Raw genomic sequence first — 57,671 nt, 5'->3', positions numbered from 1 at the left:
GTCTTGAAAACGATGGGCGCGAATCCCGATGCCGTGTTGATCGCGGGTGCGGGCACGCCGGCCGCGCTGCCGGCCAAGACGCTGAAGGAGCGCGGCTACAAGGGCAAGGTGTATCAGACGCACGGCGTCGCCAATAACGACTTCTTGCGCGTATGCGGCAAGGATTGCGAGGGCGAGATTCTGCCGGCCGGTCCCGTGCTTGTGACCGAGCAATTGCCGGACAGCAATCCGGTGAAGAAGTCCTCGGCGGCGTACAAGAGCGCGTATGAGAAGGCGTACGGCGCGGGCTCGCTCTCGACCTTCGGCGGCCACGCCTGGGATGCCGGACAGATGCTCGCCCGCGCGATTCCCGGGGCGCTCAAAAAGGGCCAGCCGGGCACGCCTGAATTCCGCGAGGCATTGCGGGCGGCGCTGGAGAACCTGAAGGACCTGCCGGTCTCGCACGGCATCATGAACACAACGCCGAACGACCACAACGGCTTCGACGATCGCGCGCGCGTGATGGTGCAGATCGTCGATGGCAAGTGGAAGCTGCTGAACGACTAACCGCGCACGGTATTTTCAAGATAGAGAAGCGGCGCGCCGGTGGTGCGCCGCTTTTCCCATGTTCATCGGCCGATTACGGCCCTCACGTTTCGAAGAAGCTCTGAAGAGGAAGTATGGACTTATCGATTGCGGCGATTCTCGCGCAAGACGGCATCACGACGGGCGCCATCTACGCGTTGCTTGCGCTCGCGCTGGTGCTGGTGTTTTCCGTGACGCGCGTCATCTTCATTCCGCAGGGCGAGTTCGTCGCCTATGGCGCGCTCACGCTGGCGGCGCTGCAAACGCAGAAGCTGCCCGCGACCTGCTTTTTGCTCATCGCGATGGGCGTGGGCTGCTTTATCGCCGAAGTCGCGGGTATCGTGCGGCATCCGGCGCGGCATCATCGGATAGGACGGCTCCTGGCCGTGCTCGCGGGCAAGTATCTGCTGTTCCCGGTCGCGGTGTGGGCGCTGACGCAGGCGGTCTTCGCACAGACGCTGCCGATCCTCGCCCAGATCGCGCTGACGCTTTTGATCGTCGTGCCGATGGGACCCTTCGTGTACCGGCTGGCGTATGAGCCGATCGCGGAGGCGAGCACGCTGCTGCTGTTGATCGTCGCGGTGGCCGTGCACTTCGCGATGGTCGGGCTCGGGCTCGTCATGTTCGGCGCGGAAGGTTCACGCACCACCGCGTTTTCCGACGCCAGCTTCAATATCGGCAGCGTGTCGATATCGGGGCAGAGTCTGTGGGTCGTCGGCACAGCGCTCGTGCTGATCGTCGCGTTGTACTTCTACTTCGACCGCTCGATTTCCGGCAAGGCGTTGCGCGCGACGTCGGTGAACCGGCTGGGTGCGCGACTCGTCGGCATCGGCACGGCGCAGGCCGGGCGTCTCGCTTTCACGCTCGCGGCGGGTCTCGGCGCGCTGTGCGGCGTGCTGGTCGCGCCGATCACGACCATCTACTACGACTCGGGCTTTCTGATCGGCCTGAAGGGCTTCGTTGGCGCGATCGTCGGCGGTCTCGTCAGCTATCCGCTGGCCGCAGCCGGCTCGTTGCTCGTCGGGCTGCTGGAGTCCTATTCGTCGTTCTGGGCGAGCGCCTATAAGGAGGTCATCGTCTTCACGCTCATCATTCCGGTGCTGTTATGGCGAAGCCTTGCCAGCCCGCATTCCGACGAAGACGAGGAGTAAGCCATGACCTTTCTCCATCGATATCGCTTCTTCTGGCTGTTCCTGCTCGTCGTGTTCGCGCTGCCGGTGCTGCCGGGACCGGTCGCCGTGCCGGAGTACTGGATCACGCTTCTGAACTACATCGGCCTGTATTCGATTGTCGCGATCGGGCTGGTGCTCCTGACCGGCATCGGCGGCATGACGAGCTTCGGACAGGCGGCATTCGTAGGCGTCGGCGCGTACGCGACCGCGTTTCTGACGACGCGCTATGGTGTCTCGCCGTGGCTCGCGCTGGTTGCAGGCGTCGTGCTGACGGCGTTTATCGCGCTGCTGCTGGGCCTCATCACGATGCGGCTCTCCGGGCACTTTCTGCCGCTCGGCACGATCGCGTGGGGGCTCTCGCTGTTCTATCTCTTCGGAAATATGGAACTGCTGGGCAAGTACGACGGCATCAACGGGATTCCGGTACTGAACCTGTTCGGCTGGCAGCTGGAATCGGGGCGCAGCATTTACTACCTGATCTGGGTCGTGGTGCTGCTCGCCGTCGTGTCTGTTCAGAATCTGCTTAATAGTCGCCCCGGCCGCGCGATTCGGGCGCTGCGCGGCGGCGGCATCATGGCCGAAGCGATGGGCGTCAATACGGCGTGGATGCGCGTCGTCATTTTCATCTATGCGGCGGTGCTCGCGGCTATCTCGGGCTTTCTGTATGCGCATTTGCAGCGCGCGGTCAATCCGACGCCGTTCGGCCTCAACCACGGCATCGAATTCCTGTTCATGGCGGTCGTCGGCGGGGTGTCGCATGTGTGGGGTGCGATTTTGGGGGCGACGATCCTCACCGTGCTGCAGGACTATCTCCAGACGCTGCTGCCGAAGCTTATCGGCGCGAACGGCAATTTCGAGATCATCGTTTTCGGAGTCGTCATGGTCTTGCTGTTGCAATACGCGAGGCAGGGCGTGTGGCCGTTCGTGGCGCGTGTGTTTCCGCGAGGGCCGCGCGCCCACGTGCCGGAGCACGGCGAGCCTTTGCCGCAGCGCAGCAAACCGGCCGCGGGCGAGCCGCTGCTGGTCGTCGATACGGCGCGCAAGCAGTTCGGTGGCCTCGTTGCCGTGAACGACGTGAGTTTCGATGTGAAAGCCGGCGAGATCGTCGGCTTGATCGGGCCGAACGGCGCTGGAAAGTCGACTACATTCAATCTGGTCACGGGCGTCCTGCAAGCGACGAGCGGATCGATCACGTTCCACGGCGAGCGCATCGACAAGCTGACGTCTCGGGAAATCGTGAAGCGGGGCATCGGACGGACGTTTCAGCATGTCAAGATGCTGCCCGGCATGACCGTGTTGGAGAACGTCGCAATCGGGGCGCATCTGCGCGGCAGCACTGGCGTCTGGCGCAGCGTCGTCCGACTGAACGCGGCGGAGGAAGCGCGGCTGATGTCCGAAGCGGCGAAGCAGATCGCTCGCGTCGGGCTGGAGAAGCATCTCTACGCCGAGGCGGGCAGTCTCGCGCTCGGTCAACAACGGATTCTCGAAATCGCGCGGGCGCTGTGCTGCGACCCGACGCTGCTCCTGCTCGACGAGCCGGCGGCAGGGCTTCGTTATCAGGAGAAGCAACAGCTGGCCGAGTTGCTCCGAAAGCTGCGGGCGGAAGGCATGAGCATCTTGCTGGTGGAACACGACATGGACTTTGTGATGAATCTGACTGACCGGCTCGTCGTCATGGAGTTCGGTACCAAAATCGCCGAGGGACTGCCGAAGGATGTGCAGGAGAACCCGGCTGTGCTCGAAGCTTATCTGGGCGGGGTGGAGTAATGGCTGAAACCATTCTTGACGTCAGCGACTTGTCCGTGCGTTACGGCAAGGTCGAAGCCTTGCGCAACGGGAAGCTGCAAGTAGCCGCCGGGCAGATCGTGTCGGTCATCGGACCGAACGGCGCCGGGAAGTCGACGCTGCTCAACGCCATCATGGGCGCTTTGCCGCAGAGCGGCCATGCGAAGGGCGTGATCCGCTACATGGGCGATGATGTGTCGGCGCTGGCGATTGAGCGGCGCGTTTCACGTGGAATGTGCCTCGTGCCGGAAAAACGGGAGCTCTTTTCGACGATGACGGTTGAGGACAATCTCATCCTCGGCGCATACCGTCGTAAGCGGGCGGGCGAGCGCGATTATCTGGATCAGCTGGGCCACGTTTTCGAGTTGTTTCCCCGGCTCAAAGAGCGACGCAAACAGGCAGCCGGGACGCTCTCAGGCGGTGAGCGGCAGATGCTCGCTGTCGGCCGGGCGTTGATGGGGAAGCCGCGCGTTCTGATGCTGGACGAGCCGAGCCTCGGACTTGCGCCGTTAATCGTCAAGGAAATCTTCCATATCGTCAGCGCGCTGAAGCAGACCGGAGTCGCTACGCTTCTGATCGAGCAGAACGCCCGCGCTGCGTTGCAGATATCCGACTATGGGTATGTGCTCGAAACGGGTGAATTCGCCTTGGAAGGGGAGGCGGAAAGTCTGCGGCACAATCCGCAGGTTATCGAGACGTACTTGGGACTGGCTAAAAAGGCGGCGTAGCGCTTCGGTTGAAGCAACTTGTGATGGCGTGTTTCACGTGAAACACACCATTTTTTTCGGCTGTACGTGCGGCGTCGAAAACGACAGCGCGCGATGCCTATATAATCTTGCGATATTCCTTCTTCGGTTCGTGTCGTCCGCACACGAAATCTCCATGCTTTATCCCACAGAATTTGACGTGATCGTCGTTGGCGGCGGTCATGCAGGCACTGAAGCCGCGCTGGCTTCGGCAAGAATGGGCTGCAAAACGCTGCTTTTGACCCATAACATTGAAACGCTCGGGCAAATGAGCTGTAATCCGTCGATTGGCGGTATCGGCAAGGGTCATCTCGTGAAGGAGGTCGACGCCCTCGGCGGTGCGATGGCAGCGGCAACAGACGAGTCGGGCATCCAGTTTCGCATTCTCAATTCGTCGAAGGGCCCGGCCGTGCGTGCCACGCGTGCGCAGGCGGATCGGGTGCTCTATAAGCAGGCCATCCGGCATCGGCTCGAAAACCAACCGAACCTTTGGCTGTTCCAGCAGGCGGTCGATGACTTGATGGTGGAGGGCGACCGCGTCGTCGGCGCTGTGACGCAAGTAGGACTGCGGTTTCGCGCGCGGGCAGTCGTGCTGACCGCCGGGACGTTCCTCGATGGGAAGATTCACGTCGGTCTAAATAACTACGTCGGGGGGCGGGCCGGCGATCCGGCCGCAGTCTCACTATCGGCGCGCCTGAAGGAGTTGAAGCTGCCACAAGGGCGGCTGAAGACGGGGACGCCGCCGCGTATCGACGGGCGGACGATCGACTTCTCCGTGCTGGAAGAACAGCCCGGCGACCTCGATCCGATTCCGGTCTTTTCTTTCCTGGGACGCGTCGAGCAGCATCCGCGGCAGATGCCGTGCTGGGTGACGCATACGAATTCGCGCACGCACGACATCATTCGCTCCGGACTCGACCGGTCGCCGATGTACACGGGCGTGATCGAAGGCGTCGGGCCGCGTTACTGTCCGTCCATCGAGGACAAGATTCACCGGTTCGCCTCCAAGGACGCGCACCAGATCTTTCTTGAGCCGGAAGGGCTGACGACCAACGAGTTCTATCCGAACGGAATCTCCACCAGCCTACCGTTCGACGTACAGCTCGAGCTCGTCCGGTCGATGCGTGGCTTGGAACACGCGCATATTCTGCGTCCGGGCTACGCGATCGAATACGACTATTTCGATCCGCGCGCTCTGAAGGCGTCGTTAGAGACCAAAGCGATCAACGGGCTGTTTTTCGCCGGGCAGATCAACGGCACGACGGGCTACGAAGAGGCGGCGGCACAGGGGCTGTTAGCCGGCATCAACGCGGGATTGCAGGTGCAAGGGAAGGACGCGTGGTGTCCGCGGCGGGATCAGGCCTACCTCGGCGTGTTGGTCGATGACCTTGTTACGCGTGGAGTGTCCGAGCCGTATCGCATGTTCACGAGCCGGGCCGAGTATCGGCTTTCGCTGCGCGAAGACAACGCAGACATGCGGTTGACGGAAATCGGCCGCCAGATCGGCGTCATTGACGATGCACGCTGGGACGCATTCAGCCGAAAGCGCGACGCTGTTTCACGTGAAACAGAGCGGCTTCGTTCAACATGGGTCAATCCGAAGACGTTGCCGGCGGAAGAAGCGACCGCCTTGCTAGGCAAGCCGATTGACCACGAATACAGCTTGGCAGACCTTCTGCGTCGCCCTGGCGTCTCGTACGACGGCGTTTGCGCGCTGCGCGGCGGCTCGTCCGGGCCGGACGCTCCGCTTGCAGACGATCCAGTGCTTCTTGAGCAGATCAAGGAACAGATCGAGATCGGCGTCAAATATCAAGGCTACATCGAGCGGCAAGCGGACGAAATCGTGCGCAACGGCGCGCAGGAGAACACGCGTTTGCCGGAAGGCATCGACTATAACGACGTCCGTGGCTTGTCGTTCGAGGCGCGCCAGAAGCTGATGCAACATCGTCCGGAGACGATTGGGCAGGCGTCGCGCATTTCGGGCATCACGCCCGCTGCGATCTCGCTGCTCATGGTTCACCTGAAACGCGGGCTCGGCCGCCGAGGCAAGGGGAGCAGTGGCGACGAGCAGACGCCTACGACGTCGGCGGTGCAATGACGGATCTCGCTGCGTTGTTGAATGAGGGCGCTGGCGAGCTAGGCGTCGCGCTCTCCGACGAAAAGAAACAGAAGCTGCTCGACTACGTCGCACTGTTGAGCAAATGGAACGCGGTCTACAACTTGACTGCGATCCGCGATCCACGGCAGATGCTCATTCAGCACATCCTGGATTCGCTCGCGATCGTGCCCGCAGTCTCGAGCCGAAACGCGTCGACGTTGCTGGACGTCGGTTCGGGCGGAGGTCTGCCGGGCATCGTATTGGCCGTCGCGTTGCCGGACTTGCACGTAACGCTGAACGACATCGTGCATAAGAAAACGGCATTCCAGTCACAAGCGAAAGCCCAATTGGGGCTGACGAATTTGTCTGTTGTGACGGGCCGAGTCGAAACGCTGAAGCCGGGAATCGACGTCCCGGAAAAATTCGATGTGATCGTGTCGCGCGCGTTCGCAGAGCTCACGGATTTCGCTACACTTGCCCGACATCTGGTTGCGGACCACGGCTGCATCCTTGCGATGAAAGGCGTGAAGCCGGACGCAGAAATCGCGCGCCTGCCGCAGGGCGCGGCCGTCGAAAGTATCGAACGCCTGGCGGTGCCGTTCCTCGACGCCGAGCGACATCTCGTCGAGATTCGATTCGATGCGTGAGCCCTGCCGCACTCCAGCCATGCTGATCTTCTGACAGCGAAGAAACGAGGACATTAAACGATGGCAAAAATCTTCTGCGTCGCGAATCAGAAGGGCGGCGTTGGAAAGACGACGACAGCAGTGAACTTGGCAGCCAGTCTCGCGGGTCTCGGCCAGCGCGTGCTGTTGATCGACCTCGATCCGCAGGGGAACGCGACGATGGGCAGCGGCGTGGACAAAGCCGCCTGCGAGAACACGGTGTACGAGGTGCTGGTAGATGGCGTCATGTTGCGCGAAGCACGCGTGAGTCCGGAAGCCGTGGGCTACGATGTGCTGCCGGCAAACCGCGAACTCGCGGGCGCGGAAGTGGAATTGGTCGGGATGGAGAACCGCGAGCGCATTCTACGCGCCGCGATTGCCGACATAGCGCCGGACTATGATTTCGTGCTGATCGATTGTCCGCCCGCATTGTCGCTCCTTACGCTGAACGCGCTGTGCGCGGCGCACGGCGTCATCATCCCGATGCAGTGCGAATACTTCGCGCTCGAAGGTCTCTCGGACCTCGTCAATACCATCAAGCAGATTCACGCCAATCTGAACCGCGACCTGAAGGTGATCGGACTGTTGCGCGTGATGTTCGACCCGCGGATCACGCTGCAGCAGCAGGTGTCGGACCAACTGAAGGCGCACTTCGGCGACAAGGTGTTCGATGTCGTCATCCCGCGCAACGTGCGTCTCGCCGAAGCGCCCAGCTACGGCTTGCCGGGGGTCGTGTTCGACAAGGCGTCGCGCGGCGCGCAGGCATACGTCCAGTTCGGCGCGGAAATGATCGAGCGCTTGCGCGCGCTGCAACCCCAATCGATGCGGCAGGAAACGCCGACGGAGGAACCGAAATGAACGCTGTGATGAAGAAAAAGGGTTTGGGCCGCGGTCTCGACGCATTGCTCGGCGGCAGCGTCGACATCACGGAAGCCGTGCGCGGCGAGGGCACGCCGACGGTGCTGGCGCTCGACAAGCTGCAAGCAGGCAAGTACCAGCCGCGCACGCGAATGGACGAAGGCGCGTTGCAGGAGCTCGCCTCGAGCATTCGCGCGCAGGGCTTGATGCAGCCGATTCTCGTGCGTTCCGTGGGCGACGATCATTACGAGATCATCGCGGGCGAACGGCGTTTCCGCGCGGCGCGTCTTGCGGGTCTGGACGAAGTGCCGGTGCTGGTGAAGAACGTCCCCGATCAGGCCGCCGCGGCCATGGCGCTGATCGAAAATATCCAGCGCGAGGACCTGAACCCGCTGGAAGAAGCACAGGGCATCCAGCGCCTGCTCGACGAGTTCAGCTTCACGCACGAGCAAGCCGCCGAAGCGGTCGGGCGTTCGCGCAGCGCGGTGTCGAACCTGCTGCGTCTGTTGAATCTGGCGTCGCCCGTTCAGACGATGCTGCTCGCCGGCGATCTCGACATGGGACACGCGCGCGCGCTTTTGTCCGTCGACGCCGCCACGCAAATTCAGTTGGCGAATCATGTAGTGAACCGCCGCTTGTCGGTGCGGGAAACGGAGCGCCTCGTCGCCGCGACGCTCAAGCAAACGCCCGCGAAGGCGCGCCCGCCAAGCGACGGCGGACGCGACACGCGCCGTCTGGAAGAGGAGTTGTCGGATCTGCTCGCGGCCAGTGTGAAGATCAAGGTCGGCGGCCGGGGGCGCGGTAAGGTCACGATCGACTTCGGCAATCTGGACGCGCTCGAAGGCATTCTGACGAAGCTGCGCGGCAGCATCGAAACACCGACGCCGGCAGCGTAAAGGCAAGGGTCGATCTTGTCCGAGCTCGATGCCAAGGGCGTGCGCCCCGACTTCCCGGCACGCATCTGGAAGACGATCGCGAAGGAACCGGTGCTCGCGATACTCGTGCTCGCGCTGGTTCTCATCGAGGTCGTCCGTCCGCAGCCGTTGACGGCGCTGCCCGCCCTGGTCGACTGGCAGACGGTGCTCACGCTCGCCGGTCTGCTGATCCTGACCAAAGCGATCGAATTGTCAGGATTCCTAATGTGGGCGGCGCATCGGCTGGTGCATCACATACATGGCGAGCGCGGGCTCGCGCTGCTGCTCGTCGCGCTGGCGGCCGGCCTGTCCACGCTGCTGACCAACGATGTCGCGCTGTTCGCCGTCGTCCCGCTCGCGCTGTCGTTAAACAAGCTGGCGCCGCTGCCGATCAAGAAGCTCGTGATCGTGATCGCGCTGGCAGTCAACGCCGGCTCGATCCTGACACCGCTCGGCAATCCTCAGAACCTGTTTCTCTGGCAGACGAGCGGGGTTCCCTTCGGCGTCTTCGTGTGGAAGCTGCTGCCGTTGTGCGCGGCGCTGATGGCGTTGTTGTTCGCGCTGACATTCGCGATGTTTCGCGCGACGCCGCTGGACCTCTCCGGCGATGCGGAGGCGCATCGCGTAGACCGGGGACTATGCGGCATCAGCATCGTCGCGTTCGGCGTTTTCGTCGCGCTGGCGGATGCGCATCACGCGGGACCGGCGCTGGCAGCGCTGGCCGTCGGCTTCCTTCTCTGGCGACGCGAGGTCGTGCTGAAGATCGACTACCTCCTGCTGCTCATCTTCGTGCTGATGTTCATCGTGCTTCGCAGTGCTGCCGCGTTGCCGACCATCCACGATGCCATTGCGCGCATCGGCATCCACTCGCCGGTTCGCGCATTCGCCGCCGGCGCGGTGCTCTCGCAGGGCATCAGTAACGTGCCGGCGGCCATCGTGCTCGCGGAGTTCTCGAAGGACTGGCGCGCGCTCGCGTTCGGCGTGAGCGTCGGCGGGTTCGGCGTGGCAATCGGCTCGCTCGCGAATCTCATCGCCGTGCGTCTGTCGGGCGAGAAAGGCATGTGGACGCCGTTCCACGTCGTGTCGATACCGTTCTGGATCGCGGCCATGGTGATCGGCTGGGCGCTTGTTTGAAGCGTCCGACGCAATCGGTTTCAATCTGAAAATCTGCTTGCAATCGCAAGAAAAATCTTGGTTTTGAGACCGTTTTTTAAGGTTCGTCCGCTTGGCTTTTGACGCACCTAAACTATTGAATCCGTGACAACAATCGCTTACAATCCCCCGGATTTATCAGCTAGGCCACCTCGAAAGCGCCGCGAAAGCGCAAGGTGATTCTCCGGACACTGGGTTGAAGGCCTGAAGCCGAGCGCGAGTACTTCGCGCGCGGACCTCGGGCAAATGCGACGCACATGCGCGAACGAAACATGCAAGTCAGTGCTCGCTCGACCGGCGATAACCACGCCACCGGAAATCAGCCGCGCAATTCGACTGACGACTCGTGGGACGCCGAAGCGCAAGATAACAATATCGTTCCGCTCACACGGGATCAGGCAGAAAAGCTGTTCGGCCCGCAAGTGAGTCGTCCATCGCGTGTCACGCCGTATCGCGTCGTGGCGGCGCAAATGGTTTTGTCCCTGGGTGCGACGCTGCTTTGGTGGCTGTTTTACAAGCCGCCGGGCGATGCTGCGCTGTCCGCCTTTCTGGGAGGAGCGATCGCCTGGGTGCCTGCGGCTCTGTTCGCCGCGCGCCTGAAGGCGAAAAGCGGCGCGGAGACGATCATGAGCTGGATGATCGGCGAAGGCGTCAAGATGGGAGCGACGATTGCTATGTTCGTCGCCGTCGCGCTCTGGTATAAGAGCGCGCTGTGGCTGCCGTTGCTCGTCACGTACATCGTCGCGCTGAAAGCGTACTGGGTGGCCATGGCGCTGCGATGACCTTGCGGCGGCCGGTCTTCATGACCTCCCGGGTAAGTGCGGCGCAGCGTGGCCGTAGGTAGCATGAACATGAGTGCGGAACGCGTTCCGCACACGGGCCTCTCGCCCCGGAGCCGCGACGCGAAGCGGCGGCTCGGAAGCGAAGGCGGCGAAAGATTTTTGACAATTTGGGTGGCTTTAACGATATGGCAGCTAGCGAAGGAACGCACGCTCTGGATCCGTCCGAGTACATTGCGCACCACTTGCAGAATCTTTCCACGCATCCGCAGACGTCGATCTTCGACATCCACGTCTGGAATCTGGACACGCTGTTCTGGTCCATCGTATGCGGCCTTTTGACCATCATCATTCTGGGCCTGGCTGCGCGCAAGGCAACGTCCGGCGTCCCCGGCCGTTTCCAGTGCGCAATCGAAATGCTCGTGGAAATGGTCGAGGACCAGTCGAAGTCGATGATTCACGGCAGCCGCCGTTTCATCGCGCCGCTCGCGCTGACCGTGTTCGTCTGGGTCGCGCTGATGAACTCGCTCGACTTCATCCCCGTTGACTTGCCTGGCCGCGTGATCGGCTGGCTCGGGCTCGAGCACGCGCTTCCGCATCATCGCATCGTGCCGACGGCCGACCTCAACGGCACCATCGGCATCGCGCTGGGCGTCTTGCTGCTAATGCTCTACTACAACATCAAGATCAAGGGCGCCGGCGGTTTCGTGCACGAACTGCTGTCCGCTCCGTTCGGCTCGCATCCGGTTCTGTGGATTCCGAACCTCGCGCTGAACATCATCGAGTTCGCCGCCAAAACGGTTTCCCTCGGCATGCGACTTTTCGGCAACATGTACGCCGGCGAGCTGCTGTTCCTGCTGATCGCGCTTCTCGGCAGCATGTGGACCTTCGGTGCGAACCTGTCCGTGCTCGGCTTCATTGGCCATGTGATCGCGGGCACGGTGTGGGCAGTGTTCCACATCCTGATCGTGTTCCTGCAGGCCTTCATTTTCATGATGCTGACGCTGGTGTATCTCGGCCAGGCGCATGACACGCACTAACGTGAGCGTGCCCGGGTCCGGAATCGTCAAAGAATCACAGTTTTAATTTTTATAAATCCAGTTCCAAAGTCTTTAATCAAAGGAGTGATCATGCAAGCTTTCATCGCCAACATCCAGGGTCTGACCGCCGTCGGTATCGGCATCATCATCGGCCTGGGTGCAATCGGCGCCTGTATCGGTATCGGTCTGATGGGCGGCAAGTACATTGAAGCGTGCGCCCGCCAGCCGGAACTGATGAACCCGCTGCAGACCAAGATGTTCCTGCTGGCTGGTCTGATCGACGCGGCGTTCCTGATCGGCGTTGGTGTGGCAATGCTGTTTGCGTTCGCGAACCCGCTGCTCGCGCGTCTCGCAGGCTGAGGTTTCTCGGAAGTGCGCGTCCGAATTTTTGACAGGACGCAGAACGGAACGGGTGAGGCGCTGATCGAGCACAACAGCCGGTTAGCGCCTTTTAACCGTTTCACTCTCCGATCAAGCAACGTTTAAGGAAACACCGTGAATCTCAACGCAACCCTGTTTGCGCAAATGGTCGTGTTTCTGATCCTCGCGTGGTTCACGATGAAGTTCGTGTGGCCGCCGTTGATCAACGCCCTCGACGAGCGCTCGAAGAAGATTGCCGACGGCCTCGCCGCCGCCGACAAGGGCAAGGCGGAGCTGGAAGCCGCGCACAAGCGCGTCGACCAGGAACTCGCGCAGGCTCGCAACGACGGCCAGCAGCGCATTGCTGACGCCGAGAAGCGCGCCGCAGCCGTCGCCGAAGAAATCAAGGCCAACGCGCAAGCCGAAGCCGCGCGCATCATCGCGCAGGCCAAGGCGGACGCCGACCAGCAAATCGTCAAGGCGCGTGAAGCCCTGCGTGCCGAAGTCGCGGCGCTGGCCGTGAAGGGCGCAGAGCAAATTCTGAGACGCGAAGTCGATCAGAAGGCTCACGCCGATCTGCTGAATCAACTCAAAACCGAGCTCTGATCATGGCCGAATTTGCAACCATCGCTCGTCCTTACGCAGAAGCGCTGTTCCGCGTGGCCGAAACCGGCGATCTCGCGGGCTGGTCCACCTTCGTCGAGGAGCTGGCACAGGTTGCGCGTCTGCCCGAAGTGGAATCGGTCGCCTCGAGCCCGAAAGTGAGCCGCGAGCAGATCACCGACTTGCTGCTCGCCGCGGTGAAGTCGCCGCTCGCTCAGGGCAACGCTCAGGCAAAGAACTTCGTGCGCATGCTGGTGGACAACCATCGTCTGCCGCTGCTGCCGGAAATCGCCGTCCAGTTCGACGAGCTGAAGAACGCCCGTGAAGGTGCGGCCGACGCGCATATCGTCAGCGCGTTCCCCCTCGAAGGCGCACAGTTGAACGACCTGGTCGCAAGCCTCGAACGCAAGTTCGAGCGCAAGCTGAAACCGATTGTCGAAATCGATCAGTCGCTGATCGGCGGCGTTCGCGTGACGGTCGGCGACGAAGTGCTCGATACCTCGGTCCGCGCGCGCCTAGCCAGCATGCAGACGGCGCTCACCGCCTGACGCTTCTTGGAAGCGCCTTAGCTGGCACGCAACAGAATTGACTATCAGGAGCGAATAATGCAACTCAATCCCTCTGAGATCAGCGAGCTGATCAAGAGCCGGATCCAGGGCCTTGAAGCGAGCGCGGACGTTCGCAACCAGGGCACCGTGATCTCCGTGACCGACGGTATCGTGCGTATCCACGGCCTGTCGGACGTGATGCAGGGCGAAATGCTCGAGTTTCCGGGCAACACCATCGGTCTTGCACTGAACCTCGAACGTGACTCCGTCGGCGCCGTTATTCTGGGCGAGTACGAGCACATCACGGAAGGCGACATCGTCAAGACGACGGGCCGCATTCTCGAAGTGCCGGTCGGCCCGGAACTGATCGGCCGCGTGGTCGATGCGCTCGGCAACCCGATCGACGGCAAGGGCCCGATCAACGCCAAGATGACCGACGCTATCGAAAAGATCGCGCCGGGCGTGATCTGGCGTAAGTCGGTGTCGCAGCCGGTGCAGACGGGTCTGAAGTCGATCGACGCGATGGTGCCGATCGGCCGCGGCCAGCGCGAGCTGATCATCGGCGACCGCCAGTGCGGCAAGAGCGCCGTGGCTGTCGACGCGATCATCAACCAGAAGGGCAAGAACCTCATCTGTATCTACGTCGCGATCGGCCAGAAGGCTTCGTCGATCATGAACGTGGTGCGCAAGCTCGAAGAAACCGGCGCAATGGCTTACACCATCGTCGTCGCGGCTTCCGCTTCGGAATCGGCAGCGATGCAGTACCTCGCGCCGTACGCCGGCTGCACGATGGGCGAATACTTCCGCGATCGCGGCGAAGACGCGCTGATCGTGTATGACGACTTGACCAAGCAAGCATGGGCGTATCGCCAGATCTCGCTGCTGCTGCGCCGTCCGCCGGGCCGTGAAGCCTATCCGGGTGACGTGTTCTATCTGCACTCGCGTCTGCTCGAGCGCGCGGCCCGCGTCTCGGAAGAGTACGTCGAGAAGTTCACGAACGGCGAAGTGAAGGGCAAGAGCGGTTCGCTGACGGCGCTGCCGGTCATCGAAACGCAAGCCGGCGACGTGACCGCGTTCGTTCCGACGAACGTGATCTCGATTACCGACGGCCAGATCTTCCTGGAAACCGACCTGTTCAACGCCGGTATCCGCCCTGCGATCAACGCGGGCGTGTCGGTGTCGCGCGTCGGTGGCGCGGCTCAGACCAAGGTCGTGAAGAAGCTGTCGGGCGGTATCCGTACCGACCTCGCGCAGTATCGTGAACTCGCCGCGTTCGCGCAGTTCGCGTCGGACCTCGACGAAGCCACCCGCAAGCAGCTCGAGCGCGGCCGCCGCGTAACGGAACTGCTGAAGCAGCCGCAATATCAGCCGCTGCAGGTGTGGGAACTGTCGGTGTCGCTGTTCGCGGCCAACAACGGCTATCTCGACGATCTGGAAGTTGCGCAAGTGCTGCCGTTCGAAAAGGGCCTGCGCGAATACCTGAAGACGAGCCATGCCGATCTGATTAAGCGCATCGAAGACAACAAAGACTTGTCGAAGGACGACGAAGGCGCGCTGCATGCCGCGCTGAAGGACTTCAAGAAGTCGGGCGCTTATTGATCGGGACTGAGGAGCAACGCGCGGCGCATCATCGGATGACCGCCGCGCGGCTTCGATCAAGGAGTAAGCAATGGCTGGAATGAAGGAAATTCGCGGCAAGATCAAGAGCGTGCAGAACACGCGCAAGATCACGAAAGCGATGGAAATGGTCGCCGCATCCAAGATGCGCCGCGCCCAGGAGCGCATGCGTTCCGCCCGTCCGTACGCTGACCGAGTCCGCGCAATCGCAGCGCACATGAGCGCCGCGAACCCCGAGTATCGTCACCCGTTCATGGTGAAGAACGACGGCGCGAAAGCGGCTGGCCTGATCCTCGTCACGACCGACAAGGGTCTGTGCGGCGGCATGAACACGAACATCTTGCGTGCGTCCCTGAACCGCATCAAGGAACTGGATCAGAGCGGCGTATCCATCGAGGCGTCGGCCATCGGCGGCAAGGGACTCGGCTTTCTGAACCGGCTGCGCGCCCGTGTCGTGTCGCAAGTCACGCAATTGGGCGACACGCCGCATCTGGAAAAGCTGATCGGCGCGATCAAGGTGCAGCTCGACTTGTATTCGGAAGGCAAGGTCAACGCGGTGTACCTGGCGTACACGCGCTTCGTCAACACGATGAAGCAGGAGCCGGTGATCGAGCAACTTCTGCCGCTGTCGATCGACGATCTGCATAAGCAGGAAAGCGAAGCCGAAACGCCGAAGACGTCGTGGGATTACATCTACGAGCCGGACGCGCAAACCGTGGTGGACGACCTGCTCGTGCGCTACGTCGAGGCGCTCGTCTATCAGGCGGTCGCGGAGAACATGGCGTCGGAACAATCCGCGCGCATGGTCGCGATGAAGGCGGCGTCGGACAACGCGAAGAGCGTGATCAACGAACTGCAGCTCGTCTACAACAAGAGCCGTCAGGCAGCGATTACGAAAGAATTGTCGGAAATCGTCGGCGGCGCCGCGGCGGTCTGATTTTGCTGACCGCGTGAAAGAACACAGTATCTAAAGGAAATGCGATGAGTACTACTGCTTTGGTAGAAGGCAAGATCGTACAGTGCATCGGCGCCGTTATCGACGTGGAATTTCCGCGTGCGAAAATGCCGAAGATTTACGACGCGCTCATTCTGGAAGGCACGGAACTGACGCTCGAAGTCCAGCAGCAGCTGGGCGACGGCGTGGTCCGCACCATCTGTCTGGGTGCATCCGACGGCCTGCGCCGCGGCACGATGGTCAAGAACACCGGCAAGCCCATCAGCGTGCCGGTCGGCAAGCCGACGCTCGGCCGCATCATGGACGTGCTCGGCCGTCCGATCGACGAAGCGGGCCCGATCGAATCGACCAACCTGCGTTCGATTCACCAGCAAGCGCCTTCGTTCGACGAGCTGTCGCCGTCGACGGAACTGCTGGAAACCGGCATCAAGGTTATCGACCTGATCTGCCCGTTCGCGAAGGGCGGCAAGGTGGGTCTGTTCGGTGGCGCCGGCGTGGGCAAGACCGTGAACATGATGGAACTGATCAACAACATCGCGAAGGAACACGGCGGTTACTCCGTGTTCGCGGGCGTTGGCGAGCGTACCCGTGAAGGGAACGACTTCTATCACGAAATGAAGGACTCGAACGTTCTGGACAAGGTCGCGCTGGTGTACGGCCAGATGAACGAGCCGCCGGGCAACCGTCTGCGCGTCGCGCTGACTGGCCTGACGATGGCCGAGCACTTCCGTGACGAAGGTCTCGACGTGCTGTTCTTCGTGGACAACATCTACCGTTTCACGCTGGCAGGCACGGAAGTGTCGGCACTGCTCGGCCGTATGCCGTCGGCAGTGGGCTATCAGCCGACGCTGGCTGAAGAAATGGGCAAGCTGCAAGAGCGCATCACGTCGACCAAGACCGGCTCGATCACGTCGGTTCAGGCCGTGTACGTCCCTGCGGACGACTTGACCGACCCGTCGCCGGCTACGACCTTCGGCCACCTGGACGCAACCGTCGTGTTGTCGCGTGATATCGCTTCGCTCGGTATCTATCCGGCCGTGGACCCGCTCGATTCGACCTCGCGTCAGATCGACCCGAACGTGATCGGCGAAGAGCATTACTCGATCACGCGCGGCGTGCAGCAAACGCTGCAGCGCTACAAGGAACTGCGCGACATTATCGCCATTCTGGGCATGGACGAACTGTCGCCGGAAGACAAGCTGTCGGTCGCGCGCGCTCGCAAGATCCAGCGTTTCCTGTCGCAGCCGTTCCACGTCGCCGAAGTGTTCACGGGTTCGCCGGGCAAGTACGTGCCGCTGAAGGAAACCATTCGCGGCTTCAAGATGATCGTGGAAGGCGAATGCGATCACCTGCCGGAACAGGCGTTCTACATGGTTGGCACGATCGACGAAGCCTTCGAAAAGGCCAAGAAGATCCAGTAAAGGTCGGGTGTAACGAAGCGGACGCCGGCTCGCGCTAGCGTCCTCGAACTACGCTCAACCCAGGAGTTGGACAACATGGCAACCATCAAAGTAGACGTCGTCAGCGCGGAAGAGCAGATCTTCTCGGGCCAGGCGAAGTTCGTCGCGCTGCCGGGCGAGTCCGGTGAGCTCGGCATTCTGCCCGGCCACACGCCGCTTATCACGCGCATTCGTCCGGGCGCGGTGCGCATCGAGGCGGAAGACGGCTCGGAAGAGTTCGTGTTCGTCGCGGGCGGCATTCTGGAGATTCAGCCGGGCATCGTGACCGTGCTGGCCGACACCGCCATCCGCGGCGCCGATCTGGACGAAGCGAAGGCCGAGCAAGCGAAGAAGCGCGCCGAGGAAGCGATGCAGAACAACGCATCCGAACTCGAGTACGCTACGGCGCAAGCCGAACTGGCGTACGCCGCGGCGCAGCTCGCAGCGATTCAGCGTCTGCGCAAGGCGCACGCGAAGCACTGAGCGAGACGCACATTCGCGGGTCAAGGAAGCAGCCTCCGGGCTGCTTTTTTTATGCGTGCATGCCTCGGCAAATGTGCATATCGGATGTGCGACCTTTCCTTATGCGCCTAACGCATTGATTCCGCGAAGCCTCGACCGGTCCGACCGGCAAGCATTGCGGGTAACACTGAATGCCCGCTCCCGGCGTCGCCATGCACAATGGCCTTCCAATTAGCCTTCATCCGGGCGGAGTCCATCGATGGCACACGAACCGACGCACGCCGGCGCGCAGATCGAACCGCGCGACGGCCTCTCTTATGTCCGCGGCGCGACCGATATCCCGCTCAGCGATGCCACCGTCTCGCGCTTTCTTCTAGAAACGGTCGCGCGCTTTCCAGACCGACCGGCCGTCGTGTTCCGCGAACAAAACATCCGCTGGACGTGGCGCGAGTTCGCCAATGAGGTCGACGCGCTCGCGACCGCGCTGCTGCAGCTCGGCCTCAAAGCGGGCGATCGCGTCGGCATCTGGTCGCCGAATCGCGCTGAATGGCTGCTGACGCAGTTTGCTACCGCGCGCATCGGCGCCGTGCTGGTGAACATCAACCCGGCGTATCGGCTGGCCGAACTGGAATACGCGCTGCAGAAGGTCGGTTGCACGGCCATCATCGCGGCCGAGCAGTTCAAGACGTCGAAATATCTCGACATGCTTCAGGCACTCGCGCCCGAGTTGTCCGACGCCGAGCTCAACGACCTGCACGCGGCCAAGCTGCCTGCGCTGCGCACAGTGATTCGCATGGGCGACGGCACCACGCCAGGCATGCTGAATTTCGACGACGTCATGCGCCGGGGCCGCGCCGCGCTCGACACTGGGCGGCTCGACGCGCTCGAAGCGAAACTCGACGCCCACGACGCGATCAACATCCAGTTCACGAGCGGTACCACCGGCAACCCGAAGGGCGCGACGCTCACGCATCGGAACATCGTCAACAACGCGCGCTATATCGCGATGGCCATGCGGCTGACCGAAGCTGATTCGCTCTGCATTCCCGTGCCGCTGTATCACTGCTTCGGCATGGTGCTGGCGGTGCTCGCGTGCGTATCGACGGGCGCGGCGATGGTCTTTCCCGGCGAAGCGTTCGATCCCGCTGCGACGCTCGCCGCCGTCCACGAAGAGGGCTGCACCGCGCTGCACGGCGTGCCGACGATGTTCATCGCGGAACTGGATCACCCCGACTTTGCGAAGTACGACCTGAGCCGCCTTCGCACGGGCATCATGGCGGGCTCGCCGTGTCCGATCGAAACGATGAAGCGCGTCGTGTCGAAGATGCACCTGAGCGAGATCACCATCGCCTACGGCATGACGGAGACGAGCCCCGTTTCGTTCCACAGCTCGACGACGGACCCGCTCGACAAGCGCACAGCCACTGTCGGCCGCATTCAGCCGCATCTGGAGGTAAAGATCGTCGATGCGCTCGGGCAAATCGTGCCGGTCGGGGAAACGGGCGAACTTTGCACGCGCGGTTATTCGGTGATGAAAGGCTATTGGGGCGACGAAGCCAAGACGCGCGAGGCGATTGTCGATGGCTGGATGCACACTGGCGATCTCGCGACGCTCGACGCCGAGGGTTACTGCAATATCGTCGGGCGGTTAAAGGACATGCTGATACGCGGCGGCGAGAACATTTATCCGCGCGAGATCGAAGAATTCTTGTTCCGCCATCCCAAGATCCAGTCGGTTCAGGTTTTCGGCGTGCCCGACGCGAAGTACGGCGAGGAAGTCTGCGCATGGATCGTGGTGCGTCCGGGTGAGCAGGCGACGGAGCAGGAAATCCGGGCTTTTTGCGAAGGGCAGATCGCGCACTACAAGATTCCGCGCTATATCCGTTTCGTCGACGAGTTGCCGATGACGGTCACCGGCAAGGTGCAGAAGTTCGTGATGCGCGCGCAGATGATCGACGAACTGAAGCTGACCGAAGCGAAAACCGCCTGATCGAGGTGTCCAGACGGCCGGCAAACGACAAAGGGAGCGCAGCGCGCTCCCTTCTGTCATGGGCAAACAATACGACAAACGCCCGTGGCGCAAGCGCGCAAACGTTTGTCGAGGCGAAAAAAAAGCGGGCCTGGAGCCCGCTAAAAACCACACGCTACGGGGTTAGCGCGAGGAGACCAACTGTGGGAGCTTCGGTTCTGCCTTCAAACCGAAGAACGATCCCAACACGGATGCCCCCTATTCGGAGCGCCGGACCATGCCGGCTTGCGATTTGCGTTGCGGTTTCCGCAGCGCAATCGAGACCACCCGTGTTGAAACCGTTTGAACAGATTGTGGGCGAATTGATTGACGACGGCCGTAACAAAGTGTTTCAGGTTGTAACCCAAGGTGCATAATTGTCGAGCTAAACATTCTCCCCTGAAACCGCTAATGTCTGGCCATTTATTGCGAGTTAATCGGGCCATTTATTCATTTGCCCGGACGCCAGTGCAAAATGCAGTTTAAACGGCGGCGGCCGATTTGGCTATTCTTCAGAAAAATAGCACGGGCGGACGCATGAAAACGATTTTTTGGTGTGTTTTCAATGCGCCGCCACTCGCAAAACACTAATTGGAGACGTGCATGACGATCGATTCGGACCTTCTTCAGTATTACAGCCGCGTCGCGGAAGCCTTCCCGCCGCTCGGCCCCGACGCGGGTGCATCCGCCGTGCGCCAGCGCTTCAAGGCGGTCGCGCAGGCCTATTCGGGCAAGCGCGACGACGCGATCGCCGTCGAGGACCTTGACGTTTCTTTACAAAGCCGCACGCTTGCTGCGCGCATTTATCGGCCGAAGGCGGCAAGCGGACCGCTGCCGTTGCTCGTCTACTTTCACGGGGGCGGCTGGGTGGTGGGCGACATCGAGACGCACGACGGCCTCGTCGCGCGGCTCGCGCTCGATGCGCAGTGTGCCGTCGCGAGCGTCGATTACCGGCTCGCGCCGGAGCATCCGTTTCCGGCTCCGTGCGACGACGCATTGGACGCGCTTCTGTGGCTGGCGGAACATCGCTCGCGGCTCGGCTTCGCGACGGACCGGCTGGGCGTCGGCGGCGACAGCGCGGGCGCGCATCTGGCGGTCGTCGCGGCGCGCGGCGCGAACCAGCGCGTGGCGGGCCTCGTCAACGTGCAACTGCTGCTGTATCCGGTGATGCGACGCCAGTTCGAGAGCCCGAGCTGTCTTGCCAACGCAAACGGGCCGGGCCTCACCAACGACGAAATGCGCTGGTACTGGACGCAGTTCCTGTCCGGCGCCGCGCCCGACGAGCACGACGTGCGCGCGTTCCCGCTTGCCGAGCCGTACGAGCGGACGCCGGCGCGCGCCTTGATCGTCGCGGCCGCCTACGATCCGCTCTACGACGACGCCTACGAGCTTCAGCGCTTCCTCGAAGCCAACGGCGGTCGCGTCGAACTGATCGACGCGACGAACATGACGCATGGCTTCGGCCGCCTGCATGCGCAGTCCGACGCGGCGCTAGACTGGTTGCGGCAAATCGGCGAGCGCGCGGGCGAACTGCTGCGCGCGGATCGCTAACGCGTTACTTCAACCACTTGTCGACGACGGTCTGAAACTCGCCGGTCGAGCGCGCGAGGTGCAGCCACTGATCCACATACTGCTGCCACGCGACGTCCCCGCGCGGCAGCAGATACGCCTTTTCGCCGAACTGGAACGGCTTGTCCGGATGCACCGAGCACAGGCCGGGATTCAGCTTCTGCTGAAGCAGCGTCTCGGAGGCGTCCGTGACCATGACGTCGGCGCGGCCGTCGAGTATCTGCTTGAAGATCGTCACGTTGTCCGGATACTCGATCAGCTGCGAGTGCGAGAAATATTGCTTCGCGAACCGTTCGTTGGTGCCGCCCGGATTGACGATCGTGCGCACGTTCGGCTGGTCGATCTGCGCGACGGTCTGAAACTTGTCGACGTCGCCGCAACGCACGATCGGCGTCTTGCCGTCTTCCATGTACGGCGCGGTGAAGAACGCGCGCTTCTGCCGCTCCAGTGTCGTCGAGACGCCGCCGACCGCGATATCGCACTTCGCGACGAAGTCGTTCATCAGATTCGACCACGACGTCTTGACGTAATCGGCTTTCGCGCCGAGCGACTTCGCGAGACTGTCCGCGAGGTCGATGTCGATGCCTTCGAACTGACCGTCCGGCCGCAAGAACGAATACGGCTTGTAGTCGCCCGTCGTGCAGACGCGCAGCGTGTGGCGCGCGAGCACTTCGTCGAGCCGCGAGGCGTACGCGGGCGCGGCTTGCACGACGCTGCCGCCTTGAACGGTCTGGGCGTCCGCGACGCTCGATGCGAGAAGCGGCCAAGTCAGCGCGCAAGCGGCAAGACTGAAGGACATGCGTTTCATCGTTGCTCCTGGTTCTAGTTGTGATGGGCCGCGACGACGCCGGCGGCCATCGATGATAACGAGCGTCCGTGCGTCTGCAAATCATCTCGAAAAGCTCGCGACGCGCGCCGATTTGCCGCCGCGCTGCTGCGAAATCGGGCAGCCGGTCCGGTAGAATGGACGATTCTTCAGGCTTCGGCATCGAGCGACGTGGCACACACTCTTCTCAACGACACCTTTTTGCGTGCGCTGCTGCGCCAGCCGACCGAATACACGCCGATCTGGCTGATGCGTCAGGCCGGCCGTTATCTGCCCGAATACAACGCCACGCGCTCGCGCGCCGGCAGTTTCCTCGGCCTCGCGAAGAATCCGGACTTCGCCACCGAAGTCACGCTGCAGCCGCTCGAACGCTATCCGCTCGACGCCGCGATTCTCTTCTCCGACATCCTCACCGTCCCTGACGCGATGGGCCTCGGCCTGAATTTCGTGCAGGGCGAAGGTCCGCGTTTCGAACGCACGGTGCGCACGGAAGAGGACGTGAAGCGTCTCTCGGTGCCGGACATCGACGCGACGCTGCGCTATGTGACCGACGCCGTGAGCCAGATCCGCCGCGCGCTCACCGACGCGCAAGGCCGCCAGAAGGTGCCGCTTATCGGTTTTTCCGGCAGCCCGTGGACGCTCGCGTGCTACATGGTCGAAGGCGGCGGCTCGGACGATCACCGGACCGTGAAGGCGATGGCTTACGCGCGGCCCGATCTCATGCACCGCATTCTCGACATCAATGCGCAGGCCGTCACCGCGTATCTGAACGCGCAGATCGAAGCGGGTGCGCAGGCGGTCATGATCTTCGATACGTGGGGCGGGGCGCTTGCCGACGGCGCGTATCAACGCTTTTCGCTCGACTACATCTCGAAGGTCGTCGCCGGTCTGAAGCGCGAACACGACGGGGCGCGCGTTCCGGTCATCACGTTCACGAAGGGCGGCGGGCTGTGGCTCGACGAGATCGCCGCCACGGGCGTGGATGCGGTCGGCCTCGACTGGACGGTGAACCTGGGCGCGGCGCGTGAGCGCGTCGGCGGTCGCGTCGCGCTGCAAGGCAATATCGATCCGGCCGTGCTTTTTGCGCCGCCAGAAGCCATTCGCGCCGAAGCGCGGGGCGTCCTGGACAGCTTCGGAAATTTTCCGGGCCACGTGTTCAATTTGGGGCACGGCATTTCGCAGTTCACGCCGCCGGAGCACGTCGCCGAACTGGTCGACGAAGTGCATCGGTACAGTCGCGAGATGCGGGCGCGCGGCGTCGCTCGATAACGGGCCATGCTGCGGTGCAGCGAACGTCCACAGGCGGCTCGGCCGACGTGCGCGGCGGTGCAATCGGAATCGCCCGCCGTTCGCGGTCTCTCGCGATGTCAAGATTGACTTATGCACATTTTGTTCGTTGCGTCGCGCCATCAGACGTATCGACGCGCATAGCCCATAAAAACTCGCTATTCTTCGCCTAAGTCGCTGATTCCAAACAACTTATAAGAGTCTTGTCCGATATGTGGGCAAACGCACGCAAGCGATCCGTGACATTCTTTGCGGCGGGCCGCGCGGAACTTCTCAACAAAGTTATCCACAGGGCTGTGGAAAGCGGTGGAAAACCAGAAAAAACCGCACACTTCGCGCCGACTTTGACGTTTCACTTTAACTTCGTCGCCGCGAGTCTTGTGCTGCCGTCGCGCGCCGCGAGTGCGGGGCCTTGCGGGCGCTTGGCGCGATGACGGACGTCTTTGTGCGTGTTGCCGTCGATCAGCCCATGCCCGTGCTGTTCGACTACCGCTACGCGCTGGCCGGCGGACCGGCCGTCGGCGCACTCGTCGAGGTGCCGTTCGGACGGCGCGACGTCGTCGGGCTGATCTGCGAAGTGACGTCCGCCACCGACGTACCGCCGAATAAGTTGCGCGACGTGATGCGCATGTGCCGCGAATGCCCGCCGCTTTCCGCGCAGTGGATCGCGCTCGCGCATTTCGCGGCGGAATATTACCAGCGCGGACTGGGCGAAGTGGCGCTGCCGGCGCTCCCGCAAGCGTTGCGCGACGCCTCGCGCTGGGATCGGCTGCTCGCGGTCGAGGAGCGTTTCCGGCTGCTCCCCGCCGGCCGCGATGCGCTCCCGGACGCGCTGCCGGTGCGCGCTCACGCGCTGCGCCGTCTGGCCACGGCGCTCGCGGAACATGAGTTGTTTACCCTATCCGACGCTCGCGCGATGCATCCGAAGGCGTCCGCCACTTTCGACGACTGGCTCGCGCGCGGCTGGATCGAACGCGCCGCGCAAGGCGAACCGACACGGCCCGACGCGCCGTCTTCGCCGACCGGCGGGGCGTCGCTTCCGCAACTCACCGACGAACAACGCGAAGCCGTCGATGCCATCGCGGGCGCGCAGGGCTTCGCGCCGTTCCTGCTGCACGGCGTGACGGGTAGCGGCAAGACCGAGGTCTATCTCCACGCGCTCGCCGGGTTGCTCGCGGCGCGGCCCGATGCGCAGGCGCTCGTCCTCGTTCCGGAAATCAATCTCACGCCACAGTTCGAAGCCGCTTTTCGCCAGCGATTCGCCGCGCTGGCGCCGGATTCCATCGTCACGATGCACAGCGGTCTCGCTGAAGGCGAGCGCGCGCGCAACTGGCTCGCGGCTCACACCGGCAGCGCGCGAATCGTGCTCGGCACGCGGCTCGCCATTCTCGCGTCGATGCCGAGCCTCGCGATGATCGTCGTCGACGAGGAACACGATCCGGCCTATAAGCAACAGGAAGGCTTGCGCTACTCTGCGCGCGATCTGGCGGTGTATCGCGCGAAGCAACTGGAGATTCCCGTGGTGCTCGGGTCCGCGACGCCCTCGCTCGAAACCTGGTGGCAGGCCGAGCAGGGCCGCTACACGCGACTCACACTGACGCGCCGCGCGGTGACCGACGCCGCGCTGCCGACCGTGCGGCTCATCGATCTGGAGGAAGAGCACCGGCGCGGCCGGGCGTCAGTCGAAGGGCTGTCGGGGCCGCTCATCGCGGCGCTGAAATCGCGGCTGGAGCGCGGCGAGCAGAGCCTCGTCTTTCTGAACCGACGCGGCTACGCGCCGATCCTCTCGTGCGACGCCTGCGGCTGGGTCGCGGGCTGCCCGCGTTGCAGCGCCTATGCCGTGCTGCATAAGCCGGAGCGCGCGCTGCGCTGCCACCACTGCGGCTGGGAATCGCGCATTCCGAAGTCGTGCCCGGATTGCGGCAATATCGATATCGCGCCGATGGGCCGTGGCACGCAGCGCGTCGAGGAAACGCTCGCGATCGTGGTGCCGGGCGCGCGCGTGCTGCGCATCGACGCCGACAGCACGCGGCGCAAAGGCAGCGCGCAGGCGCTGTTTTCCGACGTCCACGCGGGCGAGGTCGATATTCTCGTCGGCACGCAGATGATCGCGAAAGGACACGATTTCCGGCGTGTCACGCTCGTCGGCGTGCTGAATGCAGACACGGCGCTCTTCTCGCACGACTTCCGCGCGAGCGAACGGCTCTTCGCGCAACTGACGCAGGTCAGCGGCCGCGCCGGCCGCGCCGGGCTGCCGGGCGAAGTGCTGATCCAGACGCGCTATCCGCGCCACGCGCTTTATCTCGCATTGTCGCGACAAGACTACGTCGGATTCGCGAACGCCACGCTTGCCGAGCGACGGGACGCGCGCCTGCCGCCCTTCGTCTATCAGGCGATGCTGCGCGCCGAAGGCCGCACGCTCGAAGCCGCGATCGCGTTTCTCGAAGACGCCGCCGCGGCGTTCGCGCCGTTGCCCGGCGCGGACCGCGTGACCGTCTACGATCCCGTGCCGCTCACCATCGTCAAGGTGTTCAACGTGCACCGCGCGCAACTGCTGGTGGAAAGCGGCTCGCGCGCCGCGCTGCAAACGGCGCTGCGAGCGTGGCAGCCGGTGCTGCGCTCGCTCAAAGGCGTGCTGCGCTGGAACGTGGAAGTCGACCCGCTCGACGTGTAAAACGCGGCGGGCCGCCCGCCGCTCGTCAGACTTTCGCGCGCGATGCCTCCGCGCCGCCGCGAACCGGCGTCGCCTCGTCGCGCGTATCGTCGACACGATGCGTACGCGACGACGCTCCGCGCACGAACAGCACCATGCAAAGCGCGAACATCGCCCAAACCCCGACCACCACCATCCACGTGCTCATGTTGTCGTTCCCCGTAGCTGCTTTTGTAGCGCCGGACGGCGCGCATCGCTTTATATCGGCAGCGGGGAGGCATTTACTTAGGGGTTGTCCCAAAAAAGAGTGGGTTAGGGAAACTACTAGGCGATTTCCGCCGCCGGACAAGCATCCGAAAAACCACGGAGAAGCCCGCCCCACAAGCGTTTCGACGCGGTGCAACCGTCTCGAAAATGCTGGTTGCACCTTTTATATCAGCGGAGTACGATTCGCCAACTTTTAGGTCCCTGGCCGGGTAAGCGTGACCGGCAAACGAAGGAAATATGGCGAGCACAACCCTTGGCGTGAAAGTCGACGATTTGCTGCGGTCCCGGCTGAAAGACGCCGCCACGCGACTGGAACGCACCCCTCACTGGCTGATCAAGCAGGCGATCTTCGCGTATCTGGAGCGGATCGAGCACGGCCAGCTTCCGCCCGAACTCTCGGGCGTGAACGGCACGTCGGAGATGAGCGACGCCGCGACTGTCGAAGGCGACGAAGACGGCGCGCCGCACCCGTTCCTCGAGTTCGCGCAGAACGTGCAGCCGCAGTCCGTGCTGCGCGCGGCGATCACGGCGGCGTACCGCCGTCCCGAGCCGGAGTGCGTGCCGTTTCTGATCGGTCAGGCGCGACTGCCGGCCACCGTCGCCGCCGACACCGAAAAGCTCGCGACGAAGCTGGTCGAAACGCTGCGCGCGAAAAGCAAGGGCGGCGGCGTCGAAGGTCTGATCCACGAATTCTCGCTGTCGAGTCAGGAAGGCGTGGCGCTGATGTGCCTCGCCGAGGCGCTCCTGCGCATTCCCGACCGCGCCACGCGCGACGCGCTGATTCGCGACAAGATCAGCAAGGGCGACTGGCGCTCGCATATGGGCCAGGCGCCGTCGTTGTTCGTCAACGCCGCGACGTGGGGCCTGATGATCACCGGCAAGCTCGTGACGACGAACAGCGAAGCCGGCCTCTCGTCGGCGCTCACGCGCATGATCGGCAAGGGCGGCGAGCCGCTGATCCGCAAGGGCGTCGATATGGCGATGCGTCTGATGGGCGAGCAGTTCGTCACCGGCGAGACCATCTCCGAAGCGCTCGCGAACAGCCGCAAGTTCGAAGCGCGCGGTTTCCGCTATTCCTACGACATGCTCGGCGAAGCCGCGACGACGGAAGAAGACGCGCAGCGTTACTACGCGTCGTACGAGCAGGCCATTCACGCGATCGGCAAGGCGGCCGGCGGGCGCGGCATCTACGAAGGCCCGGGAATTTCGATCAAGCTGTCGGCGCTGCATCCCCGTTACTCGCGCTCGCAGCAAGAACGCACGATGAGCGAACTGCTGCCGCGCGTGCGCGCGCTGGCGCAACTCGCGCGGCGCTATGACATCGGCCTGAACATCGACGCCGAGGAAGCCGACCGTCTCGAACTCTCGCTCGATCTGCTCGAAGCGCTGTGCTTCGATCCGGAACTGGCGGGCTGGAACGGCATCGGCTTCGTGGTGCAGGCGTATCAGAAGCGCTGCCCGTTCGTGATCGACTATCTGGTGGATCTCGCGCGCCGCAGCCGTCATCGCTTGATGATTCGTCTCGTAAAGGGCGCGTACTGGGATACGGAAATCAAGCGCGCGCAAGTGGACGGCCTGGAAGGCTACCCGGTCTACACGCGCAAGATCTATACGGACATCTCGTATCTCGCCTGCGCGAAGAAGCTGCTCGGCGCGCCGGATGCCGTCTATCCGCAATTCGCGACGCACAACGCGTACACGCTGTCGGCCATCTATCACCTCGCAGGACAGAACTACTATCCCGGCCAGTACGAGTTCCAGTGCCTGCACGGCATGGGCGAGCCGCTGTACGAGGAAGTCACCGGCCGCGACAAGCTGAACCGTCCGTGCCGCGTGTATGCGCCGGTCGGCACGCACGAAACGCTGCTCGCGTATCTGGTGCGGCGTCTTCTGGAGAACGGCGCGAACACGTCGTTCGTGAACCGCATTGCGGATGAATCGGTGCCGGTGAAGGACCTCGTGCGCGATCCGATCGACGAAGCGCAAGCCATCACGCCGCTCGGCGCGCCGCACGCGAAGATCCCGCTGCCGCGTCAGCTTTACGGCAACGAGCGCCTCAATTCGATGGGCCTCGACCTGTCGAACGAACATCGGCTGGCGTCGCTGTCGTCGGCCCTGCTCGCAAGCGCGAATCATCCGTGGCAGGCCGTGCCGATGCTGGAACGCGACGACCCGCAAAACGGCGTCGCGCGCGAGATTCGCAATCCGGCGGATCACCGCGATGTGGTCGGCACTGTGGTCGAGGCGTCGTCGCAACAGGTAAGCGCGGCGCTCGCGAACGCGGTGGCCGCTGCGCCGATCTGGCAGGCCACGCCCGTCGAAGACCGCGCCGATTGCCTCTCGCGCGCCGCCGACCTGCTCGAAGCGCAGATGCACACGCTGATGGGCCTCGTCGTGCGCGAAGCGGGCAAGTCGCTGCCGAACTCGATCGCGGAAATTCGCGAAGCCGTCGATTTCCTGCGCTACTACGCGTCGCAGATTCGCGCGGAGTTCTCGAACGACACGCATCGCCCGCTCGGGCCGGTGGTGTGCATCAGCCCGTGGAATTTCCCGCTGGCCATTTTCATGGGTCAGGTCGCGGCCGCGCTCGCGGCGGGCAATCCCGTGCTCGCCAAACCCGCCGAGCAGACGCCGCTGATCGCCGCGCAAGCCGTGCGCATTCTGCGCGAAGCCGGCGTGCCGGCGGGCGCGGTGCAACTGCTGCCGGGCGATGGCGAGACCGTCGGCGCGGCGCTGGTCGCCGATGCCCGCACGCGTGCCGTCATGTTCACCGGCTCGACCGAAGTCGCGCGCCTGATCAACAAGACGCTGTCGGAGCGCCTCGATTCGGACGGCCGCCCGATCCCGCTCATCGCGGAAACTGGCGGCCAGAACGCGATGATCGTCGATTCGTCGGCGCTCGCCGAACAGGTCGTCGCGGACGTGATGCAGTCTTCGTTCGATTCGGCCGGTCAACGCTGCTCGGCGCTGCGCGTTCTCTGTCTGCAGGACGATGTCGCCGACCGCACGCTCGACATGCTGACCGGCGCGATGAAGCAGCTCGCCGTGGGCAATCCGGATCGCCTGTCGGTGGATGTCGGTCCCGTGATCGACGCGGATGCGAAGCGCAGCATCGACGCGCACATCGCGGCGATGCGCGAGAAGGGCCGCAAGGTCGTGCAGCAGCCGCTGCCCGATGCGTGCGCCCAAGGCACCTTCGTGCCGCCGACGCTGATCGAACTGGAAAGCATCGACGAGCTGAAGCGCGAAGTGTTCGGGCCGGTGCTGCATGTGGTGCGTTACCGCCGTGCGTCTCTTGATAAACTCCTCGACCAAATTCGCTCGACGGGGTACGGACTGACGCTCGGCATCCATACGCGGATCGACGAAACCATTGCGCATGTCATTCAGCGCGCGCACGTGGGCAACATCTACGTGAACCGCAACGTGATCGGCGCAGTGGTCGGCGTGCAACCGTTCGGCGGCGAAGGTCTGTCGGGCACGGGTCCGAAGGCGGGTGGCGCGTTGTACTTGCAGCGTCTGTTGGCCAAGCGCCCGACCGGCTTGCCGAAGTCGCTCGCGAGCACGCTCGTCGTCGATGAAACGCCGTCTGCCAATACGCCCGCCGCCGCGCTTACCGCGTTGCGCGACTGGGCCATCGGCGAACGCGATCCGCAGACGGCCGCGCGTTGCGATGGCTATCTGCAACACGTGCTGGCGGGCGCGACCGCGGTGCTGTCCGGCCCGACGGGCGAGCGCAACACGTACACGTTGAGCGCGCGGGGCACGGTGTTCTGCGTGGCATCGACGGCGAGCGGCGCGCGCGCGCAATTCGCCGCGGTGCTGGCGACAGGCAACAAGGCGCTCTTTGCGGGATCGGCGGGCGAGCAACTGGTGGCATCGCTGCCGCCCGCGCTGAAGGCGCATGCGTCGGTGAGCAAGGATCCGGCAGCCGGCTACGATGCCGTGCTGTTCGAAGGCGACAGTGACGAACTGCTGTCGCTGGTGAAGGAAGTCGCGAAGCGCCCGGGGCCGATCGTATCGGTGCAGGGCGTCGCGGCGGGCACGTTCGCCGACGCTGGCCACGACGGCGAAGACTACGCGCTCGAACGTCTGCTGACGGAACGCTCGGTGAGCGTGAACACGGCGGCGGCGGGCGGTAACGCGAATTTGATGACGATCGGTTGAGACTTGCGGCGCCCGGTTCAGACAAATTCAAAACAAACGGCAGCAGGCACGGCGATCCCGGCAAGAAGCTGCCATCCACACTGGTATTAGGAGAAGCTATGAAGCACACGATGACCAAGCTGGCAGCCGCCATGACGCTCGCCGGCCTGTCGTTCGCGGGGACCGCATTCGCACAGCAGGCAGACGACGTGAAGGTCGGCTTCGCCGGCCCGATGACGGGCGCGCAAGCCCACTACGGCAAGGACTTCCAGAACGGCATCACGCTCGCGGTCGAGGAATTCAACGCGACGAAGCCGGTGATCGGCGGCAAGCCGGTTCGCATCGTGCTGGATTCGGCGGACGACCAGGCCGACCCGCGCACGGGCACGACCGTCGCGCAGAAGCTCGTGGACGACGGCATCAAGGGCATGCTGGGCCACTTCAACTCGGGCACGACCATTCCGGCATCGCGCATTTACGCGAACGCCGGCATCCCCGAAATCGCGATGGCCACCGCGCCGGAATACACGACGCAGGGTTTCAAGACCGCGTTCCGCATGATGACCTCGGACACGCAGCAAGGCTCGGTCGCGGGTGAGTTCGCGGTGAAGAACCTGAAGGTCAAGAAGATCGCCATCGTCGATGACCGCACGGCATACGGCCAGGGCCTCGCGGATCAGTTCGAGAAGGCAGCGAAGGCGGCGGGCGGCACGATCGTCGATCGCGAATTCACGAACGACAAGGCTGTCGACTTCAAGGCGATTCTGACCAAGATCAAGTCGATGAACCCGGACCTCGTGTACTACGGCGGTGCGGATTCGCAGGCTGCGCCGATGGTCAAGCAGATGAAGACGCTCGGCTTCCGCGCGCCGCTGATGGCGGGCGAAATGGTGAAGACCGACACGTTCATCAAGATCGCGGGCGACGCGGCGGACGGCACGGTGGCATCGCTCGCCGGCCTGCCGATGAACGAAATGCCGGGCGGCGCGGCGTACGAAGCGAAGTACAAGAAGCGCTTCAACGAAGACGTGCAGACGTACTCGCCGTACGCCTACGACGGTGCGATGGCCATGTTCACCGCGATGAAGGCGGCCAACTCGACGGACCCGGCGAAGTATCTGCCGGTGCTCGCGAAGACCGACATGCAAGGCGTGACGACGAATCACCTCGCGTATGACGCGAAGGGCGATCTGAAGAACGGCGGCATCACGCTGTATAAGGTCGTCGGCGGGAAGTGGACGACGTTGCAGAGCGTGGGCGGGAAGTAAGGCTTAGTCGCAAGGCTTGAAGAGGACGGCCCGGCGTGCGTAATGCACGCCGGGCCGTTTGTCTTGGCTAGAGCGCATCGACTTCCTAGACTCGATCACGTCGCCGACGGCGCATCAGGCAAACGCCGGCGAACAAGAATACGAGCGCACCGACTACCGCGTTTTCAAGTGCGGTCGCCAACGCTCGACCACCGCATTCATCGCCGCAGGGTGTGTTCGAATCCGGCAACACGACATACAAGCTGGTTATACCGGCGACGAGCGCGCCACAGACCAACAGTCCGGCATAAAGGAGCGCGCGCTTCCACTTTGTTTGCCAGAAAAGAGCTTTCGCCTGCGAGAGGTCTTCCTTCAGTTTGGATTTAAGAAGTCTCACCGGCCCGGGACCTCAACTCTTCTCCAAGAGCCGGTGCAATGCCCGACGCTTGGGGTGGCTTCACTTGACGCAGCCAGCCAAGCAGCCAGATCTCACTTCCTCCCCTGCTCCCGCACCTGCTCCAGCGTCGCCCCCGGCGTGCTCTGATCCTGCGGAATGCGAATCTCGATGACCGCAGGCAGCCCCGAACCCACCGCGCGCTCGAATGCCGGCATGAACTGCTCGGTCGCCTCCACACGCTCCCCGTGCGCCCCAAACGCCCGCGCATACGCGACGAAATCCGGGTTCGTGAGCCCCGTGCCATGCACGCGATGCGGATAGTGCCGCTCCTGATGCATACGGATCGTGCCGTACTGCGCGTTGTTCACCACCACGAAAATCACCGCCAGCCCATACTGCATGGCCGTCGCGATCTCATGGCTCGCCATCATGAAGCAGCCGTCGCCCGCAAAGGCGATCACCGTGCGCTCCGGATACAGCGACTTCGCCGCGATCGCAGCCGGCACGCCGTAGCCCATCGCGCCGCTCGTCGGAGCGACCTGCGAGCGAAAATGCCGGTACGCGTAGTGCCGATGCAGCCACGTCGCGTAATTCCCCGCGCCGTTCGTGAGAATTGCGTCGGCGGGCAAGCGCTCCGAGAGCGTGCGCATGATCTCGCCCAGCTGGACGTCGCCGAGCATGGGGCGCGGCTTGCGCCAGTCGAGATACGCGGCGTGCGCGGCTTCGGCGCTTCCGGCCCAGGCAATCTCGGCAGGCGGTTCCAATGAAGCCAGCAGCGACGCAATCTCCGGCATCCCCGAAACGATCGGCAGATCCGCGCTATACACGCGCCCCAGTTCCTCCGCGCCCTGATGAACGTGGATGAGCGTCTGCTTCGTCTTCGGGATGTCGAGCAACGTGTAGCCGCCCGTCGTCGATTCGCCCATGCGCGGCCCGAGCACGAAGAGCACATCCGCGTCGCGCACGCGGGCGGCCAGCGCCGGATTGATGCCAAGGCCCACATCGCCCGCGTAGTTCGGATGCTCGTTGTTCAGCGTGTCCTGGAAGCGAAACGCGCAGCCCGCCGGCAGTTGCCATCGCTCGATGAAGCGGGCGAAATCCTGCGTCGCCGGTTCGGTCCAGCCGCTGCCGCCCGCGATCACGAACGGCTTCTTCGCATTCGCCAGCACATCGCGCAGCCGCTCCATCTGCGCGGGCGCGGGCGACGCCGCGACGCGCTGGTAATGCGGCGCGGGCGGCACGGCTTCGCACGCTTCGGTCAGCATGTCTTCGGGCAGCGCGAGCACGACCGGCCCGGGCCGCCCCGCCATCGCCACATGAAACGCGTGACTCATGTATTCCGGCACGCGGCGCGGATCGTCGATCTGCGCGACCCACTTCGCCATTTGCCCGAACATGCGGCGATAGTCGATTTCCTGAAACGCCTCGCGATCCATATGGTCGCGCGCGCATTGGCCGATGAGCAGGATCATCGGCGTCGAGTCCTGATACGCGGTGTGCACGCCGATGGACGCGTGCGTCGCGCCCGGCCCGCGCGTCACGATGGCGACGCCCGGCCGCCCGGTCAGCTTGCCGACCGCTTCGGCCATGTTCGCCGCGCCCGCCTCGTGGCGGCAGACGATGGTCTGGATCTGCGCGGTCTCGTCGTGCAGTGAATCGAGGACGGCGAGAAAGCTCTCGCCCGGCACGCAAAAGACGCGCTCGACGCCGTGGTGCACGAGCGCATCCACGACAAGACGCGCGCCGGTGGTCTCACGGGAAAGAGCGGAGGAAGCGTCGGAGGTCATGCGGTCAAGTCTCCTGTTGTGTTCCGGCCGAAGCCGGGCATTGCGCGTTGAGCCCTAGAGCTTACGCCGCCGCGCGGCCCGTTGTCCGCTAACAAGCGGAATACAAGCGGAATCTTTTCCCGGTCGGTTGCCGCCGGATCGTCCGGGCGTCGTCCATCAGTCGAAATACCCCTGTTTCCCACCCTTTATCCCGCGATAGGCCGAAGGGCATCTTCGCAATAATGGCTTCACTGAAAAGCGGGCGCCCCAAAACATCCGGCAGCGCCCGCCTCGCAAAGATCGCAGTCTCATACCTCATCGGGGGCAAGTTTGAACATTCGTAAATTCATTGGCGCGAACAGCCGCGACGCTCTGCGCCAGGTTCGTGAAGCGCTCGGCCCCGATGCCGTGGTGTTGTCGAATCGCACGCTCGACGACGGTTCCGTCGAGATCGTGGGCGTGGCGGATCGCGACATCGCATCCATTTCGCCGGCCGCGCACGAACAGGCGCCGGCCGCATTCCCGAGCGCCACGCCGCGCTCCGCGCTCGCGCAAGCCGCAGCCGCCGTGGCCGCGAAGCAACCCGCCGCCGCGAATCCGTACGCGAGCGGCGACGTGTTCTCGTCGGTTTTCGGCGCGAATCCGGAAGCCCATGCAGATGACCTCGACCACCGCGACGCCCCGCGCGACGCCTTTGCCGACGAAGCACCGCGCACGATGGCCGAGTCGAACCCGTGGCTGATCGAGCACGCGCGACGCATCGCCGAGCAGGCCGCGATGCCTTCGAATCGCCCGCTCTCGGCATCCGCTGCGATCGCTCACGGTCTGGGCGTGCCGGTCCCGCCGAAGGCATCCGCGCCGAAGGCCGCCGACAAGCGTGCCGAGAAGCGCGCCGACAAGCCAGAGCCGAGCAACTACGCCCTGCGCGAGTCCGCGCAGCCGAAGATCGACACGCCCGACTGGGCGCGCGAAGCCGCGCAAGTCGCCGCGCGCCGCGCCGCCCACAAGATCAACGCGGGCGCGCCGCAAGCGGAAGCCTCGCCCGACAGCGCGCTCGAAGGTCTGCCCGCGAACGCGGCCGCCGTCGTGACCGACGCGATTCGCGCACGTATGGAGCAAGTCGTCAACGAAACGGTGATGCACGAGCTCTCGTCGATGCGCGAGATGATGGAAGAGCACTTCTCCGGTCTCCTGTGGGGCGAGCGCCAGCGCCGCAGCCCGGGCAACGCCGGCCTGACCAAGCGCCTGTTCGCGGCCGGTTTCTCCGCGCAACTGGTGCGCATGGTCGTGGACAACATGCCCGAGATGGAAAGCGCCGAGCACGCGATGGAATGGGTGCAGCAGGTGCTCGAATCGAACCTGCCGGTGATGGCGAGCGAAGACGCGCTGATGGAGCGCGGCGGCGTGTTCGCGCTGATGGGCCCGACGGGCGTCGGCAAGACCACGACCACGGCCAAGCTCGCCGCGCGCTGCGTGATGCGCTTCGGCGCGAGCAAGGTCGCGCTGCTCACGACCGACAGCTACCGCATCGGCGCGCACGAGCAACTGCGCATCTTCGGCAAGATTCTGGGCGTCTCGGTGCATGCGGTGAAAGACGCCGCCGACCTGCAACTCGCGCTCTCGGAACTGCGCAACAAGCACATCGTGCTGATCGACACCATCGGCATGAGCCAGCGCGATCGCATGGTGTCCGACCAGATTTCGATGCTGTGCGGCGCGGGTCATCCGGTGCAGCGCCTGTTGCTGCTCAACGCGACGAGCCACGGCGACACGCTCAACGAAGTGGTGCAGGCGTACAAGAGCGCGGCCGACCAGCCGCCGCTCGCGGGCTGCATCCTGACGAAGCTCGACGAAGCGACGAATCTCGGCGGCGTGCTCGATACCGTGATCCGCTACAAGCTGCCGGTGCATTACGTCTCGACCGGGCAGAAGGTGCCGGAGAACCTGTACGTCGCGACCAAGCGTTTTCTGATCAAGAGCGCGTTCTGCATTCCGCGCGAAGGCTCGCCCTTCGTGCCGCAGGACGACGAGGTGCCGGCACTGCTCTCCGCATTGTCCGCGCGCGCCACCACCGAACTGCATGAGGTCCGCTTTGGATAAGTTCGTGCTCGATCAGGCCGAAGGTCTGAGAAGGCTGCTCACGCGAGGCGGTTCGCGCGTGGTGGCGGTGGCGGGCGGGCCGGCGGGTATCGGCTGCACGTCGGCGGTCGTGAATCTGGGCGCGGCGCTGTCCGTGCATGGCAAGGACGTGCTCGTGATCGACGAGCGGGCGAACGCGGCATCCGCTGCGCGCCTCGCCGGCACGTCCGGCGCTGGGGCGCTCGCCGCGGTGATGTCGGGCCGCGAGGCGCTTCAGGACGCGGTGACGCGCACGCCGTTCGGCTTCTCGCTGCTCGCCGCGCCACGCGACGAACGCATCAGCCACGACGCCGCGCAGTGCCGCGCGCTGCTCGACGGTCAGGCGGACATCGTTCTGATCGACGCGCAGCTCGATCGATACGGCGCGCTCTCGTCGCTCGCGGCGCAGGCGCATGACTTTCTCATCGTGACGCGGGTGGCCGCGTCCGCGATCACCGAGGCGTACGCGTGCATCAAGCGTCTGCACTACGCCCATGCGATCGGCCAGTTCCGCGTGCTCGTGAATCACGTGCAGAACCCGGCCGACGCGGCGGTCGCGTTCGACAACCTGTCGGGCGTCGCGAGCCGGTATCTGGCCGTGTCGCTCGTGCAGGCAGGGTATGTGTCCGAGGATGCGCGCGTCACTCGGGCGAAGGAGCTCTCGCGCTGCGTGGTGGAAGCGTTCCCGGCGACAGCCGCGGCGCGCGACTACCGGCAGATCGCGGCGGAGCTTCTGCATTGGCCGATGCGTCCCGCGCCGTCAGGGAGCGAGACGCAGGTCCGGAATGACGCGCGGTTTTCGGTTGGCGAGGCTGACAAGGGCGGACGGGAGACGGGGCGCATGGCGTCGATGTTTTCCAGTCATGCATTGACCAGTACGGCGTCGATGTGATCAAGAATAAGGTGACTCAGATGTACAACGCCCAAGGCAAACTCTCACAGTCGGACGTCCTGACTAAATATGCGCCGCTCGTTCGTCGGCTCGGACTTCAGCTCGTCGCCAAGATGCCGGCGAGCGTCGATCTCGACGACCTGATTCAGGCCGGCATGATCGGTCTTCTGGATGCGGCGAGCCGCTACAAGGAAGATCAGGGCGCGCAGTTCGAAACCTACGCGAGCCAGCGCATTCGCGGCGCCATGCTCGACGAGCTGCGCGCGAACGACTGGCTGCCGCGCAGCATGCGCAAGACGTCGCGCGAAGTGGAATCGGCGGTGCACAAGGTCGAGCAGAACCTCGGCCGCGCCGCGAGCGAAGTGGAAATCGCCGAGCACATGAAGATGCCGCTCGACGAATATCAGTCGATGCTGCAAGACCTGCACGGCAGCCAGCTGATCTACTACGAAGACTTCGACCGCTCCGCCGACGACGAGCCGTTCCTCGACCGCTATTGCGTCGATCGTTCGGACCCGCTGTCCGCGCTGCTCGACGACAGCCTGCGCGGCGCGTTGATCGAAGCCATCGACAAGCTGCCGGAACGCGAGAAGCTGCTGATGAGCCTCTACTACGAACGCGGTCTGAACCTGCGCGAAATCGGCGCGGTGATGGAAGTGAGCGAATCGCGCGTGTGTCAGCTGCACAGCCAGGCGGTCGCCCGCTTGCGCGCCAAGCTGCGCGAGCAGTCGTGGACGAGCGTCGAGGCTTAATGCGCTAGCCGGCTTCGAAGTCTCGCGCTTCGGCGAACACCGTTTTGCCGATGCCGAGACTTTTCGCGCGATACATCGCGCGGTCGGCGGCGCGCAGCACGGCGTGGATGTCGGCGTGGCGCGCGTCGGCGGCGCTCGACAGCATGCACGCGCCGATGCTCGCCGAGACCGAAACCGGCCGGCCATCCACCGACGTAATCGACGCGAGCGTCGCGTGAATGCCCTCGGTGATCGCGAGGACGGCCGTGCGGCTCTGCGCTTGAAGCGCGAGCACCACGAACTCGTCGCCGCCCAGGCGCGCCACGGTGTCGCTGTTGGACATGCGGCGGGCGAGCACGTTGGCGAACTGCTGCAACAGCAGGTCGCCGACTGCGTGACCGTAGGTATCGTTGACTTCCTTGAAGCCGTCGAGGTCGATCAGGAGCAGAACGGTGTCCTGCGTGGCGTCGCACATCGTGCGATTGACGATGTGTTCCAGCGCATACCGGTTCGCGAGACCCGTGAGCGGATCGGTCGATGCCTGACGCGCGAGATCGCGATTGGCGTTGCCGAGACGATCGACGAGCACGGTCAGATACACCGATGCCGCCAGCACGCTCAACGCGAGCCCGAGCGCGGCGGACGGGTTCCCGTTCCACCACGGCTGCCAGAGCGCGAGCGCGCCGATCACGGTCATCGCGGTGGCGCAGGAAACGGCGAGCGTGCGCTTGCCGTAACGGCAGCCCGAGCCGATCAGAAACCAGAAGACCACCCACAACAGCGGCAACGCTGTCTCGCCGCCTGCGGCGAGCGCGGCGCCGACGAGCGCCTGATCGGCGATGGTCGTGACGACGAGCCGCTTCTTCGATGGCGACGCCATGCGGCTGACGATGAGCAGCGTGACCGCCCCGTACACCACATAGAGCCCGACGATTTGCGCAACCAGCGACGCATCGCGCGAAGGGACGAGCCACGCATAGCAAGCGTAGGCCAGCAGGACCGCGGCGCCCAACACGACGCGCAGCGCGGCCTGTTCGCGTTCGGGATGCCGAAGCGCCGCCCATGCGAACGCATGAGACCAGCGTGGCGGGTGGTGGGCCTGCTGCATGTGAACCCCTGGATTTTGTTTTTGTTCGATCGACGCGGTCGGAATGGGCGCGGCCGGCCGTAGGGTTAACGGCAAAGCGTTGCGTTGCTTGAGTTTCGTGGGGGATGACGACGAAGCGACTGATGTGCGACTTGGCGCGCCCGGCTGGGATCGAACCAGCAACCCCTTGTCTTCTCGTATGCCGCTATCGAGCAGGTCGTCGCACGGCCTTCGTGTACGCGGAGTAGTGATCAATCAGCATGGCCGGTAAAGCCGGTGCCTGTTTCGGCAAAGCAGACAAAGTAAGTCAAGTTCGCACGGACGCGTCAGAGTTGCTTGGAGCCCACGCGAAAGCCAGCGCCGTCGAGCCTATGCGAAACCATGCGTGTGAGGCATGAACGCACGGCCAACGAGCCTCGTTACGCCACGCGAACGCAAGGAAGAAACGACGAGCGAATCGGGCGAAGGATTGAACTTCGACCCGGAGCTGATCAAGCAACCGGTGCCCGGAACGCTTGACCGCGCGGATGAAAGAGCAACTGTCCGCGAGCGCGCGCTGGGCGGCGAGCAGACGCACCTACTCGGCTACGAGAAAGGCGAAACCAAGCCGGTGGGCAGCATGATCACTGCAACGGCACCGGCCACAAGCGCGTCACGAGTGACGACGGTTTCTCGACATCGAGCTTCCGCGCGACCGAGCGGAGACCTTCCATTCGGTGTTCATTGTCAACGGCGAGCACGCTCTAGCGGCTTCGACGACAAGATCATCGCCATGTACGCGCACGAAGTCCGTAGATGCTTCGATGACGTGCGTCAGCACGGTGACCGGCGGAGTGATCGAAGATGTGCGCGAATGGCCACAGCGACCGCGCGAGCCGATGTACCGAGTACGTTTTGTTCGACTCGCTGCGGGCCAATATCCGCGACGAAGACGCGGTCCTCAACAGGGCGGTCTACATGCCGCTGGGCGTGCGCCGCAGCGGCACGCGTGACGTGCCGAGGCTCTGTGTCGAGCAGACCGAGAGCGCGAAGTTCTGGCCATGCGTAGCTAATGACCTGAAGCCGCGCGGTGTGCAGAACGTCCTGAATGATTCACGACGTCTTCGCGCCCGGCCGGCGGGCAGCCGGGCACGCGCTGGCTAACCCGCCACAGCTTCGGTGGGCGCGAAGTGCGCCGCCCACATGCCATGCAACGCGTCTTCCAGATGCTTCGCGAAGCGGTGAGCGTCGCACAGCGGCGAAGCGACGAGTTGCGCGCGCAGGCCGCTGCGAAGCGCTTGCAGTTGCGACGCATCGGCGGCGAACTGCGTGGCTTTGGCGACATAGTCGTCTTCGCTCTGTGCGATCCAGTCGGGAAAGCCGGCCGCATGCAGCATGCTTTCGCAGATGTGCGACAGAAAGCGCTCGCCGCGCAGGCACAGGACGGGCACGCCCATGAACAGGCCTTCCGCCGTCGTCGTGCGGCCGGGATACGAGAAGGGGCTCAACGCGATGTCCACCCGACGATACGCGGCCAGATACTCGGCACGCGGCGAACGGTCTTCCAGGATCAGGCGCGATGCATCGACGTCGTGTGCGGCAAAGCGCGCGACGATCGACTGGCGAACGTGATCCAGATCGAGATTCTGCGCCTTGATGAACAGACGCGAATGCGCGACGGCATGCAACACGCGTGACCACAACATCACCGTCTGATCCGAAATCTTGGCGAGCTTGCCGAAATAGCCGAACGTCACATGTCCGTTGTCGAGCATCGGCAAGTTGCCTACGTCCAGCTGCTCGGCAGGCGGCGTGAAGCACAAATAGCTGTCAGGCATCCGCCACGCGCGCTCGGTGAAGTGGTGCGCCTCGCTCTCCGGCACCACGTGACGGTCGCCAAGCATGTAGTCGATCGCGCGCACACCCGTGCTTGCGAAGTAACCGGGCCAGCTGACCTGCACGGGCGCGGGCTTGCGCGCAAACACGGGCAGGCGGTTGAACTGCGTATGGCCCGATGCATCGATCAGCACGTCGATGCGATCGTCGCGGATGCGCGCGGCGGCGGCATCGTCCGTCATGCCGGCGAGGCTCGACCACGTCGCAAAGTGCGACCGGATGCGCAGCGTCAGCGCATCTTCGACATCGCGCGTCGCATACGCGTGCAACTCCACGCGCGCTGCATCGACATGATTCGCCACGCTTTCGAGCAAATAACCGACGGCGTGCTGATTCAGGTCGCCCGACACAATGCCGACGCGCAATGCTCGGCGTGTCGCGGGCGTCGCTTCGACGAGCCAGTCACGGTACGGCGTAACGCCCTGCGTGATGGCTTCATCGAAACCTTTGGCTTCCTCCAGGTACGCGGCGGGCGTCACACCGCTGTAGTAATTCGACGCGAACAACCGGTTGCTGCGCGGCGCCGGCAATTCGGGACGTAACGCAATGGCCGTGCTGTACGCCTCGATGGCAGCATCGAGTTCGTCGAGCTCCATCATCGTCGTGGCAAGGTTGTTATAGGCTTGCGCGTGATCAGGCCTAAGCGACACCACCTTGACGAAAGAATCGACAGCGCCGGTCAGGTCGTGCATCGCGCGCTGTGCAATCCCGAGGTTGTAATACGCGTCGATATAGTCGGGCTGCTGCGCGATCGCCTGGCGGAAGCACTCGACGGCAGCAGCAGGCCGGTTGTCCGCCTGCATGACGTTGCCGAGGTTGTAATAGAACGCGGCCGCCGGTCGAACCGCGATGGCGGCCATGATCAGCTCGCAGGCTGTCGCGTATTGGCCGAAGGCGTGAGCAACGAGGCCCAGCAGATGCAGCGCTTCGGGTTGGTTCGGATCTGTCGCGAGGATCTCGCGATACAGCGTCTCCGCCTCGTCGAGACGATCGGCCTGATGACATTCGACGGCGCGCGCGAGCAGCGCCTCGACAGCGGGATTCGTCGTCGCCGGCTTCTCGGCGGCGGCCACATTGGCGCCCGGCGTCCGCAGACGAGCCGCCGCGCGCTCGTGCATCTTTTCGTTCGCCAGTGCCGCGTCGGCGCGAAAGCGCGGGGACGCATAGAGTCCCGCAGTCGGCTGTTTGACCAGCTCGTCGAGGTTGTCGCGCAATGGCTGCAATTCGACCATGCCGAGCGTGTCGATGCCGTGCGTGTACAGGCGTGTCAGTTGCGCTTTTGCGCGCATCAACGCTTCCGCGGACATCTGACCCGCCGCCGCCTCGCCGCGCACCATCACTTCCCATTCGTAGTAGCCCGCAACGAGAATGGGACTCGCGACACCCGAATTCTGCGTACCGTGCCGGCGGAAACAGCTCAGATAGCCGCCCAGCAGCACGAGCGGACCCTTCTCCGCGAGGTTCAGATACATGCTGACGTCGTTGAGGAACGTGATGTCCCAGCCGCGGTACAACATGACCGTCGACATGTCGACGGCATCGCGCACCATCATGATGTTGCTAGGCTCGCCGATGAAGTTGTTCGCCAGCGCGACCATGTGCTCGACGAGTGCCGGACGTTCGACCAACGCAATCTGGCCGGCCGGAACGAGGGGCGGCGGCGTGTGCAGGACGTTGTCGTCGGCGTCGATCAAGACGCGCTCATGAACGGCGATGGCCGAACCGGGATGCTGACGCAGCGCGTCGACCAACGCTTCCACGGAGCGCGGCATGAGCAGGTCGTCGTCGTAAAGCCACTTGATGTACTCGCCGCGCGCCTGTTCGAACAGCAGAAACGAATTGCGACGCGCGTCCCCGCTGGCATGATGGAAATAGCGAATGCGCGGATCGTCGAAGCTCTCGACGATGGGGCGCAAGCGACCGTCCACCGTGTCGTCGCCGACCAGGATTTCGATGTCCGCGAAGCTCTGTGCCTGCGCGCTCGCGATTGCCTTCGCAAGGTAGTCCGGCTTGAACGCGGGGATGAGGATGCTGACGGTGGTCATGGAAAAACGGGTCCTGTTCGAGAAAGAGGGCGCACATCGGCAGCCTGAAGTTGCATGGCCGCGCCCGGGCATTCATGGCACGACGGCTTGCATACAGAATAGCGAGCCATCATTCGACGCCATCCACGGAACAGCGAGGCGTTTTCGTCCCTATTCGCAACTGATGTCGCGCCTGACGTCGCGCTGGATCGCGCTTACGCATCCTCGCGCGCCCGCGCGAGCGAACCATTCCTCGAAATAGCAGCGTTTGGCCCGCTTGATCAATCGATCGGATTGCCATGGCCGAGGCTATTCTCGTTTCATTGGACGTGCGCCCGTTGCGCATTCCGCTCATTCGCGACTGCCATGCAAACACTCGTTCCGGTCACCCAGCCCTATCTGCCTCCCCTCGAGGAGTTTCTTCCGTATCTGCAAAAGATCTGGGACAGCAAGCAGGTGACCAATGGCGGCCCCTTTCACACGCAGCTCGAAGCGGCGCTTTGCGAACACCTCGGTGTCGAGTATCTGTCGCTGTTCTCGAACGGCACGCTCGCGCTGATCACCGCGTTGCAGGCGATGAAAGTGACGGGCGAAGTCATCACGACGCCGTTTAGCTTTGTCGCGACGACGCACGCGTTGCACTGGAACGGCATCAAGCCCGTCTTCGCCGACATCGACCCCGTGACGATGAACCTCGATCCGCGCAAGATCGAGGCGGCCATTACGCCGCAAACCACTGCTATCCTGCCCGTTCACGTCTACGGCAACCCGTGCGACGTCGAAGAGATCGAACGGATCGCCGACACGTATGGCCTGCGCGTGCTCTACGACGCGGCTCATGCGTTCGGCGTGCGCCGGTTGGGCGAGTCCGTGCTGAAGTTCGGCGACATGTCGGTGCTCAGTTTTCATGGCACGAAGATCTTCAACACGTTCGAAGGCGGCGCGATCATCTGCCACGACGCCAAGACGAAGCGCCACATCGACCATCTGAAGAACTTCGGTTTCGCCGATGAAGTCACCGTCGTAAAACCCGGCATCAATGCGAAAATGAACGAACTCCAGGCGGCCTTCGGCCTCTTGCAGTTGCAGCATATGGACAGGATCGCTGTCGCGCGCGCGCGGATTGCGGCGCGCTACGAGGCGGCGCTCTCAGGCGTGAAGGGACTGCTGCTGCCTGTCGCGCCCATCGACAGTACGCGCAACCATTCGTACTTCCCGGTCCGCGTGACGGCAGACTTCCCCATCACGCGCGACGCGCTTTACGATGCGCTGCGCGCGGAAGACATCCTCGCCCGGCGGTATTTCTATCCCCTCATCAGCGAGTTTCCTAGCTACCGTGGCCTGCCGTCGGCGGGACCGGCGAATTTGCCGGTGGCGACGGCTGTCTCCCGCGAAGTGCTGTGCCTGCCTATCTTCCCGGCACTCGACAGCGACACGCAGGACAAGATCATCGAACTGGTGCTGACGGCAGCGACGGTGAGTGATCGCGCCAAGGAACTGGCGCACGCCTAAGCGGCCATGGCGTCAGCGCGCTGCCGTTGCACCCGGTCCGTGTGCCTTCTATCAAGGTATCTTCTATGTCAAATGTGCTGTCCATGCCCGACGTCTACCTGAATTCGATCGTAGTCGTTCAGGGCGAGCGAATCGAGCAAAACGACGCTTCGACGTTGGGCATTGCCGATGCGAATTACGAGCGCATCGTGCGAAAAACAGGCGTGCACAGCCGGCCTGTCGCAGGTCCCGATCAATATACGAGCGACCTCGCATTCGCGGCCGCGCAACAGTTGCTCGCAGCGAGCCCCGCAACAGGCGTCAGCGCGTTGATCGTCTGTACGCAAACGCCGGATCATCTGATTCCGGGCGTATCCTCGCGCATTCACGGTAGGGCGAAGCTGGCAAACGATTGCCTCGTCATGGACATCAACCAGGGCTGCTCCGGCTTCGTCCTGGGAACACAGACGGTCGTCGCGCTGCAGCGCTCGTTCGCGACAGAGAAAAGCGCGATCCTCATCAACGCTGATACCTACTCGCGCTTGCTTCGACGCGACGACATCACGACACGCGTGTTATTCGGCGATGCCGCGACGGCGTGCGAATTCTCGACGCGTCCCCAAGGATTGCGCTTCCTTTACTGCCGCAGCTTTGCAGACGGCTCGGGCTACGATGCGTTTGTCGCTCAGGGGTCCGCAATTCGACCGAGCGAGCAGGCGCCCGGCATTTACATGGATGGCACCGCGATTTTCAATTTCGCGCTGCGCGAAGTTCCGAAAGCGGTCGAAACGGCGTTGAGCGATACCGGGTTGAGCATCGGTCAGATCAGGAAGTTCGTTTTCCATCAAGCAAACGACTTCGTGACATCGCAGTTGGCCAAGAAGCTTCGGCTCAGCGACGAGCAGGTTCCGAACAACTGCGCGTATATGGGCAATACTGTCTCGGCCTCCGTGCCTATTCTGCTCGCGGAACAGATGGCATTGCTGGAGCCCGGCGATATCGTGATGACGGTCGGCTTCGGCGTCGGATTGTCCTGGGGCGTCGCGCTATTCGAGTATGCAGGCAATTCTCCGGCGTAACGGCAAACCGGCGTCAACCGAGTGACGCCAAAAAAGCAAAAAGGCACGACTGCGTAAGTCGTGCCTTTTTGCTTTGGGAAAGCGTACGCCTTCCAGTTCAGCTTACGTCCTCAAGCATGGCTGGGCAGCACGCGCACTGGATTCTCGAATTGCGGCGAGATGAAGGTGTTGGGAGCGATCTTGCCCGCATACTGCCGCGGGATGTTCAGGTATGAATGCGCGCCGATCACAGACGCCCGTGCAAGACTGCTGTTCGCGCAGATGGTGACGAAGTCGCCTATGATCGCCCGTTCACGGACCGAGACATTGGCTTCGAGCGTCACATAGTCGCCGACCGTGACTTCTTCCGTCACCACGACATTGGGACGCAGCACGCAGTGATGGCCGATTTTGCTGCCAGCACCGACGAAAGCGCCCGCGTGAATGATCGTGTTGTCGCCAATGACCGCGTCCGAAGCAATCTGCGCACGAGGCGAAACAAGCGAGACAGCGCGATAGCCGAGCGCGGCTGTCGCCTCGTGCAGCGCGCGTCTCACATCGTTTATATAGAACTCGTTGACCGCGATGGCGATGTCCCATTCCTCTGGCGAGAAGCGTTGAAGTTCGCTCAGATCGAAGACGTAGTAGTCCTTCGACGGAATGTGCAGCATCGCCACATCGCGTTGTGAATGGGCCTGCAATGCGAGCGCGTGGACGTCGCGCAAAGAATCGTCGGGACCGGCGATCAGCAGAGACTTCATGGCGTGCCTTCTTCATTCAGATGTTGCATGTACCAAGTCCCCACCGCCGCGAGCGGCGCCTCGTGATCGCCCAGCACGTTGATGGGCGATCCCGACTTCAGCGACTTCTGCAGCGCATTGAGCAAAACCACGTCTTCATCGACGACCCGTTTTTCCGCATGATGGATGCCCCACAGCAGATGCGGCTGCGGCGGCGTGCCGTCCTTGAAACGTGCCGTGAAGACCCACGAGTGGTACTCGAACTTGTCCGGTGCGACGGGCACATACTGCTGCAAGTAAAAGTGCTCGCCGTGGATTGAGCCGAAGTTCACGTTTGGAAACAGCACGCAGTGGAGCACCGCCCCTGGATCTGCCGCCCGCTCGAACAAGCCGGAATACCAGTGAGGCGCATAACGCAAGCTGCACCGCCTGAGCTGCGAAAGATCGGCGAGCTCGACGGGACGCGCCGGTATTTCGCCCGAGTAGAATTCGACGTCCGCAAGAGGACGCCCTTTTCCGAACAATTGAGAGGTGGTCGTCGACGCGCCGTGCTGCGAACCGTCGCTGGCATAGTCGAACAGCGGTGCGAAGGTGTCCTTATGCACGAACGAAACGTGATTCCAGTCGAGAACGTTCTCGAAGTTCAGCTTCCAGTTGTAATCAACGTTGAAGGTCGTGTACGACACTTCGGGCGCGAAGTATGCCGAGATCGCCTCAAGCACACGCAGCATGTCGCTTGAATATTGTTCGGTGATGGGTATCGGTTCCGCGCTCAGGTTGACGAACACGAAGTTGCCGACCACCTCGAGCGCGAACGTCTGCAAACGCAGTTCGCTTCGCTGACTCTTGCAGATCTGGTAGAGCTTGTCGTTCGGGATGCCGCGCAGGCTTCCATCGCCGTTATAGGTCCAGCTGTGATACGGGCAGATCAGCTTGCGTTTGCCGCAGTCGGCCTGCTGAATGGGCATGCCACAATGGGCGCAGGCGTTGCGATAAGCGCGCAGCTCCCCGTCGACCCTCTGTACGAGCACGGGCACGCCGCCCAGGTGACGCGTGATGAAGCTGTTCTCGTCTTGCAGTTGCTGCGTGAGACCGACGAGCAGCCAAAGTTCGCCGAAGACTTTTTTCTGCTCACGATCGAACCACGCTTGGTCCGTATAGCAGGCAGGTGGCAGGACAGGTTCAATCATGGCGAATGTTCATCACTGGAGTGAGTTCGATGCAACGACGCGCGGTTGCGAGTGGCCCCGTGACTTTGGCGGAACCTTGCGCGACGCGCGTGCCGATGCCGCCGCGGAGCATCGGCCGCGGCGTGAAAACGTTCAGATCGTCCGTGCGGGGTTGCCGAAAACGGTCACGCCTGGCGGTACGTCCCTGACGACGACGGAGCCGATGCCGATCGTCGCCCCAGCGCCGATGGTGACGCCCTTCGCGATCGTCGAGCGCGGGTTGATGGTCACGCCATCGCCGATGTTCACGCCGCCCGCGATGAATGTCATTGCACCGATCATGCAATGCTCGCCGACCGTGACGTCGTGTCCAACGATCGTGTAGGTGTCGATATAGGTGAACGCACCGATCGCGCAGTCCGTCGAAATGACTGCGCCTGGCGTCACGAAGGTGCCTTCGCCGATCCGCACGCGCGCTGCTACGGACGCGCCGTTCTTGAAGCTGAAGAACGCCGCGCCTTGCGCCTGCAACGGCGCCACGAGCTTCCTGCGCCAAACGGGGTCACCGACGGCCGGAATGAACAAATCGCCTTCCCGAACCTTGTAGTCGAGTGGATTGCCGACGACAGCGCAATCCAGGCCTTCGGGTATAGCGACGTCCGCGCGCGTGTCGAGGAATCCGCCGAGCTCGATTTCGTCGCGCAGCGAGGCGTCTTTCGACAGCACGTCGTACACGATGCGGCCCAAACCGCCGCCGCCGATAATCAATAGCCTTTTACGCATGGCTGAATTACCCGACCGTGTGCCCGCCGTCCATCACGAGCGTGGTGCCCGTGATCCATCGGCTTGCACTGGAAAGAAAAAAGATGGCAGCATAGGCAACGTCGTCCGGCAGTCCCAACCCTAGCGGATAACGGGCGGCCGTTTCGTCGATGCTGTCCGTCGTGCGCCGCGCTGCCTGCAGCATGGGCGTTTCGACTAAGCCCGGCGCGAGACAGTTGACGCGAATCGCTCGCTTGGCAACTTCCATCGACAACACGCGCGCCATACTTTCGAGCGCGCCCTTGCTGCCGCCATAAGCGCCGACGCCCGCCACGCCGATATGCGCCGATATCGATGAGATGAACACGATCGAGCCACCGCGGTTCACCGCGTTGCGGACAAGAAGCTGCTGCGTCAGCAAGATCGGGCCCAGCGCGTTGATGCGGAACTGCTCTTCGATGTGGCTGCGCGATGCAAGCTTCAACGGCGCGAGCGCAGCGACGCCCGCGCTGTGCACGATGCCGTCGAACTTGCCGACGTCTTGCGCCAACTGTTTGATGCTGTCGTCGTTGCCCAGGTCGCACGTGAAATAGCCGTGACCTTCGCCGCCCAGTTCGTCGATGAGGCTACGCAAGCGCGCGTCGTCGCGTCCAGTCGCGATCACCGTCGCGCCAGACTGCGCGCAGCGCACGGCGATCTCCCGCCCGATGCCGGACGAAGCGCCCGTCACGAGTATGCGTTTGCCGTCGAGTGAGAATGCGTCTTGCACGGTCATGCCTCTATCAGCGCCGGGAACGTGGCCGATTCGATGTCGACGATCGCGCCGCCCCATGACAGCCCGATGCCGAATCCGCACAGCAGCAGCCGATGCTTTGCGTCGTCGAGCGTGGTGTGAAGCCGCGCGGTCATGGTCACGGGCAGCGATGCGCCGCTCGTGTTGCCGAAGTCATGCAGCGTCGACGGCACTTTCTCCGCGGCGAGGCCGAGCTTCTTGCGGATCGTCTCGTTGATCATGCGGTTCGCCTGGTGGAAGACGAAGTAATCGATCTGCTCCTTCTCCGTTTTCGCGTAGTTCAGCAGCGTGTCGACTGCGGGCGGCACGCGCTGCGTCGAGAAGCTGAGGACAGCCGTCCCGTCGAGGATCAGATCCATCGGCGAACGCAAGAAGCCGTTTTCATCCCGATGCTGAAGCGTGTGTTGCGTTGTGACCGGCTCGCGATGGCCGCCGACGGGCAGCATGATCGCCCTGTGTCCGCTGCCATCGCTGTTCAGGTTGAAGAACATCGGCGCGGCGTTGGCATCGAACTCCAGCGCGGTCGCGGTGCCGGCGTCGGAAAAGATTGGATCCTTGATTGAACCGGCGCGGTCGCCGACCAGCAGCAGTCCCTTCTTGATCGCACCCGACGCAATCATGCTGCCGAGCAAATGAATGCCGAACGGATAGCCGGAGCAACCCAGGTTCACATCGAAAGCGATGGTCGTGTGCGGCAGGTCGAGACGGTCCTGCAGAATGATGGACGTGGCGGGAATGATGTAGTCAGGCGATTGCGAGACGACGATCAGCGCGTCGATCTCATCGCGTGACCATTCGAGGTCCGCCAGCAACTTTTCGGCTGCGACGAATGCGAGGTCCGAGAAACATTGCCACTCGGGGCACAGACGGCGTTGCCGGATGCCGATGTTGCGCACCAGCCGCTCGCGCTCCGAGCGGATCTGCGGCGGCGCGTCTTCGATGTTGTCAACGACGCGCTTGGGCACGCAGGTCGCCATGCCTGCGAAGCGCACGTTGTGCAGAGTGGAAAGGCCCATGGTGTGTGTTATCCGAGCAGCTTGTGCAGGTCGGCGAGCGTCACGCACTTTCTGATGTCGTCGCCGGAGATGGTTTTGCCGAAGTCGGTGTCGAACATGACGATCACGCCGAGCGACGCGAGCGAGTCCCACTCAGGCAGGCTGAGAAGCTCCGTTTCCCCCGTGACTTCGACGGGTTCCTGGAAATCGACGGCAATCAGAAATTGCTCGATGAACTGTTCGATGGTGGGAAGCGTTGTGACGGAAGACATCAATGACTCCTTGGATATCGCGGCATAGGCGCGAATGGTGATTCGCTCAGAATGGGCGGCTCGGCGGCGGTCCATGCCGCAGAGCCATGCACCAGGTTTGTCGGGAGCGTTTGTCATCGCAGCCTGTCAAGCCTGGCTGCCGGGAGTCCTGTCGGAGCGGTCGAACGACGTGGATGGTGCTCACGTCGCCCGTCATCGAGCGGGAGTGGCGGCAGATGATGGGACTATACCGACGCACCCGATCATCCAATTCGGTCAACAGAGGCCGATTCTCCCTCCAAATCAGGCCAATACCGGGAGATGGAGGGGGGGCGTGCATCGGGCGGGTCAGTCCAGTGACGGCGCCGTTGCTGGCTGCCATGCGGGGAGACGGACCGGCGACGCGAGTGGGCTCGCGGTGCAGTGATGTAGGAAGCGGCGGAAACGGGAAGACGGGGAGACGGGGAGACGGTGGTGCGTGCGGTGGAAGGTACGTACCTGCACTGACGCAACACCGACGATCTTTGGCGCGCCCGGCTGGGATCGAACCAGCAACCCCTGCCTTCGGAGGGCAGTACTCTATCCATTGAGCTACGGGCGCTTCGGCGGAGAGCCTTGCGTGCGGGTGCCGGAAGACGGCTGCAAGGCCCATGCGAATCCGAGAGGATACCTGTTTTCCGTGGATCCGTCCATCGCGCCGGGGTCGCGGCCGCCCGCGAAGCATCACACGATTCGGGTAAACGCCCGCGCCACGGCGCCCGCCGCCCCGCGCCTTCCGGTAAGCGTTCCGTCTATAATCGACAGTGCCCTCGGCGACGCAGGGCGTCAAGCGCGGTAGCTGTCACGCTGTCACTGAACCGACTCACCTAAAAAAACGGGAGACGAGACAAGCATGAGCGAAGCCCCCCACGGAGCCCCGATCAAGACACCCGGCCAACTCATCGCGGCGGTTATCGCGGGGTTCGGCATTCCCGTCGCCATCATCGTTCTGCTCGCGGTCTACGTCGACAATACGACGCGCACCGGCGCGGGCACCAATCTCGACGCCTCCGTCGAGCAAAGAATCGCGCCGGCCGCTCAAGTGAACATCCGCGACGCCAACGCGCCGCGCGTCTATAAAACCGGCGAGGAAGTGTTCAAGGCCGTCTGCTCGACGTGTCACGCCACCGGCACGGCCGGTGCGCCCAAGTTCGGCGATGCAGGCGCATGGGCGCCGCGCATCGGCCAAGGCTACGACACGCTCGTCCATAACGCGCTGAACGGCAAGGGCGCGATGCCCCCCCGCGGCGGCACCAGCCCGGACGATTACAGCGATTTCGAGATTGCGCGCGCCGTCGTCTACATGGCGAACAACGGCGGCGCGAAGTTCGACGAGCCGGCGCAGCCCGCGCCGGGCGCTGCGGCATCGGCATCGGCGCCTTCGTCCGCTTCCGCGCCGGCGGCTTCCGGCGCAGAGGGCGCGGCGGGCGCCAGTTCGACCGAAAACGCGCAAGCCGCGGCCGCCGTCGCGGCGCTCGCGTCGGTGCCGCAGACGGCATCGGCGCCGGCGGCGGGCGCGCAAAGCGCCGATGCGTCGCAGGCCGGCAAGGCGCTCTACGAGCAGGTCTGCCAGGCGTGTCACGCGGCCGGCGTGCTCAACGCGCCGAAATTCGGCGACAAGGCCGCGTGGGCGCCGCGTCTCAAGGACTCGATGGAGACCGTCTACAACTACGCGCTGCACGGCAAGGGCGCCATGCCGCCGAAGGGCGGATCGAACGCGTCGGATGCGGACGTGAAGGCCGCCGTCGATTACATGGTGAACGCGGCGAAGTAGCGCGGGAACGTAGAAGGCGTCAGTTCTTCTGCAACATCGCCTTCAACATCGCCATGCGATCCTTCGGCGAGAGGGGCGCTTCTTCGGCCGTCGGGGGCGGGGCGTCGTCTAGCAGCATCTCGGGGATGAAGCGCGACGGCTCGCACACCACCGTCTCCCGCGCGCGCTTGCGCTTCTTGCACCAGTTCAGATGCAGGCTGCGCTGCGCCCGCGTGATCGCCACATACATGAGCCGGCGCTCTTCCTCGATGCGCGCGTCGTCGATCGGCGCGTCGTCGTCCGAACTGCCGCGATGCGGCATGATGCCTTCCTCGACGCCGACCAGAAACACGTGCGGATATTCGAGTCCCTTCGACGCATGCACGGTCGAGAGCCGCACCGCGTCGGGGTCTTCGTCCTTGCCTTCGAGCATCGACATCAGCGCGACAGTCTGGATCAGCCCGAGCAGATTCTTGCCTTCGTCGGCGAGACCATCGGCGGTGTCGTAGCCGGTTTGCTCCGCTTCAGGCGACGCTTCGGGCTTCGTGCCCTTGCGCTTGAGCCATTCGAGAAACTCCAGCACGTTCTGCCATTTGGACTGCGCCTGCCGCTCGTCGAACGCATCGTAGAGATACGCTTCGTAGTGGATGGCTTCCATCATGTCGTCGAGCACTTCGGTCGCCGGATCGCGGCCCGCACGGTCCGACAGGCGGCGAATCCACTCGCAGAACGTGCGCAACGGCTCGACCTGCCGCGCCGAGAGCCGCGCCTCGATGCCGCCCATGAACACCGCTTCGAAGAGCGACACCTTCGCCGCGCCCGCGAACGCGCCGAGCGCCTCCAGCGTCGTGTTGCCGACGCCGCGCCGGGGCGTCGTGATGGCGCGGATGAACGCGGGATCGTCGTCGGGATTGGCGATCAGACGCAGATACGCGATCAGATCCTTGATCTCCGCGCGGTCGAAGAACGACTGCCCGCCCGACAACACATACGGAATGCGCTCGCGCCGCAGCACTTGCTCGAAAATGCGCGCCTGGAAGTTGCCGCGATACAGAATGGCGTAATCGCGAAACGCCGCGCGCCGCTCGAACTTGTGCGCCGACAGACGAAACACGACGGACTCGGCCTCGTGCTCTTCGTCGTTGCAGCCGGTCACAGTGATGGTGTCGCCCATGCCGTGCTCGGACCACAGCTTTTTCTCGAAGAGCTTCGGATTGTTCGCGATGACGTTGTTTGCCGCCGTCAGAATGCGCACCGTCGAGCGATAGTTCTGCTCCAGCTTCACGACATGCAGCTTGGGAAAGTCCTTGCTCAACTGCGCGAGGTTTTCGAGCGTCGCGCCGCGCCAGCCGTAGATGGCCTGATCGTCGTCGCCGACCGCCGTGAACGCGGCGCGCGGACCGGCGAGCAGCTTCAGCAGTTCGTACTGGCAGGCGTTCGTGTCCTGATATTCGTCGATCAGAAGATAGCGCAGGCGGTTTTGCCACTTTTCGCGCACCTGCTCGTTCTGCGCGAACAGCTGCGCGGGGCGCAGGATCAGATCGTCGAAATCGAGCGCCTGATACGTGTGCAGCGTCGCCGCGTAGCTGCGATAGACGATCGCCGCCTGATGCTCGTCCTCGTTGCTCGCGAGCACGGCGGCCTGATCGGGCGAGACCATCGCGTTTTTCCACAGCGAGATGATCGACTGAATCTTGCGGATCAGCCCTTTGTCCGTGGTGCCGAGTTGCTCCTGAACCATGCCGAAGCAGTCGTCGGCATCCATGATCGAAAACTGCGGCTTCAGGCCGACGTGCTCCGCTTCCTGCCGCATGATCTGCACGCCGAGCGAGTGAAACGTGCAGATGGTCAACTGATTGACCGGCACCTTGCGGCCTTCCTTGCCGGGCGTCGTGAGCGTCTTGCCTTCGAGCAGCTTCGCGGTGCGCTCGCGCATTTCGAGCGCGGCCTTGTTCGTGAAGGTGAGCGCGGCAATGTGCTTCGGCTCGAAGCCGCGTCCTTCTATCAGATGCGCGATTTTCTGCGTGATGACGCGCGTCTTGCCGCTGCCCGCGCCGGCGAGCACGAGACAGGGACCATCGAGATAGCGCACCGCTTCGCTTTGGGCGGCGTTGAGACCTGCGGACATCGTTCTGGACTTTGGCGAGTGAGGCGAGCGGCGCAAGAGCCAAGCCGCGCCGCTGATTGAACTGCGAACACCGCCGTGCAACCCGTTGATCGCACGGCAAATTCGAGAGCGCGATGTTAACACGATAGAACGCGGCGGGTTTTGGCCCCTGTTCGCTGGCCGATGGCGCTTCTGGCGGCGCAGGCTCATGCCACAATATCCGACCGATTCACGACAGGATGATGCCTTCCATGAGTTCAGCACTGAAAGTCGGCCTGATGGGCTATGGCCTCGCCGGCGCGACGTTCCACGCGCCCGTCATCGAGCATTGCGGCCGCGCGAAGGTCGCCGCCATCGCGACGAGTCAGGCCGAGCGCGCGCTCGCCGATTATCCGGACGCGCGCATCGTCGCCGACTTCGATGCGCTCATCGCGCTCACCGACGTTCCCTGCGTCGTGATCGCCACGCCGAACGACACGCACTTCGACCTCGCGCACCGCGCGCTGTCGGCGGGCAAGCATGTGGTCGTCGACAAGCCGGTGACGCTGTCCGCCCGTGATGCCCGCACGCTCGCCGATCTCGCCGCCGAGCGCGGGTTGCTCTTCGCGCCGTTCCACAATCGCCGCTGGGACGGCGATTTCCTGACGGTGCGCGCGCTGATCGAAAGCGGGCGGCTCGGGCGCGTCACGCATTACGAATCGCATTTCGACCGTTTCCGCCCGAAAGTGCCGCAGCGTTGGCGCGAAGAAGCGGCGCGCGGCGGCGGTCTGCTGTTCGATCTGGGGCCGCATCTGATCGATCAGGCGCTCACGCTGTTCGGCGCCCCGCAGACGGTGACGGCGTTCGTGAAGGCGCATCGCGATCACGCGCACGCGCCGGACTACGTGCATCTCGTGCTCGGTTACGCGGACAAGGAAGTGGTGCTGCACGCGAGCGCGCTTGCGGCGCTGGAGCCGCCGCGCTTTTCGATTCACGGCACGCGCGGCAGTTATGTGAAGACCGGCCTCGACGTGCAGGAAGACCAGCTTCGCTCGGGCATGCGGCCGGGCAATCCGGAATTTGGGAAGAATCCGCCGGGTCTCTTGCGCGAAGTGGACGGCGATCACGATCTGCGGCATCAGTTCGCGACGCGCGATGGCGCGTACGTGGAGTTCTATCGCGCGCTGGCGGCGTCGGTGATCGACGGCAAGCCGTTCCCCGTGACGCCGCAAGATGCCGTCGATGTGATGACGGTTATCGAGCTCGCGATGCAAAGCGAGCGGGAAGGGCGGAGGGTGGAGTTCGTGCGGGGCTAGGTGTCAGCGCCTGTTGATGTTGCCGGACGTCGTGCTCACATTCCCGCCGACGTCGCGGCACGCGACATTTCCCGACACCGTCTGCACCGACCCGCCGACATCGCCGCACAAGACGTTGCCCGACACGACCGATACGGCCCCGGCTTTCCCGTGCACCGTGAGCTTGTCGCAGGCTTCGACCTCGATCCGTTCGACGTCGCCGTGAATTTCGATGGTGATGCGCGGCACGTCGTCCCCGCTGACGGTCTCGCCGTCCACGGTCACTTGCTTGCCGCGAACGGAAATCGCGTTACCGGTGACCGTCCGGCCATTAATGGTGACTGAAGCCATGATCGATTCGAAAGTGAGTCGGCGAACATCCGAGTGTAGGCGACGGCCGCGCCGCGAACGTAACGATTCGTGCCAATCACGCCCGTCCGTTTCGGGCAATCGCCCCCGTCCGAATCCGTTTGACAACCCCATTCCCCTCGCGTAAATTCTGCCGCACGCGTCGGGAGAGCGCGTGGCCGCTTCATGGAAGCGAGAGCCGCGCCGCCGAAGGGGCACACCCACAAACTCTCAGGCAAAAGGACCGGCCGCGTCGAGGACACATTCCTCGCACTCTGGAGAGCGGCAACGGCACGCATCAGGCCAGTTGCCCACCGAAGGGGCGCGCGATGGACCGCCAGCACACGCTCGCGAATCCGCGCAATCTCTCAGGTACCGAGGACAGAGGGGTCACGCATCGCAACCGCATCGCGGGTCGGTGTCTTGTCTTGGCTGCATGGAGCGGCGAGCAAGGCGGCCGTCCGCAGCGAAAGCGCGCTGCGTGGCCTTTTTTGCTCCGCGAACCGAGGCCCCGATGACCGAACTTCAACACACGCCCTTGCACGCCGCTCACCTCGCGCTCAACGCGCGCATGGTCGATTTCGGCGGCTGGGACATGCCCGTCAACTACGGTTCGCAGATCGACGAGCATCGCGCCGTGCGCACCGACGCCGGCATGTTCGATGTGTCGCACATGCGCGTCGTCGATTTCGAGGGCGACGGCGTCCGCGCGTTCTTCCGCCACGCGATCGCCAACAACGTCGACAAGCTGACGACGCCCGGCAAAGCGCTCTACTCCTGCCTGCTGAAAGACGACGGCGGCGTGATCGACGACCTCATCGTTTATAACTTCTCCGAAACGCAGTTCCGCGTGGTCGTGAATGCGAGCACGGCGGACAAGGACATCGCGTGGTTCGGGAAGCTCAACGCCGACGGCAACTTCAACCTCGCGATCACGCCGCGCGGCGATCTCGGCATCATCGCGGTGCAAGGGCCGAACGCACGCGAAAAGGTCTGGAACGTGCTGCCGGAAACGCGCGCCGAAACGGAAGCCGCCAAGCCGTTCAACGCGGTCATGTTCCCCTCCACGCAGTACGGCGAACTGATGCTCGCGCGCACCGGCTATACCGGCGAGGACGGCTTCGAGATCGTCGTGCCGGCCGCGAACATCGAAAAGCTGTGGAACGCGCTGCTCGCCGCGGGCGTGAAGCCCGCCGGTCTGGGCGCGCGCGACACGCTGCGGCTCGAAGCCGGCATGAACCTCTACGGCCAGGACATGGACGAAACGGTGTCGCCGCTCGACGCGGGCCTCGCGTGGACCGTCGATCTGAAAACGCCGCGCGATTTCGTCGGACGCGCGGCGCTGGAGGCGAACGGCTCGAAGGCGAACTTCGTCGGGCTCGTGCTTATCAAGGAAAACGGTCGTGCGGGCGGCGTGCTGCGCGCGCATCAGAAAGTCGTCACGCCGCACGGCGAAGGCGAGATCACGAGCGGCACGTTTTCGCCGTCCATGCAGGAGTCGATTGCGTTCGCCCGCGTGCCGACGGCCGTCGCGCCGGGCGATACGGTGCAGGTCGTCATTCGCGACAAGCAAGTTCCCGCGCGCGTGGTAAAACTTCCGTTCGTGCGCAACGGCAAGGTGCTCGTCGAACTGGCATAACGCCGCCGAGCGCCGTCGCGCCCGTTCCCTCCGACCCAGAATCTCACGAACGAACCACGCAAGGAGCATCCAATGAGCATCCCGGCCGATCTGAAATACACCGAATCGCACGAATGGGTCCGCACGGAGTCCGACGGCACGCTGACCGTCGGCATCACCGATCACGCGCAAGAGGCGCTCGGCGACATCGTGTTCGTCGAACTGCCGGCGGCGGGCAAGTCCGTCGCGGCGGGCGATGCCATCGCGGTCATCGAATCGGTGAAGGCCGCCTCCGACATCTACGCGCCGGTTTCGGGCGAAGTCGTCGCGGCGAATGACGCGCTGACGTCGTCGCCGGATCAGGTGAACGGCGCGCCGTACGAAAGCTGGCTCTTCAAGATCAAGCCCGCGAGCGACGCGGGCCTCGACAAGCTGCTCGACGCCGAAGGCTACGGCAAGTCGATCGGCGAATAACTCTCTATCAGACGAAAAGCGGCTCGCACGCGGGCCGCTTTCGCAGGAATTCACATGAAGCTCGAACACCCGGATCGTCCGATGAACCGCACTTCCCTGTCACTCGCCGCGCTCGAATGCCACGATGCGTTCGCCGGCCGGCACATCGG

Annotated in this window: 47 protein-coding genes, 1 tRNA gene, 2 pseudogenes and 2 riboswitches (2 of these 52 cut by a window edge); of the genes and pseudogenes, 35 read left to right on the top strand and 15 right to left on the bottom strand. The window is 63.6% G+C overall.

The features are described 5' to 3' along the window. The 20 genes from LDZ24_RS13450 to LDZ24_RS13355 form a co-directional block, all read left to right on the top strand. On the top strand, positions 1-546 hold the final stretch of the coding sequence (locus tag LDZ24_RS13450; RefSeq protein WP_248320753.1) for an ABC transporter substrate-binding protein. 627 nt of this gene lie to the left of the window's left edge; 546 of the gene's 1,173 nt are visible here — the last part of the coding sequence; its start codon lies beyond the left edge, outside the window; it ends in the stop codon at positions 544-546. A 113-nt stretch (positions 547-659) separates the two neighbouring features. After that, the gene (locus LDZ24_RS13445) at positions 660-1,715 is read left to right on the top strand and encodes a branched-chain amino acid ABC transporter permease (protein WP_248320752.1); all 1,056 of its coding nucleotides are present in this window, start codon (positions 660-662) and stop codon (positions 1,713-1,715) included. 3 nt (positions 1,716-1,718) lie between these two features. Next, complete coding sequence (locus LDZ24_RS13440; protein WP_248320751.1) at positions 1,719-3,503, top strand: ATP-binding cassette domain-containing protein; 1,785 nt, start codon at positions 1,719-1,721, stop codon at positions 3,501-3,503. Then, entirely contained in the window at positions 3,503-4,249 is a 747-nt protein-coding gene (locus LDZ24_RS13435) for an ABC transporter ATP-binding protein (RefSeq protein ID WP_248320750.1), read from the top strand. Before LDZ24_RS13440 ends, LDZ24_RS13435 begins: the two co-directional genes overlap by 1 nt. 154 nt (positions 4,250-4,403) lie before the next feature. Beyond that, the gene (mnmG, locus tag LDZ24_RS13430; protein WP_248322363.1) at positions 4,404-6,365 is read left to right on the top strand and encodes a tRNA uridine-5-carboxymethylaminomethyl(34) synthesis enzyme MnmG; all 1,962 of its coding nucleotides are present in this window, start codon (positions 4,404-4,406) and stop codon (positions 6,363-6,365) included. Further along, entirely contained in the window at positions 6,362-7,012 is a 651-nt protein-coding gene (gene rsmG, locus LDZ24_RS13425; RefSeq protein ID WP_248320749.1) for a 16S rRNA (guanine(527)-N(7))-methyltransferase RsmG, read from the top strand. The genes mnmG and rsmG overlap by 4 nt, the downstream gene beginning before the upstream one ends. 60 nt (positions 7,013-7,072) lie before the next feature. After that, positions 7,073-7,888: a ParA family protein gene (locus tag LDZ24_RS13420; protein ID WP_248320748.1), complete on the top strand. Its 816-nt coding sequence runs from the start codon at positions 7,073-7,075 to the stop codon at positions 7,886-7,888. Then, on the top strand, positions 7,885-8,784 hold the full coding sequence (locus LDZ24_RS13415) for a ParB/RepB/Spo0J family partition protein (protein ID WP_175938671.1): 900 nt from the start codon (positions 7,885-7,887) through the stop codon (positions 8,782-8,784). The genes LDZ24_RS13420 and LDZ24_RS13415 overlap by 4 nt, the downstream gene beginning before the upstream one ends. 15 nt (positions 8,785-8,799) lie before the next feature. Further along, positions 8,800-9,936 carry an SLC13 family permease gene (locus LDZ24_RS13410; protein WP_371747354.1) on the top strand — a complete coding sequence of 379 codons (1,137 nt, stop codon included), beginning with the start codon at positions 8,800-8,802 and terminating at the stop codon, positions 9,934-9,936. Between the two features lie 275 nt (positions 9,937-10,211). Next, positions 10,212-10,736, top strand: coding sequence for an ATP synthase subunit I (locus tag LDZ24_RS13405; protein ID WP_248320747.1), 525 nt, complete (start codon positions 10,212-10,214; stop codon positions 10,734-10,736). 185 nt (positions 10,737-10,921) lie between these two features. Then, complete coding sequence (gene atpB, locus LDZ24_RS13400; RefSeq protein WP_244847530.1) at positions 10,922-11,773, top strand: F0F1 ATP synthase subunit A; 852 nt, start codon at positions 10,922-10,924, stop codon at positions 11,771-11,773. 90 nt (positions 11,774-11,863) lie between these two features. Continuing rightward, positions 11,864-12,133, top strand: a complete 270-nt coding sequence (gene atpE / locus LDZ24_RS13395) for a F0F1 ATP synthase subunit C (RefSeq protein ID WP_175938665.1) — start codon at positions 11,864-11,866, stop codon at positions 12,131-12,133. A 135-nt stretch (positions 12,134-12,268) separates the two neighbouring features. Continuing rightward, entirely contained in the window at positions 12,269-12,739 is a 471-nt protein-coding gene (locus LDZ24_RS13390) for a F0F1 ATP synthase subunit B (protein WP_175938663.1), read from the top strand. A gap of 2 nt (positions 12,740-12,741) precedes the next feature. Beyond that, entirely contained in the window at positions 12,742-13,284 is a 543-nt protein-coding gene (locus LDZ24_RS13385) for a F0F1 ATP synthase subunit delta (protein ID WP_175938660.1), read from the top strand. 57 nt (positions 13,285-13,341) lie between these two features. Next, positions 13,342-14,883 (top strand): F0F1 ATP synthase subunit alpha, encoded by a 1,542-nt coding sequence (gene atpA, locus LDZ24_RS13380; protein WP_175938658.1) that lies wholly within the window; start codon positions 13,342-13,344, stop codon positions 14,881-14,883. A gap of 70 nt (positions 14,884-14,953) precedes the next feature. Continuing rightward, on the top strand, positions 14,954-15,838 hold the full coding sequence (gene atpG / locus LDZ24_RS13375) for a F0F1 ATP synthase subunit gamma (RefSeq protein WP_248320746.1): 885 nt from the start codon (positions 14,954-14,956) through the stop codon (positions 15,836-15,838). Between the two features lie 44 nt (positions 15,839-15,882). Next, positions 15,883-17,277 (top strand): F0F1 ATP synthase subunit beta, encoded by a 1,395-nt coding sequence (gene atpD / locus LDZ24_RS13370; protein ID WP_248320745.1) that lies wholly within the window; start codon positions 15,883-15,885, stop codon positions 17,275-17,277. A 75-nt stretch (positions 17,278-17,352) separates the two neighbouring features. Further along, on the top strand, positions 17,353-17,778 hold the full coding sequence (locus tag LDZ24_RS13365) for a F0F1 ATP synthase subunit epsilon (RefSeq protein ID WP_175938650.1): 426 nt from the start codon (positions 17,353-17,355) through the stop codon (positions 17,776-17,778). 238 nt (positions 17,779-18,016) lie between these two features. Next, positions 18,017-19,747 carry an AMP-binding protein gene (locus LDZ24_RS13360; RefSeq protein ID WP_248320744.1) on the top strand — a complete coding sequence of 577 codons (1,731 nt, stop codon included), beginning with the start codon at positions 18,017-18,019 and terminating at the stop codon, positions 19,745-19,747. A 621-nt stretch (positions 19,748-20,368) separates the two neighbouring features. After that, on the top strand, positions 20,369-21,316 hold the full coding sequence (locus LDZ24_RS13355; RefSeq protein WP_248320743.1) for an alpha/beta hydrolase: 948 nt from the start codon (positions 20,369-20,371) through the stop codon (positions 21,314-21,316). A gap of 4 nt (positions 21,317-21,320) precedes the next feature. Here the strand turns inward: LDZ24_RS13355 and LDZ24_RS13350 are convergent, their stop codons facing one another. Further along, positions 21,321-22,142: a transporter substrate-binding domain-containing protein gene (locus tag LDZ24_RS13350; RefSeq protein WP_248320742.1), complete on the bottom strand. Its 822-nt coding sequence runs from the start codon at positions 22,140-22,142 to the stop codon at positions 21,321-21,323. 189 nt (positions 22,143-22,331) lie between these two features. Here LDZ24_RS13350 and hemE point away from each other — a divergent pair, with 189 nt between their 5' ends. Beyond that, on the top strand, positions 22,332-23,429 hold the full coding sequence (hemE, locus tag LDZ24_RS13345) for a uroporphyrinogen decarboxylase (RefSeq protein WP_248320741.1): 1,098 nt from the start codon (positions 22,332-22,334) through the stop codon (positions 23,427-23,429). 448 nt (positions 23,430-23,877) lie between these two features. After that, positions 23,878-26,121: a primosomal protein N' gene (locus tag LDZ24_RS13340; protein WP_248320740.1), complete on the top strand. Its 2,244-nt coding sequence runs from the start codon at positions 23,878-23,880 to the stop codon at positions 26,119-26,121. A 25-nt stretch (positions 26,122-26,146) separates the two neighbouring features. Here the strand turns inward: LDZ24_RS13340 and LDZ24_RS13335 are convergent, their stop codons facing one another. Beyond that, on the bottom strand, positions 26,147-26,308 hold the full coding sequence (locus tag LDZ24_RS13335; RefSeq protein WP_248320739.1) for a hypothetical protein: 162 nt from the start codon (positions 26,306-26,308) through the stop codon (positions 26,147-26,149). A 296-nt stretch (positions 26,309-26,604) separates the two neighbouring features. Here LDZ24_RS13335 and putA point away from each other — a divergent pair, with 296 nt between their 5' ends. Beyond that, entirely contained in the window at positions 26,605-30,534 is a 3,930-nt protein-coding gene (gene putA, locus LDZ24_RS13330; RefSeq protein WP_248320738.1) for a trifunctional transcriptional regulator/proline dehydrogenase/L-glutamate gamma-semialdehyde dehydrogenase, read from the top strand. 98 nt (positions 30,535-30,632) lie between these two features. Further along, positions 30,633-31,781 (top strand): branched-chain amino acid ABC transporter substrate-binding protein, encoded by a 1,149-nt coding sequence (locus LDZ24_RS13325; protein WP_248320737.1) that lies wholly within the window; start codon positions 30,633-30,635, stop codon positions 31,779-31,781. 468 nt (positions 31,782-32,249) lie between these two features. Here the strand turns inward: LDZ24_RS13325 and LDZ24_RS13320 are convergent, their stop codons facing one another. Beyond that, positions 32,250-33,944, bottom strand: coding sequence for a thiamine pyrophosphate-binding protein (locus tag LDZ24_RS13320; RefSeq protein ID WP_248320736.1), 1,695 nt, complete (start codon positions 33,942-33,944; stop codon positions 32,250-32,252). A gap of 309 nt (positions 33,945-34,253) precedes the next feature. Between LDZ24_RS13320 and flhF the strand changes: the two genes are divergently transcribed. From flhF to LDZ24_RS13305, 3 genes are read left to right on the top strand one after another with little or no spacing between them, the layout of a single operon-like run. Then, positions 34,254-36,023, top strand: a complete 1,770-nt coding sequence (gene flhF, locus LDZ24_RS13315; RefSeq protein WP_248320735.1) for a flagellar biosynthesis protein FlhF — start codon at positions 34,254-34,256, stop codon at positions 36,021-36,023. Beyond that, positions 36,016-36,933 carry a MinD/ParA family protein gene (locus tag LDZ24_RS13310; protein ID WP_175940553.1) on the top strand — a complete coding sequence of 306 codons (918 nt, stop codon included), beginning with the start codon at positions 36,016-36,018 and terminating at the stop codon, positions 36,931-36,933. Before flhF ends, LDZ24_RS13310 begins: the two co-directional genes overlap by 8 nt. A 20-nt stretch (positions 36,934-36,953) precedes the next feature. Beyond that, positions 36,954-37,685, top strand: a complete 732-nt coding sequence (locus tag LDZ24_RS13305) for an RNA polymerase sigma factor FliA (protein WP_175938629.1) — start codon at positions 36,954-36,956, stop codon at positions 37,683-37,685. A gap of 4 nt (positions 37,686-37,689) precedes the next feature. On the opposite strand, the gene LDZ24_RS13300 is transcribed toward LDZ24_RS13305, so the two are convergent. After that, positions 37,690-38,772: a diguanylate cyclase gene (locus tag LDZ24_RS13300; RefSeq protein ID WP_248320734.1), complete on the bottom strand. Its 1,083-nt coding sequence runs from the start codon at positions 38,770-38,772 to the stop codon at positions 37,690-37,692. A gap of 373 nt (positions 38,773-39,145) precedes the next feature. On the opposite strand from LDZ24_RS13300, the pseudogene LDZ24_RS13295 reads away from it, so the two are divergent. Then, positions 39,146-39,837, top strand: a pseudogene (locus LDZ24_RS13295) (transposase); the annotation flags it as partial. Between the two features lie 53 nt (positions 39,838-39,890). Here the strand turns inward: LDZ24_RS13295 and LDZ24_RS13290 are convergent. Then, on the bottom strand, positions 39,891-41,744 hold the full coding sequence (locus tag LDZ24_RS13290) for a glycosyltransferase family 41 protein (RefSeq protein WP_248322361.1): 1,854 nt from the start codon (positions 41,742-41,744) through the stop codon (positions 39,891-39,893). Positions 41,745-42,341: 597 nt separating this feature from the next. Further along, positions 42,342-42,671, bottom strand: a pseudogene (locus LDZ24_RS13285) (glycosyltransferase family 2 protein); the annotation flags it as partial. Positions 42,672-43,016: 345 nt separating this feature from the next. On the opposite strand from LDZ24_RS13285, the gene LDZ24_RS13280 reads away from it, so the two are divergent. Continuing rightward, the gene (locus tag LDZ24_RS13280; RefSeq protein WP_248320733.1) at positions 43,017-44,162 is read left to right on the top strand and encodes a DegT/DnrJ/EryC1/StrS aminotransferase family protein; all 1,146 of its coding nucleotides are present in this window, start codon (positions 43,017-43,019) and stop codon (positions 44,160-44,162) included. A gap of 83 nt (positions 44,163-44,245) precedes the next feature. Continuing rightward, complete coding sequence (locus tag LDZ24_RS13275) at positions 44,246-45,220, top strand: 3-oxoacyl-ACP synthase III family protein (protein WP_248320732.1); 975 nt, start codon at positions 44,246-44,248, stop codon at positions 45,218-45,220. Between the two features lie 110 nt (positions 45,221-45,330). On the opposite strand, the gene LDZ24_RS13270 is transcribed toward LDZ24_RS13275, so the two are convergent. The 7 genes from LDZ24_RS13270 to LDZ24_RS13240 all read right to left on the bottom strand — a co-directional run bounded on the left by LDZ24_RS13270 (position 45,331) and on the right by LDZ24_RS13240 (position 50,510). Then, positions 45,331-45,870 (bottom strand): hypothetical protein, encoded by a 540-nt coding sequence (locus LDZ24_RS13270; protein ID WP_248322360.1) that lies wholly within the window; start codon positions 45,868-45,870, stop codon positions 45,331-45,333. Between the two features lie 86 nt (positions 45,871-45,956). Beyond that, positions 45,957-47,129: a Rieske 2Fe-2S domain-containing protein gene (locus LDZ24_RS13265; RefSeq protein WP_248320731.1), complete on the bottom strand. Its 1,173-nt coding sequence runs from the start codon at positions 47,127-47,129 to the stop codon at positions 45,957-45,959. A 132-nt stretch (positions 47,130-47,261) separates the two neighbouring features. Further along, a complete protein-coding gene (locus tag LDZ24_RS13260; RefSeq protein ID WP_248320730.1) occupies positions 47,262-47,891 on the bottom strand; it encodes an acetyltransferase in 630 nt (209 codons plus the stop codon). 7 nt (positions 47,892-47,898) lie between these two features. Further along, entirely contained in the window at positions 47,899-48,645 is a 747-nt protein-coding gene (locus LDZ24_RS13255; protein ID WP_248320729.1) for an SDR family NAD(P)-dependent oxidoreductase, read from the bottom strand. Next, complete coding sequence (locus LDZ24_RS13250) at positions 48,642-49,679, bottom strand: ketoacyl-ACP synthase III (protein WP_248320728.1); 1,038 nt, start codon at positions 49,677-49,679, stop codon at positions 48,642-48,644. Before LDZ24_RS13250 ends, LDZ24_RS13255 begins: the two co-directional genes overlap by 4 nt. An 8-nt stretch (positions 49,680-49,687) precedes the next feature. After that, positions 49,688-49,930 carry an acyl carrier protein gene (locus LDZ24_RS13245; protein ID WP_248320727.1) on the bottom strand — a complete coding sequence of 81 codons (243 nt, stop codon included), beginning with the start codon at positions 49,928-49,930 and terminating at the stop codon, positions 49,688-49,690. A gap of 504 nt (positions 49,931-50,434) precedes the next feature. Beyond that, positions 50,435-50,510 (bottom strand) — tRNA-Arg (locus LDZ24_RS13240). 291 nt (positions 50,511-50,801) lie between these two features. Between LDZ24_RS13240 and LDZ24_RS13235 the strand changes: the two genes are divergently transcribed. Continuing rightward, the gene (locus LDZ24_RS13235) at positions 50,802-51,722 is read left to right on the top strand and encodes a cytochrome c5 family protein (protein ID WP_248320726.1); all 921 of its coding nucleotides are present in this window, start codon (positions 50,802-50,804) and stop codon (positions 51,720-51,722) included. 19 nt (positions 51,723-51,741) lie between these two features. Here the strand turns inward: LDZ24_RS13235 and LDZ24_RS13230 are convergent, their stop codons facing one another. Beyond that, complete coding sequence (locus tag LDZ24_RS13230; protein ID WP_248320725.1) at positions 51,742-53,829, bottom strand: UvrD-helicase domain-containing protein; 2,088 nt, start codon at positions 53,827-53,829, stop codon at positions 51,742-51,744. 230 nt (positions 53,830-54,059) lie between these two features. On the opposite strand from LDZ24_RS13230, the gene LDZ24_RS13225 reads away from it, so the two are divergent. Continuing rightward, the gene (locus LDZ24_RS13225; protein ID WP_248320724.1) at positions 54,060-55,103 is read left to right on the top strand and encodes an oxidoreductase; all 1,044 of its coding nucleotides are present in this window, start codon (positions 54,060-54,062) and stop codon (positions 55,101-55,103) included. 3 nt (positions 55,104-55,106) lie between these two features. Here the strand turns inward: LDZ24_RS13225 and LDZ24_RS13220 are convergent, their stop codons facing one another. Beyond that, a complete protein-coding gene (locus tag LDZ24_RS13220; protein WP_248320723.1) occupies positions 55,107-55,433 on the bottom strand; it encodes a hypothetical protein in 327 nt (108 codons plus the stop codon). 151 nt (positions 55,434-55,584) lie between these two features. Beyond that, positions 55,585-55,688, top strand: a riboswitch (glycine riboswitch). 7 nt (positions 55,689-55,695) lie between these two features. After that, positions 55,696-55,825: riboswitch (glycine riboswitch) on the top strand. A gap of 119 nt (positions 55,826-55,944) precedes the next feature. Between LDZ24_RS13220 and gcvT the strand changes: the two genes are divergently transcribed. The 3 genes from gcvT to gcvP form a co-directional block, all read left to right on the top strand. Next, positions 55,945-57,069, top strand: a complete 1,125-nt coding sequence (gene gcvT, locus LDZ24_RS13215) for a glycine cleavage system aminomethyltransferase GcvT (protein WP_248320722.1) — start codon at positions 55,945-55,947, stop codon at positions 57,067-57,069. 72 nt (positions 57,070-57,141) lie between these two features. Next, positions 57,142-57,522, top strand: a complete 381-nt coding sequence (gene gcvH / locus LDZ24_RS13210) for a glycine cleavage system protein GcvH (RefSeq protein WP_175938591.1) — start codon at positions 57,142-57,144, stop codon at positions 57,520-57,522. A 54-nt stretch (positions 57,523-57,576) separates the two neighbouring features. Beyond that, positions 57,577-57,671 carry the start of an aminomethyl-transferring glycine dehydrogenase gene (gene gcvP / locus LDZ24_RS13205; protein WP_248320721.1) on the top strand. The gene runs 2,836 nt beyond the window's last position, so the window shows 95 of its 2,931 coding nt (coding positions 1-95); it begins with the start codon at positions 57,577-57,579; the stop codon falls past the right edge of the window.

The sequence above is a fragment of the Caballeronia sp. Sq4a genome (assembly GCF_023170545.1).
Taxonomy (GTDB): Bacteria; Pseudomonadota; Gammaproteobacteria; order Burkholderiales; family Burkholderiaceae; genus Caballeronia.
This window is presented reverse-complemented; position numbering and strand designations above follow the sequence as displayed.

What these genes read in the sequence shown, in the direction of transcription:
- LDZ24_RS13445 (WP_248320752.1), top strand. Translation starts at nt 660, where the DNA reads ATGGACTTATCGATTGCGGCGATTCTCGCGCAAGACGGCATCACGACG.
- LDZ24_RS13440 (WP_248320751.1), top strand. Translation starts at nt 1,719, where the DNA reads ATGACCTTTCTCCATCGATATCGCTTCTTCTGGCTGTTCCTGCTCGTC.
- LDZ24_RS13435 (WP_248320750.1), top strand. Translation starts at nt 3,503, where the DNA reads ATGGCTGAAACCATTCTTGACGTCAGCGACTTGTCCGTGCGTTACGGC.
- mnmG (WP_248322363.1), top strand. Translation starts at nt 4,404, where the DNA reads ATGCTTTATCCCACAGAATTTGACGTGATCGTCGTTGGCGGCGGTCAT.
- rsmG (WP_248320749.1), top strand. Translation starts at nt 6,362, where the DNA reads ATGACGGATCTCGCTGCGTTGTTGAATGAGGGCGCTGGCGAGCTAGGC.
- LDZ24_RS13420 (WP_248320748.1), top strand. Translation starts at nt 7,073, where the DNA reads ATGGCAAAAATCTTCTGCGTCGCGAATCAGAAGGGCGGCGTTGGAAAG.
- LDZ24_RS13415 (WP_175938671.1), top strand. Translation starts at nt 7,885, where the DNA reads ATGAACGCTGTGATGAAGAAAAAGGGTTTGGGCCGCGGTCTCGACGCA.
- LDZ24_RS13405 (WP_248320747.1), top strand. Translation starts at nt 10,212, where the DNA reads ATGCGCGAACGAAACATGCAAGTCAGTGCTCGCTCGACCGGCGATAAC.
- atpB (WP_244847530.1), top strand. Translation starts at nt 10,922, where the DNA reads ATGGCAGCTAGCGAAGGAACGCACGCTCTGGATCCGTCCGAGTACATT.
- atpE (WP_175938665.1), top strand. Translation starts at nt 11,864, where the DNA reads ATGCAAGCTTTCATCGCCAACATCCAGGGTCTGACCGCCGTCGGTATC.
- LDZ24_RS13385 (WP_175938660.1), top strand. Translation starts at nt 12,742, where the DNA reads ATGGCCGAATTTGCAACCATCGCTCGTCCTTACGCAGAAGCGCTGTTC.
- atpA (WP_175938658.1), top strand. Translation starts at nt 13,342, where the DNA reads ATGCAACTCAATCCCTCTGAGATCAGCGAGCTGATCAAGAGCCGGATC.
- atpG (WP_248320746.1), top strand. Translation starts at nt 14,954, where the DNA reads ATGGCTGGAATGAAGGAAATTCGCGGCAAGATCAAGAGCGTGCAGAAC.
- atpD (WP_248320745.1), top strand. Translation starts at nt 15,883, where the DNA reads ATGAGTACTACTGCTTTGGTAGAAGGCAAGATCGTACAGTGCATCGGC.
- LDZ24_RS13365 (WP_175938650.1), top strand. Translation starts at nt 17,353, where the DNA reads ATGGCAACCATCAAAGTAGACGTCGTCAGCGCGGAAGAGCAGATCTTC.
- LDZ24_RS13360 (WP_248320744.1), top strand. Translation starts at nt 18,017, where the DNA reads ATGGCACACGAACCGACGCACGCCGGCGCGCAGATCGAACCGCGCGAC.
- LDZ24_RS13355 (WP_248320743.1), top strand. Translation starts at nt 20,369, where the DNA reads ATGACGATCGATTCGGACCTTCTTCAGTATTACAGCCGCGTCGCGGAA.
- LDZ24_RS13350 (WP_248320742.1), bottom strand. Translation starts at nt 22,142, where the DNA reads ATGAAACGCATGTCCTTCAGTCTTGCCGCTTGCGCGCTGACTTGGCCG.
- LDZ24_RS13340 (WP_248320740.1), top strand. Translation starts at nt 23,878, where the DNA reads ATGACGGACGTCTTTGTGCGTGTTGCCGTCGATCAGCCCATGCCCGTG.
- LDZ24_RS13335 (WP_248320739.1), bottom strand. Translation starts at nt 26,308, where the DNA reads ATGAGCACGTGGATGGTGGTGGTCGGGGTTTGGGCGATGTTCGCGCTT.
- putA (WP_248320738.1), top strand. Translation starts at nt 26,605, where the DNA reads ATGGCGAGCACAACCCTTGGCGTGAAAGTCGACGATTTGCTGCGGTCC.
- LDZ24_RS13325 (WP_248320737.1), top strand. Translation starts at nt 30,633, where the DNA reads ATGAAGCACACGATGACCAAGCTGGCAGCCGCCATGACGCTCGCCGGC.
- LDZ24_RS13320 (WP_248320736.1), bottom strand. Translation starts at nt 33,944, where the DNA reads ATGACCTCCGACGCTTCCTCCGCTCTTTCCCGTGAGACCACCGGCGCG.
- LDZ24_RS13305 (WP_175938629.1), top strand. Translation starts at nt 36,954, where the DNA reads ATGTACAACGCCCAAGGCAAACTCTCACAGTCGGACGTCCTGACTAAA.
- LDZ24_RS13300 (WP_248320734.1), bottom strand. Translation starts at nt 38,772, where the DNA reads ATGCAGCAGGCCCACCACCCGCCACGCTGGTCTCATGCGTTCGCATGG.
- LDZ24_RS13290 (WP_248322361.1), bottom strand. Translation starts at nt 41,744, where the DNA reads ATGCACGAGCGCGCGGCGGCTCGTCTGCGGACGCCGGGCGCCAATGTG.
- LDZ24_RS13280 (WP_248320733.1), top strand. Translation starts at nt 43,017, where the DNA reads ATGCAAACACTCGTTCCGGTCACCCAGCCCTATCTGCCTCCCCTCGAG.
- LDZ24_RS13275 (WP_248320732.1), top strand. Translation starts at nt 44,246, where the DNA reads ATGCCCGACGTCTACCTGAATTCGATCGTAGTCGTTCAGGGCGAGCGA.
- LDZ24_RS13270 (WP_248322360.1), bottom strand. Translation starts at nt 45,870, where the DNA reads ATGCTGCACATTCCGTCGAAGGACTACTACGTCTTCGATCTGAGCGAA.
- LDZ24_RS13265 (WP_248320731.1), bottom strand. Translation starts at nt 47,129, where the DNA reads ATGATTGAACCTGTCCTGCCACCTGCCTGCTATACGGACCAAGCGTGG.
- LDZ24_RS13260 (WP_248320730.1), bottom strand. Translation starts at nt 47,891, where the DNA reads ATGCGTAAAAGGCTATTGATTATCGGCGGCGGCGGTTTGGGCCGCATC.
- LDZ24_RS13255 (WP_248320729.1), bottom strand. Translation starts at nt 48,645, where the DNA reads ATGACCGTGCAAGACGCATTCTCACTCGACGGCAAACGCATACTCGTG.
- LDZ24_RS13250 (WP_248320728.1), bottom strand. Translation starts at nt 49,679, where the DNA reads ATGGGCCTTTCCACTCTGCACAACGTGCGCTTCGCAGGCATGGCGACC.
- LDZ24_RS13245 (WP_248320727.1), bottom strand. Translation starts at nt 49,930, where the DNA reads ATGTCTTCCGTCACAACGCTTCCCACCATCGAACAGTTCATCGAGCAA.
- LDZ24_RS13235 (WP_248320726.1), top strand. Translation starts at nt 50,802, where the DNA reads ATGAGCGAAGCCCCCCACGGAGCCCCGATCAAGACACCCGGCCAACTC.
- LDZ24_RS13230 (WP_248320725.1), bottom strand. Translation starts at nt 53,829, where the DNA reads ATGTCCGCAGGTCTCAACGCCGCCCAAAGCGAAGCGGTGCGCTATCTC.
- LDZ24_RS13225 (WP_248320724.1), top strand. Translation starts at nt 54,060, where the DNA reads ATGAGTTCAGCACTGAAAGTCGGCCTGATGGGCTATGGCCTCGCCGGC.
- LDZ24_RS13220 (WP_248320723.1), bottom strand. Translation starts at nt 55,433, where the DNA reads ATGGCTTCAGTCACCATTAATGGCCGGACGGTCACCGGTAACGCGATT.
- gcvT (WP_248320722.1), top strand. Translation starts at nt 55,945, where the DNA reads ATGACCGAACTTCAACACACGCCCTTGCACGCCGCTCACCTCGCGCTC.
- gcvH (WP_175938591.1), top strand. Translation starts at nt 57,142, where the DNA reads ATGAGCATCCCGGCCGATCTGAAATACACCGAATCGCACGAATGGGTC.